This is a genomic window from Ilumatobacter sp., from assembly GCF_046290335.1.
GTDB lineage: Bacteria > Actinomycetota > Acidimicrobiia > Acidimicrobiales > Ilumatobacteraceae > Ilumatobacter_A.
In genome coordinates this window covers 1-57,671 of sequence record NZ_JBKAGH010000003.1, presented here as the reverse complement: position 1 = coordinate 57,671, position 57,671 = coordinate 1, and the positions used below count along the sequence as shown (strand labels likewise).

Annotated in this window: 48 protein-coding genes, 3 tRNA genes and 2 pseudogenes (1 of these 53 running past the window's edge); 21 read left to right on the top strand and 32 right to left on the bottom strand. The window is 66.8% G+C overall.

Annotation, left to right across the window (positions count from 1 at the left end):
* Positions 1 to 492 carry the final stretch of an ABC transporter ATP-binding protein gene (locus tag ACE37B_RS12820; protein WP_409923719.1) on the top strand. Its footprint begins 1,374 nt before the window's first position, so 492 of the gene's 1,866 nt are visible here — the last part of the coding sequence; its start codon lies beyond the left edge, outside the window; it ends in the stop codon at positions 490 to 492.
* Positions 493 to 623: 131 nt separating this feature from the next.
* On the opposite strand, the gene ACE37B_RS12815 is transcribed toward ACE37B_RS12820, so the two are convergent.
* The 6 genes from ACE37B_RS12815 to ACE37B_RS12790 form a co-directional block, all read right to left on the bottom strand.
* Positions 624 to 3,326: a PA14 domain-containing protein gene (locus ACE37B_RS12815; RefSeq protein WP_409923718.1), complete on the bottom strand. Its 2,703-nt coding sequence runs from the start codon at positions 3,324 to 3,326 to the stop codon at positions 624 to 626.
* A 13-nt stretch (positions 3,327 to 3,339) separates the two neighbouring features.
* Entirely contained in the window at positions 3,340 to 5,280 is a 1,941-nt protein-coding gene (locus ACE37B_RS12810; RefSeq protein WP_409923717.1) for a type II secretion system protein J, read from the bottom strand.
* Between the two features lie 17 nt (positions 5,281 to 5,297).
* Complete coding sequence (locus ACE37B_RS12805) at positions 5,298 to 5,915, bottom strand: type II secretion system protein J (RefSeq protein ID WP_409923716.1); 618 nt, start codon at positions 5,913 to 5,915, stop codon at positions 5,298 to 5,300.
* A 169-nt stretch (positions 5,916 to 6,084) separates the two neighbouring features.
* Complete coding sequence (locus ACE37B_RS12800) at positions 6,085 to 9,333, bottom strand: PA14 domain-containing protein (RefSeq protein ID WP_409923715.1); 3,249 nt, start codon at positions 9,331 to 9,333, stop codon at positions 6,085 to 6,087.
* Between the two features lie 80 nt (positions 9,334 to 9,413).
* Positions 9,414 to 11,315 (bottom strand): type II secretion system protein J, encoded by a 1,902-nt coding sequence (locus ACE37B_RS12795; RefSeq protein WP_409923714.1) that lies wholly within the window; start codon positions 11,313 to 11,315, stop codon positions 9,414 to 9,416.
* Positions 11,312 to 11,932, bottom strand: a complete 621-nt coding sequence (locus ACE37B_RS12790; RefSeq protein ID WP_409923713.1) for a type II secretion system protein J — start codon at positions 11,930 to 11,932, stop codon at positions 11,312 to 11,314. Before ACE37B_RS12790 ends, ACE37B_RS12795 begins: the two co-directional genes overlap by 4 nt.
* Before the next feature lie 198 nt (positions 11,933 to 12,130).
* Here ACE37B_RS12790 and ACE37B_RS12785 point away from each other — a divergent pair, with 198 nt between their 5' ends.
* Positions 12,131 to 13,249 carry a CaiB/BaiF CoA transferase family protein gene (locus ACE37B_RS12785; RefSeq protein WP_409923712.1) on the top strand — a complete coding sequence of 373 codons (1,119 nt, stop codon included), beginning with the start codon at positions 12,131 to 12,133 and terminating at the stop codon, positions 13,247 to 13,249.
* Between the two features lie 36 nt (positions 13,250 to 13,285).
* Here ACE37B_RS12785 and ACE37B_RS12780 read toward each other — a convergent pair whose 3' ends face one another.
* Positions 13,286 to 13,489: an antitoxin gene (locus tag ACE37B_RS12780; RefSeq protein ID WP_409923711.1), complete on the bottom strand. Its 204-nt coding sequence runs from the start codon at positions 13,487 to 13,489 to the stop codon at positions 13,286 to 13,288.
* 164 nt (positions 13,490 to 13,653) lie between these two features.
* Positions 13,654 to 14,310: a peptide-methionine (S)-S-oxide reductase MsrA gene (gene msrA, locus ACE37B_RS12775; protein ID WP_409923710.1), complete on the bottom strand. Its 657-nt coding sequence runs from the start codon at positions 14,308 to 14,310 to the stop codon at positions 13,654 to 13,656.
* A gap of 133 nt (positions 14,311 to 14,443) precedes the next feature.
* Here msrA and ACE37B_RS12770 point away from each other — a divergent pair, with 133 nt between their 5' ends.
* Positions 14,444 to 15,004, top strand: coding sequence for a GNAT family N-acetyltransferase (locus ACE37B_RS12770; RefSeq protein ID WP_409923709.1), 561 nt, complete (start codon positions 14,444 to 14,446; stop codon positions 15,002 to 15,004).
* A gap of 51 nt (positions 15,005 to 15,055) precedes the next feature.
* On the opposite strand, the gene ACE37B_RS12765 is transcribed toward ACE37B_RS12770, so the two are convergent.
* The 5 genes from ACE37B_RS12765 to ACE37B_RS12745 form a co-directional block, all read right to left on the bottom strand.
* Positions 15,056 to 15,835 carry a nitrilase-related carbon-nitrogen hydrolase gene (locus ACE37B_RS12765; RefSeq protein WP_409923708.1) on the bottom strand — a complete coding sequence of 260 codons (780 nt, stop codon included), beginning with the start codon at positions 15,833 to 15,835 and terminating at the stop codon, positions 15,056 to 15,058.
* Entirely contained in the window at positions 15,832 to 17,016 is a 1,185-nt protein-coding gene (locus ACE37B_RS12760) for a pyridoxal phosphate-dependent aminotransferase (protein ID WP_409923707.1), read from the bottom strand. The genes ACE37B_RS12765 and ACE37B_RS12760 overlap by 4 nt, the downstream gene beginning before the upstream one ends.
* A 33-nt stretch (positions 17,017 to 17,049) precedes the next feature.
* Positions 17,050 to 18,609 carry a diguanylate cyclase gene (locus ACE37B_RS12755; RefSeq protein WP_409923706.1) on the bottom strand — a complete coding sequence of 520 codons (1,560 nt, stop codon included), beginning with the start codon at positions 18,607 to 18,609 and terminating at the stop codon, positions 17,050 to 17,052.
* Between the two features lie 153 nt (positions 18,610 to 18,762).
* Positions 18,763 to 18,835: transfer RNA gene (locus tag ACE37B_RS12750), tRNA-Arg, on the bottom strand.
* A gap of 99 nt (positions 18,836 to 18,934) precedes the next feature.
* Entirely contained in the window at positions 18,935 to 20,527 is a 1,593-nt protein-coding gene (locus ACE37B_RS12745) for a LysM peptidoglycan-binding domain-containing protein (RefSeq protein WP_409923705.1), read from the bottom strand.
* Between the two features lie 255 nt (positions 20,528 to 20,782).
* Between ACE37B_RS12745 and ACE37B_RS12740 the strand changes: the two genes are divergently transcribed.
* Complete coding sequence (locus ACE37B_RS12740) at positions 20,783 to 21,787, top strand: hypothetical protein (protein WP_409923704.1); 1,005 nt, start codon at positions 20,783 to 20,785, stop codon at positions 21,785 to 21,787.
* 56 nt (positions 21,788 to 21,843) lie between these two features.
* Here the strand turns inward: ACE37B_RS12740 and ACE37B_RS12735 are convergent.
* A tRNA-Ser gene (locus ACE37B_RS12735) sits at positions 21,844 to 21,931 on the bottom strand.
* A gap of 96 nt (positions 21,932 to 22,027) precedes the next feature.
* On the opposite strand from ACE37B_RS12735, the gene ACE37B_RS12730 reads away from it, so the two are divergent.
* A tRNA-Ser gene (locus ACE37B_RS12730) sits at positions 22,028 to 22,115 on the top strand.
* A gap of 452 nt (positions 22,116 to 22,567) precedes the next feature.
* On the opposite strand, the gene ACE37B_RS12725 is transcribed toward ACE37B_RS12730, so the two are convergent.
* The 10 genes and pseudogenes from ACE37B_RS12725 to ACE37B_RS12680 all read right to left on the bottom strand — a co-directional run bounded on the left by ACE37B_RS12725 (position 22,568) and on the right by ACE37B_RS12680 (position 31,795).
* The gene (locus tag ACE37B_RS12725) at positions 22,568 to 23,221 is read right to left on the bottom strand and encodes an HAD family hydrolase (protein ID WP_409923703.1); all 654 of its coding nucleotides are present in this window, start codon (positions 23,219 to 23,221) and stop codon (positions 22,568 to 22,570) included.
* Positions 23,218 to 24,033 (bottom strand): metallophosphoesterase family protein, encoded by an 816-nt coding sequence (locus ACE37B_RS12720; protein WP_409923702.1) that lies wholly within the window; start codon positions 24,031 to 24,033, stop codon positions 23,218 to 23,220. The genes ACE37B_RS12725 and ACE37B_RS12720 overlap by 4 nt, the downstream gene beginning before the upstream one ends.
* Positions 24,030 to 25,106 (bottom strand): ABC transporter ATP-binding protein, encoded by a 1,077-nt coding sequence (locus ACE37B_RS12715; protein WP_409923701.1) that lies wholly within the window; start codon positions 25,104 to 25,106, stop codon positions 24,030 to 24,032. The genes ACE37B_RS12720 and ACE37B_RS12715 overlap by 4 nt, the downstream gene beginning before the upstream one ends.
* A complete protein-coding gene (locus tag ACE37B_RS12710) occupies positions 25,103 to 26,206 on the bottom strand; it encodes an ABC transporter substrate-binding protein (protein ID WP_409923700.1) in 1,104 nt (367 codons plus the stop codon). The genes ACE37B_RS12715 and ACE37B_RS12710 overlap by 4 nt, the downstream gene beginning before the upstream one ends.
* 290 nt (positions 26,207 to 26,496) lie before the next feature.
* The gene (locus ACE37B_RS12705; RefSeq protein WP_409923699.1) at positions 26,497 to 27,330 is read right to left on the bottom strand and encodes a carbohydrate ABC transporter permease; all 834 of its coding nucleotides are present in this window, start codon (positions 27,328 to 27,330) and stop codon (positions 26,497 to 26,499) included.
* On the bottom strand, positions 27,327 to 28,280 hold the full coding sequence (locus ACE37B_RS12700; protein WP_409923698.1) for a carbohydrate ABC transporter permease: 954 nt from the start codon (positions 28,278 to 28,280) through the stop codon (positions 27,327 to 27,329). The genes ACE37B_RS12705 and ACE37B_RS12700 overlap by 4 nt, the downstream gene beginning before the upstream one ends.
* A complete protein-coding gene (locus ACE37B_RS12695) occupies positions 28,280 to 28,888 on the bottom strand; it encodes a MurR/RpiR family transcriptional regulator (RefSeq protein WP_409924335.1) in 609 nt (202 codons plus the stop codon). Before ACE37B_RS12695 ends, ACE37B_RS12700 begins: the two co-directional genes overlap by 1 nt.
* Before the next feature lie 24 nt (positions 28,889 to 28,912).
* A pseudogene (locus tag ACE37B_RS12690) lies at positions 28,913 to 29,176 on the bottom strand (MurR/RpiR family transcriptional regulator); the annotation flags it as partial.
* A 1,033-nt stretch (positions 29,177 to 30,209) separates the two neighbouring features.
* Complete coding sequence (locus ACE37B_RS12685) at positions 30,210 to 30,476, bottom strand: hypothetical protein (RefSeq protein ID WP_409923697.1); 267 nt, start codon at positions 30,474 to 30,476, stop codon at positions 30,210 to 30,212.
* Between the two features lie 584 nt (positions 30,477 to 31,060).
* Positions 31,061 to 31,795: a hypothetical protein gene (locus tag ACE37B_RS12680; RefSeq protein ID WP_409923696.1), complete on the bottom strand. Its 735-nt coding sequence runs from the start codon at positions 31,793 to 31,795 to the stop codon at positions 31,061 to 31,063.
* 152 nt (positions 31,796 to 31,947) lie between these two features.
* Between ACE37B_RS12680 and ACE37B_RS12675 the strand changes: the two genes are divergently transcribed.
* The 3 genes from ACE37B_RS12675 (at position 31,948) to ACE37B_RS12665 (ending at position 36,749) form a co-directional block, all read left to right on the top strand.
* The gene (locus ACE37B_RS12675) at positions 31,948 to 32,754 is read left to right on the top strand and encodes a class I SAM-dependent methyltransferase (protein ID WP_409923695.1); all 807 of its coding nucleotides are present in this window, start codon (positions 31,948 to 31,950) and stop codon (positions 32,752 to 32,754) included.
* Between the two features lie 168 nt (positions 32,755 to 32,922).
* Positions 32,923 to 34,233, top strand: coding sequence for a DUF222 domain-containing protein (locus ACE37B_RS12670; protein ID WP_409923694.1), 1,311 nt, complete (start codon positions 32,923 to 32,925; stop codon positions 34,231 to 34,233).
* A gap of 821 nt (positions 34,234 to 35,054) precedes the next feature.
* Positions 35,055 to 36,749, top strand: coding sequence for a DUF6777 domain-containing protein (locus ACE37B_RS12665; RefSeq protein ID WP_409923693.1), 1,695 nt, complete (start codon positions 35,055 to 35,057; stop codon positions 36,747 to 36,749).
* A gap of 85 nt (positions 36,750 to 36,834) precedes the next feature.
* Here the strand turns inward: ACE37B_RS12665 and ACE37B_RS12660 are convergent, their stop codons facing one another.
* A complete protein-coding gene (locus tag ACE37B_RS12660) occupies positions 36,835 to 37,584 on the bottom strand; it encodes an SDR family NAD(P)-dependent oxidoreductase (protein ID WP_409923692.1) in 750 nt (249 codons plus the stop codon).
* 270 nt (positions 37,585 to 37,854) lie between these two features.
* Positions 37,855 to 38,454: a class I SAM-dependent methyltransferase gene (locus tag ACE37B_RS12655; protein WP_409923691.1), complete on the bottom strand. Its 600-nt coding sequence runs from the start codon at positions 38,452 to 38,454 to the stop codon at positions 37,855 to 37,857.
* Positions 38,455 to 38,639: 185 nt separating this feature from the next.
* Here ACE37B_RS12655 and ACE37B_RS12650 point away from each other — a divergent pair, with 185 nt between their 5' ends.
* Entirely contained in the window at positions 38,640 to 40,190 is a 1,551-nt protein-coding gene (locus ACE37B_RS12650; protein ID WP_409923690.1) for a hypothetical protein, read from the top strand.
* Positions 40,191 to 40,385: 195 nt separating this feature from the next.
* Positions 40,386 to 41,759, top strand: coding sequence for a GTP-binding protein (locus tag ACE37B_RS12645; protein ID WP_409923689.1), 1,374 nt, complete (start codon positions 40,386 to 40,388; stop codon positions 41,757 to 41,759).
* 170 nt (positions 41,760 to 41,929) lie between these two features.
* Here the strand turns inward: ACE37B_RS12645 and ACE37B_RS12640 are convergent, their stop codons facing one another.
* On the bottom strand, positions 41,930 to 42,877 hold the full coding sequence (locus ACE37B_RS12640; protein WP_409923688.1) for a mechanosensitive ion channel family protein: 948 nt from the start codon (positions 42,875 to 42,877) through the stop codon (positions 41,930 to 41,932).
* A gap of 347 nt (positions 42,878 to 43,224) precedes the next feature.
* Here ACE37B_RS12640 and ACE37B_RS12635 point away from each other — a divergent pair, with 347 nt between their 5' ends.
* The 8 genes from ACE37B_RS12635 to ACE37B_RS12600 all read left to right on the top strand — a co-directional run bounded on the left by ACE37B_RS12635 (position 43,225) and on the right by ACE37B_RS12600 (position 49,753).
* The gene (locus tag ACE37B_RS12635; protein WP_409923687.1) at positions 43,225 to 43,437 is read left to right on the top strand and encodes a CsbD family protein; all 213 of its coding nucleotides are present in this window, start codon (positions 43,225 to 43,227) and stop codon (positions 43,435 to 43,437) included.
* Between the two features lie 249 nt (positions 43,438 to 43,686).
* Positions 43,687 to 44,160, top strand: a complete 474-nt coding sequence (locus ACE37B_RS12630) for a hypothetical protein (protein WP_409923686.1) — start codon at positions 43,687 to 43,689, stop codon at positions 44,158 to 44,160.
* Between the two features lie 221 nt (positions 44,161 to 44,381).
* The gene (locus ACE37B_RS12625; protein ID WP_409923685.1) at positions 44,382 to 45,209 is read left to right on the top strand and encodes a SigB/SigF/SigG family RNA polymerase sigma factor; all 828 of its coding nucleotides are present in this window, start codon (positions 44,382 to 44,384) and stop codon (positions 45,207 to 45,209) included.
* A gap of 178 nt (positions 45,210 to 45,387) precedes the next feature.
* The gene (locus ACE37B_RS12620) at positions 45,388 to 45,909 is read left to right on the top strand and encodes a Dps family protein (RefSeq protein WP_409924334.1); all 522 of its coding nucleotides are present in this window, start codon (positions 45,388 to 45,390) and stop codon (positions 45,907 to 45,909) included.
* A 61-nt stretch (positions 45,910 to 45,970) separates the two neighbouring features.
* Positions 45,971 to 46,339: a hypothetical protein gene (locus ACE37B_RS12615; RefSeq protein ID WP_409923684.1), complete on the top strand. Its 369-nt coding sequence runs from the start codon at positions 45,971 to 45,973 to the stop codon at positions 46,337 to 46,339.
* A gap of 151 nt (positions 46,340 to 46,490) precedes the next feature.
* The gene (locus ACE37B_RS12610) at positions 46,491 to 46,904 is read left to right on the top strand and encodes an ATP-binding protein (RefSeq protein WP_409923683.1); all 414 of its coding nucleotides are present in this window, start codon (positions 46,491 to 46,493) and stop codon (positions 46,902 to 46,904) included.
* On the top strand, positions 46,874 to 48,553 hold the full coding sequence (locus ACE37B_RS12605) for a DUF2254 domain-containing protein (RefSeq protein WP_409923682.1): 1,680 nt from the start codon (positions 46,874 to 46,876) through the stop codon (positions 48,551 to 48,553). The genes ACE37B_RS12610 and ACE37B_RS12605 overlap by 31 nt, the downstream gene beginning before the upstream one ends.
* 72 nt (positions 48,554 to 48,625) lie before the next feature.
* Entirely contained in the window at positions 48,626 to 49,753 is a 1,128-nt protein-coding gene (locus tag ACE37B_RS12600; RefSeq protein WP_409923681.1) for a universal stress protein, read from the top strand.
* Positions 49,754 to 49,804: 51 nt separating this feature from the next.
* Here the strand turns inward: ACE37B_RS12600 and ACE37B_RS12595 are convergent, their stop codons facing one another.
* The 5 genes from ACE37B_RS12595 to ACE37B_RS12575 form a co-directional block, all read right to left on the bottom strand.
* Positions 49,805 to 51,052: a diguanylate cyclase domain-containing protein gene (locus ACE37B_RS12595; RefSeq protein ID WP_409923680.1), complete on the bottom strand. Its 1,248-nt coding sequence runs from the start codon at positions 51,050 to 51,052 to the stop codon at positions 49,805 to 49,807.
* 145 nt (positions 51,053 to 51,197) lie between these two features.
* Complete coding sequence (locus ACE37B_RS12590; RefSeq protein ID WP_409923679.1) at positions 51,198 to 51,662, bottom strand: hypothetical protein; 465 nt, start codon at positions 51,660 to 51,662, stop codon at positions 51,198 to 51,200.
* 48 nt (positions 51,663 to 51,710) lie between these two features.
* Entirely contained in the window at positions 51,711 to 52,595 is an 885-nt protein-coding gene (locus ACE37B_RS12585; RefSeq protein WP_409923678.1) for an SDR family oxidoreductase, read from the bottom strand.
* Positions 52,596 to 52,663: 68 nt separating this feature from the next.
* Complete coding sequence (pheA, locus tag ACE37B_RS12580; protein WP_409923677.1) at positions 52,664 to 53,641, bottom strand: prephenate dehydratase; 978 nt, start codon at positions 53,639 to 53,641, stop codon at positions 52,664 to 52,666.
* A gap of 120 nt (positions 53,642 to 53,761) precedes the next feature.
* Positions 53,762 to 54,550, bottom strand: coding sequence for a TlpA family protein disulfide reductase (locus ACE37B_RS12575; RefSeq protein WP_409923676.1), 789 nt, complete (start codon positions 54,548 to 54,550; stop codon positions 53,762 to 53,764).
* A 137-nt stretch (positions 54,551 to 54,687) separates the two neighbouring features.
* On the opposite strand from ACE37B_RS12575, the gene ACE37B_RS12570 reads away from it, so the two are divergent.
* The 3 genes and pseudogenes from ACE37B_RS12570 to ACE37B_RS12560 form a co-directional block, all read left to right on the top strand.
* Complete coding sequence (locus ACE37B_RS12570; RefSeq protein WP_409923675.1) at positions 54,688 to 56,436, top strand: hypothetical protein; 1,749 nt, start codon at positions 54,688 to 54,690, stop codon at positions 56,434 to 56,436.
* Positions 56,433 to 57,146 (top strand): ABC transporter ATP-binding protein, encoded by a 714-nt coding sequence (locus ACE37B_RS12565; RefSeq protein ID WP_409923674.1) that lies wholly within the window; start codon positions 56,433 to 56,435, stop codon positions 57,144 to 57,146. Before ACE37B_RS12570 ends, ACE37B_RS12565 begins: the two co-directional genes overlap by 4 nt.
* Positions 57,147 to 57,407: 261 nt before the next feature.
* Positions 57,408 to 57,671: pseudogene (locus ACE37B_RS12560) on the top strand (hypothetical protein); the annotation flags it as partial.

Sequence of the window (57,671 nt, the reverse complement as noted above, 5' to 3'; positions counted from 1 at the left end):
GTCTCGCAGGATCCGCACCTGTTCCACGAATCGATCGGCGACAATCTCCGCTACGCGGACCCGGAGGCGAGCGACGACGCGTTGATCGCCGCTGCGATGGCCGCGCGGATCCACGACACCATCGCTGCGCTCCCCGACGGTTACGACACCGTGGTCGGCGAGCGCGGCTACCGCCTGTCGGGTGGCGAGAAGCAGCGGCTCGCGATCGCTCGGCTACTGCTGAAGGACCCGGCGATCATGATCCTCGACGAGGCGACGAGCCACCTCGACAACGACAACGAAGCACAGATCCAAGAGGCACTGGAACACGCGCTCGAGGGTCGAACCGCGATCATCATCGCCCACCGCTTGTCGACGATCCGCTCAGCCGATCGCATCGCGTTCATCGAAGGGGGCCGCATCGCCGAGATCGGCACGCACGACGAGTTGGTCGCGGCCAACGGTCGCTACGCCCACCAGCTCGCGGCCGGCGAACTCGTCACCCCCGCCTGAGCCGGAAAGGTCATGGTGCCTGGCACCATGACCTTTCACCATGGCCATTCACCATGACCTTTCACCATGGCCATTCACCATGACCTTTCACCATGGCCATTCACCATGACCTTTGCTCGTGACGTTCCTGCTCAGTCGACTCGCCACTCGAGCACGTGCGTCGACGCACCATTGCGTTCGTAGTACTCGAAGACCAGGTCGTAGGTGCCGCTGGTCAGCGTGAACCCGTCGACCACACTCGATGCATGCGCCTGGGCTCGCCACCGGTCGGCCGGCGTCACGAGCGCCCCGTCGACGTAGAGGCGGTACCCGTCGTCGGCGCCGACTCGGAAGTCGACCGTGCAATTGGCAGCGACGTTGATCGTTCGGCTGAACCGCGCCGAGTAGTAGTCGTTGGGTACCTCGACGGGCTGGTACCCGTTGCCGTTCTGGTTGCCGGTGTTGGCGTCGTTGCGCCCGAAGAAGATCTCGGGCACCGTGCTCGTCACGTCGGGTCCCGCCGATGGGAACGGGTCAGGCGGGGTGTCGGTGCCGAACGACGGCAGTGACCAGTACTCGGCCTCCCACACGCCCGGACCGAAGTCCCGCGTCCAACTTCCCGTTCCGTTGAGGCAGTAGTCGTACTGCGGCGGCCCGGGCGGCAACGTCGTGGTGGTCGTCGTGGTCGTCGTGGTGGTGGTGGTCGTGGTGGTCGTCGTGGTGGTCGTCTCCGGCACCGTGGTGGTCGGCGCAGGAACCGTCGTCGTCGTGGTACCGACCGGCGTGGTCGTGGTCGGCGGCGTCGTCGTCGTCGGGATCGTGCCGCCGGTGATATCGCTGCCGACCGTCCAGGAGTTGATCGCATATCGCTCGACATCGTCGACTTCGAGGTCGACCACCGAACGGAAGTCACGGCCATCGAACGACGTCGTCGCGACAAGCGTGACCCGCTGATACACGGTCGCACTCGCCTCGCCGATCACGAAGCTGGTCGCATCGCCACTCGGCAGGTCGAATTCGAAGGTGGACGCGGTCGCGCCACCCGCCAATTCGATGTCATAGTCGTCAGTCATGAGCGACGCATCACGCTCCACCGTGATCGCAGCGTTCGGAGTGAAGACGGCGCCACCGACCAGCAGGCGATTGCGTGTGGTCGACGAGCCGTCGAGCTCAACTTCGATGATCACGTCGTCATGGGTCAACAGGTTGGGCGAGTAGGACAGGACCGAACCGTTCTCGATCGGCGTGATCGTGTAGGTCGCGACGTCCTGCGCGCACGCCGGATTCGCGGCGACCTCGGAGCCGAGACAGCCGGGAAGCAGCACGCGATCGTTCTGTGGGATCTCGACGGCAGGGACCGTGCCGGCCGCAGGGGCAGGCGTCGCGAGGTTGATCGACATGATGCTGACGCCGGCACTCGCCCTGGTCGACGTCGTCGCAACGCGCTGATTCAGTCGGACCGACGCTTCGTCGATCTCGAGGCGACCGCTCGTGCCCGCTCCCGGGTTCCCGCCGAGTAGGAAGGTCACGCCTTTACCGGTGATCTCGTGGTTGCGGGGGCTGCCCGGAAGGAACGCCGCATCGGCGTCGAACGTGCAGCCTTCCCATTTGCCTTCGCCGCCGACGACGCGAGCCTCGTTGCTGATCTCGAGCACGTCGTCGAAGAGATAGACGCCCGAAGCGAAGTAGTAGTTCACGTCGTCGTCGAGACGAACCGGGCCCGAGTAGCGGCCCGGGTAGAAGACGAAACAGTTCGCCGTCGCCACGTTGCCGATCGGGATCGGCACGCTCGAGCGCTGGTAGGTCGGGATCTGCGGCAGCATCGGGTACTGGAACGGCGCCGCCGTGTCCGGCTTCCATCCAGCGCGATCCCACCACGACACCGGCTCGCACTGCAGTCCATCGGGCGCGTCGCCGGAGACGACCTCAGGGTCGATCAGCGGCGAACCGCAGAACGTCGCCGTGCTGGGGATCCAGGTGGGGTCGGTGGCCGGCACCGTCTGGTGACACACCGTGATCGAGGTGATCGTGTCCGACGGGCCGTTGGGCACGAGACGCATCGAACCGTCGGGTCGCACGTCTCGATCGAGCGAGATGGTTCCGTCGGCGCGGTGCACGATGACACCGAGGAGCGACGCTCCGGCGTCCGGCGTGACGTCGACCGGGTTCGCTGGTTCGGCGACCGGAGCCGCGGTGATCGGCGGGGTCGCGCCGAATGCGGGGCCGGCGAACGACAACTCGAGCACCTGCGACCCGAAGTAGGCACTGCACACCGGCGTGGCCGATGCGTCGATCACCGTCGTGGTCGGTAGCTGGTCGTAGCGATACTGCGGGGACGCGCCACTCGGCGACGCGATCGACGAGCCGAACAGCCCGGAGTTGTTCAAGGAGAGACCCGCGGTGTCACCGGCGACGGAGCCGCCGTTGACGAACACGTCGTTGAGAATCGTCTTGGGTGCCCCGGTCGCTGCGATGGCCGCGCCGTTGCGCGAGGCGTTGCCGACGTTGGTCGTGGCGAGCAACGAGAACCGTCCGCCGAGATCGTTCTCGATGTCTTGCACCGTGCAGTTCACGTTCACTGTTCGGCCGTTGACGTCGAAGGTCCCGTCGCTGTGCGGGAAGCAGCCATCAGGCCCGTGGGCGCGCTGCATCGTGATCGCCATGTTCATGCCGGAACGAACCGCTTCGAGCGAATCGCTTCGCGCCTCCAGTGGCGGTCGGTTGAGGAACAGCGTCGACGCGAAGGTCAACAACGCGAGGACGACGAACGAACCGAACGTGATGAAGACGAGGGTCATCGGCAACACGTTGCCCGGGTCACGCCCAGGCGCACGCTGAGTGTCGAACATGGTCATGGCAGCTTCCTGATCAGCTTTCGGGGGTCGAGACCATCACGCACGACACGGCTTCGTCGGGCGACAGTTGGATGGCGACGCCGGGGGTGCCGTCGGGGCTCTGGACGATGTCGCTCTCAGGCACCGGCACGCCGCCCACCTGGCAATCGCCTCGCACGAAGCTGTACCCGGCGCGAGCCTCCTCACGGATGAGTACCTCGCGGACGATCTGGTTGCCTTCGAACGAGAAGTCGAACGTGATCGAGCTGGCGGCCCCGGTGTCGAGGACCTGATCGCCGGTCTCGGTCGAGTAGTTCCAGCGACCGGTGTTGGTACCGGGTGCACCGTCGATGCTCTTGCGTACGGTCACCGTGCCGCCGCATTCCGCGATCATGATCGAGCGAAGCACACCACCGAGATCGGCGAAGGCACCGGAGAAGAAGTCTGCTGCGACGGCATTGCCGACGTTGATCGTTCCGTCAGGCGCGACGCTGCCGTTCCACACCGTGCCGCCGACGACATCTTGCAGGTAGCCGCGGTATGTCGCGTTGTTCGCCGCGTTGCCGACCATGACGCCGATCACGCGAGCGCCCTGAGACCGGCCCGCGTTGGCCACCGCCGCGGCTCGGTCGGTCGCCGTGCGGCCGTTCGCTCCACCAGGGGTCCCGTCGGCGTTGCGTACCAGCGACGGCTGGCCATCGGTGATGAACACGACGAGGTCGGGCTGGAACGAGTTGTACGGCTGGCCGGTCGCCCCGTCGAAGAACACCGAGTAGATGCCGTCCTCCCAGTTCGTGCCGGAGCCGATCTGGTCCCACATGATCCGGTCGCCGTTGGGGTCGCGAGCGGTGATGGCCGCTCCACCGCCGGGCCATGCGCCGTCGAGGTCGTCGAGTGCGGTGATGCGATCTCGCATCTGCTGCACCTCGGCGGTGTTCTCCAGCACCGACACGAACGGCGCCCGCTGGCCGTTGAGCGAGTATCTGGCGACGCCGGTGGCTCCGGTGTCGGGCACCATGCCGTAGCCCTCGCGGTCGAATCCGTTGATCGAGAATTCGGTCGGCGTGCCGACGAAGGCGTCGATGAAACCGACGGCGGCCTGCTCCGTGGGGATGCCCCCGTGGTTGATCGGGACCGAACCGGACGTGTCGATCACGAGCGCGATACGACCACCGCAACGCGAGGGCGGCGCCGTCGGATCGGGGAGGGTCACCGGGTCGTTGGGTGTGAGGTCCTGTTCCGCCGAGAGGCCGGCTCCTCCGGTGCGGAACGTGTTGCCGCTGTCGAAGAAGACGGTCACGTCCTCGCCGACCGGACGGAGTGCGGCTTGGTTGCGCGCGATGACCTGGAAGGCGAAGTCGACCGGGTCGCCTGGTACCCAACCAGCAGGGGGCGACGGCAGTTCGTGCGCCACGCCGACCGGTGACGACGACTCGATCTCGCCGTCCTCGCAGTGAGCGGTGGCGACGCCGGTGCAGCCAGGATCGGAGATGCGATACCGGACGAGTTGCCAGTTGTCGTTGCCGCCGTCGACGTAGCGGTAGACGATGATCTCGAGTTCACCGGTGGCGCCGTTCGGAACGACGAGGGTGAGTACGTTACCGCCCGGCAGCGTGCTGTTGTAGCTGATGTTCGGCGGATTCGCCGCCAGCTTCGCCTTGACGTCGGCGTCGACCGGATCGTCGTAGGAGTTGATCGCCGTCGCGAGGTCGATGGGGATCCAGGTCTGGAGGAAGGTGATGTCCTTCGACTCTGCGAGTCGCGCTTCTGCTTGGGGCGTGACCCGCAGCATCACGCTGATCGCCGACGCGATGACGGCCATGAGCGTGCCGGAGAGGACGACCACGATCAAGAGCTCGGGCAAGGTGAAGCCGCCGTCACGGCGAGCTCCGCTGCTCGCAGCATGCTGGCTGCTGGCGTACTCGGTCTGCTCGGTCTGCTCGGTCTGCTTGGTCTGCTTGGTCTGGAGTCGCATGATGGTGGCCTGTCGGTTCACGGGTTGGTGCCGGGGTCGGCGACGATCGGGCTCTTGACGACTTCGATGCTGCGTGACGTCGAGCCATCGGGAGAGGTGACGCTGATGGTGACGCGCTGCAACGTGCGCGAGGTCGTCAGGTTGATGTCCTGGTTGCACAGCCCGGAGCCATCGATGAAGCTGTTGGTCGCGGACCACTCGCCGTCGGCGTCGATCGGGTCGCCTTCCGGCGTGACGTTGCCGCCGGCGCTCGCGTCCCAGAAGAGGATCTCCTCGATGACGACCTGTTCCGGCTGCCAGTCGACCGTGTCGGCAGCGGCGGCGACGAGGTGGGCGTAATCGCCGTCGGTGAGGCTCGGGCAGGGCACGTAGTCAGCGCTGCTGAGCCGGTCCGAGGCACTCGTGAGGACTGCTTCGACCTTGGCCTGCTCGTCGCTCGTCGACGACACGAGGATCGTCATGCGGATGCCCGCGATGACGGAGGTCACGGCGAAGCCCATCAACACGATGGCGACGAGGATCTCGGTGAAGGTGTTGCCAGCGTCGCGCCGGGCGCGGCGATCCGCCGTCGTGCTCGGAGTCTCCTGCGCTCGTGCGGGTCGGTGATCCATGGTGGCTCCAACGGGAGTAGACATCGGAACACGGTGTTCCAACACTCTCCAAGGTAGAGACATCACTGTCAGTGGCGTCACCGCGATATGTCACGGTTGTGCAAAGACGTGCCGTACACCGACATCGTGCGGGCCATCTCGCGGCTCATCGTGAAGGTCATCGTGCCTGGCACGATGACCTTCACGATGGGCGTCAGAGGAGGCGCCACTCCAGGAGCGTTCGGGCGAACCCGCCACGCTCGTAGAAGTACGCGTAGACGTCGTGGTAGCCCCTGGTGAGGGTGAGGGTCGTGGTCGTCTGGGCGAAGGCCTGGTCGAACCAGCGGTTGATCACGAAGGTGCCGTCGACCTGGAGCGCGTAGCCGTCGTCGCCACCGTGGCGAATCTGGATCGTGCAGTCGTTGGCCACGTAGATGCGCTGATACCAGCGCACGCTGAAGTCGTCCGAGCGATTGCTGGCCAGCGGGTTGGACCCGTTGCTCCAGTTCTCGTCGATGTCGGGGTCAGACACGATCGTCGCCGGGCTTCCGGAAAGATCGCGGTTCGCGAAGTGCCACGCCTCCCAATCCCCCGGGCCGAACTGCGTCGACCACGAGTTGTTGCCCGCGGCGCACGGGTCCCAACTGCCGGGAGGCGGAGCGGCGGCGGTCTGATTGCGCACCCACACCTGATGGAACGTGCTCCGGCTGTTGTTGTTCGGATAGTCGTCGACTTCCCAGCGATACCCATTGCCACGGATGCCCCAATGGTTGTTGCCACCGCGGTAGTACGGGAAGTTCGTCAACGCGAAGTCACCTCGGTCGGAGAACCCCCAGTTCGCTGACGCCGGGACCGTGGAGTCGTGACCGGTCAACGGGGTGAAGTTCGTCGAGATGCCGCTCTGAAAGAATCCGGCGGGTGAGTTCGACTGGAACTCGCCGAGCACGGGAGATCGGAAGTGAATCGTCCGGCCGTGGCCCGACGTCTCGGCGAACCAGCGGAGCTCGAGGTTCCCGGCCGCATCTGGAATCGCTGCCGCAGCAGCCTGGCCGGTGTGGCCCCAGCCCGGGGTTCCCGAGCCGTTCGGTCCCACCGCGGGAGCCACCTCGAGCGGCCACGCTTCGCCCGGAGTCCGCACGTCGAGGTCAGGGTTGGTACCGCCCGCGTGCTGATACTGCGCGACCAGCACCCAGGCTCCACCTTCGTCGGCGTCGACCGACGCCTCGAACGGCCCGTCACCGAAATCGAACCAGTAGCGACCGTCCGCCGAGGAGGGCACCTCGCCGAGCGCGGTGAACGGATTCCCCTCGTCACCCGGCTCGGGCGGCAGCGTGGTGGTCGTCGTCGTGGTGGTCGTCGTCGTGGTGGTGGTCGTCGTGGTCGTCGTGCTCGTGGTCGTGGTGTCGGGGACCGACGACGTGGTCGTCGTCGTCCCACTCGTCGTCGGCGGCGCGAGGGTCGTCGTTGCCGCGGTTGTCGGCGCGGTCGTCGTGAGCGGCGGCAGCGTCGAGCTCGCTTGGCCTTGGTTGCCGGGCTCGGTACCGACCAGCCAGCTGTTGATGGCGTAGCGGTCGACGTTGTCGACTTCCAGTTCCACACTGGAGCGGAACTCGCTGCCGGCGTGGTTCGTGATGGCGTCGAGACGCACGCGGGTGTAGATGGTCTCGGCCTCTTCACCGACCGCGAAGTTCTCGGGAGCGCTCACCGGCGCGTTGAGTTGGATCGTCGCTGCGGTCACACCGCCAGCGATGCGGACGCGATAGTCCGTGTCCGCCACGGTTCGTTCGACGAGCACGCTGGCGTTCGGCGTGAAGATCGCGCCGCCCACCTCGAACGCGTTGCGCGACGCCTGGTTGCCGTCGAGGCGAGCTTCGATGATCAGGTCGTTGTGACCGAGCGTCGACGTCGAATACGTGAGCGCCGCGCCGTTGGCGATCGGCGTGACGCTGTAGGTGGCAACGTCTTCGGCGCACGCTGGATTGTCCGCGACTTCCGAGCCGAGGCAGCCGGGCAGTAGCACTCGATCGTTGACCGGGATCTCGACGTCGGCAACGTGCCCCGTCGCCGGATCGGGAGTCGCCAGGTTCACCGACATGATGTTGATCCCAGCACTGGCCCGAGTCGCGCTCGTCGCAACACGCTGGTTGATCCGCAACGACGCGTCGTCGACCTCGATGCGGCCGTTGCCAGCCAGCAGGAAGGTCGCGCCGCGACCGGTGATGTCGTGGTAGCGGGGGCTGCCGTCGAGGAACGCCGCGTCGGCGTCGAAGGAACAGCCTGACGCCACGCCTTGACCGCCGACGACACGCGAACCGTTGGAGATCTCGACTTCTTCGGTGAACAGGTACACGCCGGAGGCGAAGTAGTACCGGCCGCCGCTGTCGAGTTCGAGTTGCCCGGTGTAGCGACCCGGGTAGAACACTTCACAGTCGGTCGATCCGACCCGAACAGGTGTCGCCGAGCGAGGGTAGGTCGGGATCTGCGGAAGCATCGGATACTGGTACGGCGCACCGACGGCGGGGCGCCAACCGGCGACCTCCCACCACGACGCGGAGGCGCAGCTCGCGCCGTCGGCAGCCGCCGCCTGGGTGAACTGCTCCGGGTCGATGAGCGGCGAGTTGCACCAGGTGCGATCCTGGGGGATGAACGTCGGATCGGTGTCGGGAACGCTCTGGTAGCAGACGTCGATGTCGCCGAGCTGCGCCGATGCCGTCGATGGCTCGAGCTGGTACATGCCGCTGGCGTTCGGCGAACGATTCAACATCACGGCGCCGGAGTCGTCGTAGACGATGACGCCGACGATGCGGTTCGCACCGACACCCGACGCGTTGGCGCGATTCGCCGGCAAGCCGGCCCGGACCAGGTTGATCGGCGCGGTGTTGCTCTCCGCTCCCGCTGCGAAGTACTGCGATTGGACGTCGCCGCCGAACAGCGCCGAACAGGTCGGTGTCGCCGACACGTCGAGGTCGACCGCCGGGTCGAGGGTCATGTAGCGGAACGCTGACGACTGATCGGTGGTCGCGTCGGACACCTGCACGTTGCCGTCGAGCAGTTCGACGCCAGCCGTGTTCGCTGCGAGCGATCCGCCCGAGACGAACACGTCGCCACGAACGGCCTTCGTCGCGCCGCTCACGGCGATCGCCGCGTCACCGCGAGCCGAATTGCCGATGTTGGAGGTGGAGATGATCCCAAAACGCCCACCGGTCTCGTTCTGGGTGTTGAGCACCGTGCAGTTCACGACGACGTCGCGGCCGTTGACCGTGAAGCCGCCGCGTGACGACTCGTAGCAACCGTCGGCGCCGTGGTCACGCTGCATGGTGATCGCCATGCGCATCGCGGAGCGAACCGACTCGAGCGAGTCGCTGCGCTCCTCGAGCGGTGGCCGATTCTGGAACAACGTCGAGGCGAACGTGAGCAGCGCCACGACGACGAGACCACCGAAGGTGAGGAACACCATCGTCATCGGCAAGATGCTGCCGCGGTCGTTCACGCTTGCCGTCCGGTGACGGCGGTGGGAGAAATACGTCATGGGGGTATCCGTTCTCACTCGGCTCTCGAGATCATCTGGCAGGAAATCGCTTCGTCGGGCCCGAGTACCACGGCCACGCCGGGGATCCCATCGGGCTGCTGCACGACCTTCGGACTGGACGGGTCGATCGGCACGCCGCTCACCGAGCAGCGGCCTTCGACGAAACTGAATCCGTCCTTGGCTTCTTCGCGAATCGTGATGGTGCGTTCGATCACGCCGGGCTCGAAGGAGAAGTCGAACGTGATCGAGTCAGCGGTCGACGTGTCGAGCACCTGGTCACCGGTCTCGGTCGAGTACGTCCACAGACCGGTCGGGGTCCCCGACTCGATGCCCTTGCGGACGGTCACCGTGCCACCGCACTGGGCGGCCATGATCGAGCGGAGCACCTCCCCGAGTTGCGCGAAGCTCCCCGTGAAATAGTCGGCCGCGATGGCGTTTCCGAGGTCGTCCGGCCCGGTGCCGTTCCACGCGTTCGAGCCGACGACCGTTGCCAGGTTCGTTTCCAACGCAGCACCGCCCGGGCCGACGAGTACGCCGACGATGCGGGCTCCGGTCGACCGGCCCGCGTTCGCAGCGATCGCAGCAGCCTGCACGTTGTCGCCGGGCGAGGGAACCGGAAGGAAGGTGCTGCGCTGAGCGTTGGGTTCTCCGTCGGTGATGAACACGACCAGCTCCGGCGTCGAGGGTCGCAGCGCCCCGTCCTGCGTGAAGAACGGCGCGTGGAGGGCATCTTCCCAGTTGGTGCCGCCGGTGTTCGCCGGCTGACCGTTCTCGCTGGTACGCAGCTGCGTCCAGCCGATCGCCGCGGTGCGGCTGCCGTAGTAGTGCGAACCGCCCATCTGGAACGGGTTGCCACCGTTGGTCGGCGGGTAGGGCGTGTCGACGTTCGGGAGCGCCGTGATGTTGTTCTTGGCTTCCTGGATCTCCGGCGTGCCGTTGCTGTTGGCATCGAGCGTCGCGTCGAGGAGCGAGATGTAGGACCCGGGCGTGCTGTTCAGGTTCGGGTAGAGCTGGTAGGCGATGGCGTCGAAGCCCATGACGGTGAGCTCGGTCGGCGTGCCGGTGAAGGCGTCGATGAAGCCGGTCGCCGCCGACTCCAGTGCTGCGCCACCGTTGTAGCCGGGGACCGAGAACGACGTGTCGAGCACGAGGGCGATGCGGCCGCCGCAGCGCGACGGCGGAGCGGTCGGGTCGGGCAGCGTGACGGGATCGTTCGGCGTGAGGTCCTGTTCGGCCGACAAGCCGGCGCCACCGGTCTGGAACGTGTTGCCGCTCGTGAACTTGACGGTCACGTCTTCGCCGATCGGTCGCAGCACGACCTGGTTGCGCGAGGTCACCTCGAAGGCGAAGTCGACGGGTTGACCCGGGACCCAGCCTTCCGGTGGGTCGGGAATCTCGTGGGCGACGCCGACCTGGCTGCGCTCCTCGTCGGGCGTGCCCGGGTTGGTGATGCGCATGCGGATCAACTGCCAGTTGCCGTCACGATTGACGTAGCGGTAGGCGATGATCTCGAGCTCGCCGGTCTGCGCGTTGGGAACGACGAGCGTGAGCACGTTGGTACCGGGCAGCGCAGGTGTCGCGTTGTAGTTCACGAACGGGTCGTTGGCGGCCAGGTCGGCGCGCACCACGATGTCGCTCGGGTCGTCGTAGCTGTTGATCGCGGTCGCGAGGTCGATCGGAATCCACGTCTGGAGGAACGTGACGTCCTTCGACTCGGCGAGGCGCGCCTCGGCTCGCGGTGTCACGCGCAACATGACCGAGATCGCCGAGGCGATCACCGCGGTCAGCACGCCGGTGAGGACGATCGCGATCAGCACTTCCGGCAGGGTGAACCCGCCATCGCCGCGGCGAGGGCGCTGCCCGAGCTCGCGGCGCAGTTGACGACGACGCTGCAGTGTTCGGCGGAGCGACATCATGGGGTGCCTCCTTCGGTCGGGTCGGCAACGATGTTGCTCTTGACCACTTCGATCGTGCGGCTCAGGTCACCGTCGGGTGACGTGGCGCGGATGGTGATGCGCTGCAAGGTGCGCGACGTGGTGAGGTTGATGTCCTCGTTGCACTCGTCGCCGGCGAGCGTGTTGGAGTCGACCCATCCACCGTCGGCGGGCACCGAGTCGCCGGATGGGTTGCTCTGCTCGGGGTTCCAGTAGGCGATGTCGTCGATCTCGATGGTCGAGCCGTCCCAGCCGACCGCCGAGGCTGCGGCTTGAACGATCGGGACGTAGTCGCTGGCGTTCTCGCCCGGACAAGGGCGGTACGCCCAGTTGGCCAAGCGGTCGGCGGCGCTCGTGAGCACGGCTTCGACTTTCGCCTGACTGTCGCTGGTGGACGACACGATGATGGTCATGCGGATGCCCGCGACGATCACCGACACGGCGAACCCCATCAGGACGATCGCGATGATCACTTCCATGATCGTGTTGCCGCGGTCGCGTGGCGTCGCCTGGTCGCCGCGGTCGTCCTGGTCGCCGCGGCCGTCTCGGTCGTGGACCGTCGGCGCATTTGCCCTGGTCAGTGGTGTGTGTGCCCGCATCGCTACTACTTTCGACAGTTCCCATGTCATTCTTGAATGAACGCACAGAACGGTAGGAGCATCACTGTCAGCGCGTGTCAGGAGCAGGCAAAGTCAAGAGATCTTGACGGGGACCCTCGGGAGCCCATCGAGACCGTGCGGCGCCGTCCAGATCGCTGCACGGTGGGGTCGGCGGACAGATCTGGCATCATCACGAACATGTCGACGACGCTCGGACCGCTTGCCGATCTTCGGGTCATCGACATGTCGACCGTGCTCGCCGGTCCGAACTGCGCGCGCTACCTCGCGGACTTCGGTGCCGATGTGATCAAGGTCGAACGGCCCGACGGCGACAGCTTGCGCAACATGGCGTGGCGCGACCCGCGCGACGGTGAAGGGTTGTGGTGGAAGCTGGTCAACCGCAACAAACGCACGGTGGTCCTCGACGCGAAGAACGACGACGACCGCGACACGCTGCTGTCGCTCGCCGCAGAGGCACACGTGCTCGTCGACAACTCCCGGCCCGGGATCCTCGAACGACTCGGCCTCGGCCCCGATGTGCTGCACGAGCGCAACCCTGACCTCGTCATCACCAGGATCTCGGGATTCGGGCAGACCGGGCCGTACGCCACCAGGCCCGGGTTCGCCACGATCGCCGAGGCGATGTCGGGTTTCGCAGCGCTCAACGGTGACGCCGACGGCTCCCCGCTGTTGCCACCGATCGCCCTCACCGACGAAGTCACCGGTCTCGCGGCGGCATTCGCAACCCTCGTGGCCGTGCACTCCGGCGTCGGCCAGGTCGTCGACGCCAACTTGCTCGAGACGATGTTCCACATCATGGGCCCGCTCGCCTCGCTGTTCGGCGTGACCGGCGAGCAGCAACCGCGACTCGGATCGGGGCTCCCGTACACGGTCCCGCGGGGCACCTACCGCTGTCGCGACGGCGGATGGATCGCACTCTCGACCAGCAGCGACACCGTCGCTGCGAGAGTGATGCAGGTGCTGGGCGTCGCCGATGACGAGCGCTTCGCCAGCTTCGAGGGACGAGCTGGGAACCGCGACGAGCTCGAACGCCTGATGGCGCAATGGTGTGCCGATCGGACCCAGGTCGACGCCCTCGACACGCTCACCGCAGCCCAAGCGGCCGTCGGCCCCGTACTCGACATGGCCGACATCGCAACCGACCCTCACTACGCGCAACGGGGTGCCGTCGAGATCCTCGACGACACCCCGATGCAGAGCGTGATTGCTCGTTTGTCGGCGACACCGGGCGCGTTGCGCTGGGCGGGGCGCCGACTCGATGCCGACGGCGATCAGATTCGTGCGACCGGCTGGTGAGCCGGTGATGCCACGATCGCGTCGCCGTCAGCGAGGTCAGCTGGCGTCGGCCGGCTTCTCATCACCTTCGGCAGCCTCGGCGGCGTCAGATCCAGGGATGACCTTCTCAGCAGCGTCGCTGACCTTGTCGTAGACCTTTTCCACCTTGTCGGGGATCTTGTCGGAGTTCTTCTCGACGAGATCGTCGACCTTGTCCTTGGCCTCGCCAGCGGTCTTCTTGAACTTGTCCAGGATTCCCATGAGTGTCTCGCTTTCGTTCTGACCGGTGTCAGGGATGTTGCTGTGCCCGACCAATCGGCCGGGAATCAAGAAACAGTCTAGAAGCGTGACGCAAATTCACGAACGTGCAAGGTGCGAAAACGCCGACGAAACGCGGCTTTCACACTCCGCGAGCCGGATGCCGGTCAGGCGCCGAGGCCGATCGGGCAGCTCACACCGGTTCCGCCGATGCCGCAGTACCCGTTGGGGTTCTTGGCGAGGTACTGCTGGTGATACGGCTCGGCGTAGAAGAACTGGTCGTCGAGATCGATGGTTCCGATCTCGGTGGTGATGTCGCCGTAGCCAGCCTCGGTGAGACGCGTCTGGAACACGGTCTTCGAGGCCTCGACGGCCACTGCCTGCTCAGGGGTCGTGGTGTACACCGCGCTGCGGTACTGACTGCCGATGTCGTTGCCCTGCCGCATCCCCTGGGTCGGGTCGTGCTCCTCCCAGAAGATCTGCAACACCCGCTCGAAACTGATCTGGGTCGGATCGAACACGACCCCGACGACCTCGGTGTGACCGGTTCGCCCGGAGCACACCTCTTCGTAGGCGGGGTTCGGCGTGAACCCACCCGCGTACCCGACGAAGGTCGAGTACACGCCATCGGCCTCCCAGAACTTGCGTTCGGCACCCCAGAAGCAGCCCATCGCGAACACGGCGACCTCGAAGCCGTCGGGCCACGGACCCACGAGCGGATTGCCGTTGACGAAGTGGGCCTCGGGGACGGGCATCGTCTGGTCGGTGCGGCCGGGGAGCGCGTCGGCTTCGGCCACCATCTCTGCCTGCTTGCGGAAGAACATGACGCCAGGCTACGACGCTGCGAGCCTCCTGTCCGATCGTGCCGCGCGCCGGGCGGGGCGGCGGGGGTCGGGGGTCGGCCGTGGAGAGGGCCGGAATCAACCGGCCAGCGCGATGTCGTCTACGTTCCGAGCTGTGACCCTCCCCGCCCGCCCTCCGCTGATCCGTCCGGTCGTCGATGCCGACCTCGACGCGATCGTCGCCATCAACGCTGCGAACGTCCCCGCGGTCGGCCCGGCCGACTCGGCGCACCTCGCTCGCCTCGTCGACGAGGCCGCGCTGTCGTTGGCTGTCGTCGACACCGAGACACACACCGGCACGGGCGGCGACACCGGAACGAGCGAGGCGGTGATCGGGTTCTGCATCGTGTTCGCACCCGGCGCCGGCTACGACTCGGTCAACTACCGCTGGTTCATGGAGCGCTACGACGACGCGATGTATCTCGATCGGGTGGCGTTCGATCATCGCCGCCAGGGGCTGGGCCTCGGACGCGCGCTCTACGCAGACGTGTTCGATCGGCTGCAGCGCGACCACGCCGGTATGCGTCGACTGACGCTCGAGGTCAACGTCGACCCGCCCAACGAGCAGTCGCTGCGCTTCCACGCTCGTCACGGGTTCGTCGAGGTCGGCCGCCAGATGTCGAAAGGCATCGAGGTCAGCCTCATGGAACGGGCGATCTCGCCCGTCGCGGACTGATCCCGGCGTGCCGATTCCGGCTCGCTGATCCCGCTGACGCGGCCGGTCGAATCAGCGACGGTCTTGCAGGAAGCGGAAGTGGGAGCGCGTCGACGAAACGTGCGCCGGCTCGACGTCGGCCACGAGCGTGGTCTCGACGCCCGCACCCGTGGCGAGGATCTCACCGAGCGGATCGATGATCGCGCTGTCGCCCGCGTAGTCGAGTGATCCACCCGTGCCCACCCGGTTGACCCCCACCACGTACGCCTGGTTCTCGATCGCTCGCGCCCGCAACAGCGTCGACCAGTGGAGCCGCCGCTTCGCCGGCCAGTTGGCCACCACGACGTAGAGGTCGGTGTCGTGAGCGAGCGCCCAGAACTCGTCGGCGAAGCGGAGGTCATAGCAGACGAACAGGCTGACCCGGACGCCCTCGACGTCGACGGTCACGAACTCGTCGCCCGCCCGCACGTACTTCTCCTCCTCGGCGTGTGAGAACGGATGGATCTTCCGGTACCGAGACGTGCTGCCGTCGGGGGCGGCGAGCACGAACGAGTTCGACGGCCGCGGATCGTCGGCGCTGGCTGCGGCCGCGATCTCGGGGCACGATCCGCCGACCCACACGCCGTGGCGTCGGGCCTGCTCGACCAGGAATTGCGACGACGGGCCGCCCTCGGGTTCGCCGATGCCCGGGGTGTCGAACGAAAAGCCCGTCGAGAACGTCTCGGTGAGCAGAACCAACCGAGCGCCACCGGCGGCAGCCGCTGCGATCTTCGGTGCGAGCCGCTCGAAGTTCGCCGCACGATCGTGCCAGACGATGTCGTGCTGGATCGCGGCGACACGCAGCGCCGTCATGTCGTTGCTCCGAACGCTCCGGCGAGCTGCGAGGCTGCACGGTCGATCAGGTCGAGTTGCTTGCAGCACGCGAACCGAACGAGGTGGCGTCCGTGGTCGGGGTTCGCGTAGAACACCTCGCATGGCACGGCGACCACGCCGGCGACGTGCGGGAGACGTCGACAGAAGTCGGTGCCGCGCTCGTCGCCGGCGATCGGACGGATGTCGACGGTGACGAAGTACGTCGCCTCGGGCCGCAACGTGGTGAAGCCCGCTCGGTCGAGGCCGTCGACGAGATGGTCGCGGGCCGTCTGCAACGTGAGTCGCAGGCGCTCGAAGTGGTCGTCGGGCATGCGCAGCCCCGCCGCGATCGCCGGTTGGAAGGGCGCACCGTTCACGTAGGTGAGGAACTGCTTGGCCGTCTTGGCCGCACCGACGAGATCGGCGGGTCCCGACATCCAGCCGATCTTCCAGCCGGTGGTGTGGAAGGTCTTGCCGCCCGACGAGATCGTGAGCGTGCGCTCGAACATGCCCGGCAGGGTGGCGATCGGAACGTGCGCGGCCCCGTCGAAGACGAGGTGCTCGTACACCTCGTCGGTGACCACGATCAGGTCGTGCTCGATCGCCAACGATGCGATCAGTTCGAGTTCGGCCCGGTCGAAGACCTTGCCGGTCGGGTTGTGCGGCGTGTTGAGCAGCAGCAGCTTCGTGCGATCGGTGATCGCCGCACGCAACGCCGCCGCGTCGAAGCCGTAGCGCCCGTCGTCGCGGGGGCTGAGCAGGACCGGCTGGGCGACGGCACCAGCGAGCGCGATCCCGGCCTGGTAGCTGTCGTACATCGGCTCGAACACGACGACCCCGTCGCCCGCGTCGAGCATGCCGAGCAGCGCACCGGCCAGCGCCTCGGTCGCGCCGGCGGTGACGACGATCTGGGTGCGCGGGTCGAGTTCGATCCCGTACCACCGCTGCTGATGCTCGGCGATCGCGGCGAGGAGATCCGGATCTCCGGGTCCGGGCGGGTACTGGTTGACGCCGCCGCGGATCGCCGCGATCGCCGCATCGAGCACGGTCGCCGGGCCGTCGGTGTCCGGAAACCCCTGGCCGAGGTTGATCGCAGCGGTCTCGACCGCCAACGCCGACATCTCCGCGAAGATCGTCGTTCCGAAGCCTTCCAGCTTTCGCGTCATCACATCGCGCTGCACCCGCGCAGCCTACGACGCTCCCCGGGGCTCGGGTTACGCAGACTTGTCGACGTCGTCGCGGTGCGCGGACCGGTCGGCCGGCGGGCCCGCGGCGCTGTCGCTCCCCGTTCCGATGCCGTGTCGCAGTGCCGACTCGGACCCGGCGCGTTGCTCCGTCGACAGACTCGACGGGCGAACCACGACGGGCGGCAATGGTGGTGGCGGCGGCGGCACGGGTGAACGGCGCCGATCGGGGCCGGCATAGTCGGCGGTGTCGACGATCGGAACCGCGTCGTCGGGGGCTGCGGCGGTGCTCATGTCGTCGCCGAACAGGTCGTCTTGCGCGGCGATCGTGTCGGCGATGCGATGCCCCACTCCGGTGGTCTTCGCTCCGTACATCGCGACATCGGCGGCTCGCATGAGTGCGTCGAGAGTCGTGCCGTGTCGCGGGAAGATGGCGGCCCCGATGCTCGCCGTCATCATCGTGTCGCCGACCACCGGGGATTCGCTCAGCGTCCGCGAGATGCGCTCGGCACTGTTGCGAACCGCCGTACGATCTTCGAGACCCGGCAGCATGATGACGAACTCGTCACCGCCCCATCGGCCAACGACGTCGGTGTCGCGAACCGCCGCGACGAGACGCTCGGACGACGCCTTCAGGACGAGGTCACCGAACTGGTGGCCGAGCGTGTCGTTGATCTGCTTGAACCCATTGAGGTCGATCACCATCACGCACAGGCCGGTGCCGAACCGATCGGCCATGTCGAGGCCTTCGCTGGCCACTCGCTCGAACTCGCGGCGGTTCACGAGTCCGGTGAGTTCGTCGGTGGTCGCCCGCTTCTCCAACGACTTGCGTTCCGCGAGGAACGTCCAGCCGGCGAGCGCAAGCAGCACGGTGCCGAGCGCGAGGAGCGTGCCGTACCGGCCGGGAGATCCGGCGGCGAGTCCGACCTCGGCATCGATCGACGTGCGGATCGTGACGGATCCGTCGACGAACGGGTCGCCGATCGTCACCAACACCACGCGTTCGCCGTCGATCACGGTCGGGTCGTTGCGGCTGTCACCGGTGTCGCGGGACGCGACATCGATGACGACGGCGGCGCCCTGCGATGTCGCCAACTCGGTCGTGGACGCACGAGCGAGGGCGGCGACCGGCACGCGCAGCACGGAGGTGACCGCCGCGCCCGACACGGCCGGGCGGTACACGAAGAGCACGGCGCCACTCGCCGCGTCGACGGCGACGACTGCTCCGTCGGACGCTCCCGACTCCGACGACAACTCACCGGTCAGGTCGAGCGGAAAGAGGTCGGTCCCGCTGCAGTCGGTGCTCGAAGCCCCGACACAGGCGTCGGCTCCGTCGAAGAGGCGGGCGACATCTCGCGCCAGGCCTGCTCGATCAGCACCGTCGACGACGGCGCCCAGGCCTGCGAGCTCCACCGCGACACGCGCCGACTCGATGTTGGACGAGATGTCGACGGAGACGATGTCAGCGGCGGTTTCGACTCGGGTGAGCTGCTCGGTTCGGTTCTCCGCACGGCGGTTGACCAGCGACACCGTCGTCGCTGCGAGCAGCACGAGGCTGCCGAACAACGCGGCGAGCCTGACGAGCCTCATACGAAAGTATCGGCGCGTACCGGAGCGATCTTGAGGGATTTCTGAAAGAAATCTCTGCGCGGTCGGATACAGCCGCACGGCTGGGCCGACCACGACGTCGGTGTTGGGCCGAAAACGACGAAGTCCCCCGCAGGTGGCGGGGGACTCTGTCAGCGCGCTCGGAGAGAGTCGAACTCCCAACCGCTTGATCCGTAGTCAAGTGCTCTATCCATTGAGCTACGAGCGCAGCTGCCGTATCGGCGTGAGCGAGTCTAGACCGATTCGGCGAAAACGACCACGACCGGTGTCTGCGGCCGACGTGGCAGGTGCCACCACCGAACGAGGCTCAAAAGCCCCATGGCCCCCAGCCGCCAGCACGCTCATAGAGGACGAGCGCTGCGCGAGCGTTGGTCTCGGGGTCGTAGAGCTGTTGATCGTTGGTGACGCCGATATCGGCGAGCCAGCTGCGGTGCACGGTCCAGTAGATCTGGAAGAGGCCGTAGCAGCAGAAGTTCTTGGCCGTCGGTACGAATCGGCTCTCGCGGTAGGCGATCTCGAGCGCTCGATCTTCGAGGTCGTCGGGCCAGACGTCGCGGATGATCTGCTGGATGTCGGCGGGTCCCGGCGGCGGCGTCGGGGCAACGGTGGTGGCGGGCGACTGCGTCGTCGGCGGGGTCGTTGCTGGCGGGGTCGTCGCTGGCGGGGTCGTCGCTGGCGTCGTTGCTGGCGGGGTCGTCGCTGGCGTCGTCGCTGGCGTGGTCGCTGGCGTCGTCGCTGTCGTCGTCACGGAGGGCGGTGCCGGGGTCAACGCTCCGGCGGGCAGGCAGATGTCGCGGCCCGGGTAGAGCGGTGTGTTCACCGTGGCGGCGTTGGCTTCGAGCAACTCGGCCAGTTCGACGCCGGAGGCATCGGCGAGGCGGATCCAGAAGTCACCGGCGACGACCGTGTAGTCGATGGCGCAGACACGGCCGATGCGCTCGGCGTCGCTGCCCGCACCGGCACTCGACGCGATCTCGTCGACACCGGACGAGCCGGCGGACTGGCGGCTCTGTTGGGTCGATGCGGCCGACCCGATCTCGGCTGATGCGGCAGGGCCGTCGGACGACGATCCGTCGTCGGCCGACGTCGTCGTCGCCGAGTCGTCGTCGGACGAACCGGCGTCGACGGGTACGGCGGGAGGGAGGTCGGCGGCGACGAGGTACGTCACGCTCGGCTCGGCGGACGGTTGCGCTGCGGCCGTGCCGGGCGCGAGCCCTGCGTCGAGTTGGACGTCGAGACCGGTGTCGAGTGTCGGGTCCGACGACTCGGCGGCCGCTTCCTGCGCAGCGAGTTCGGCGCCGGCGAGCAGGTCGCCGCTCCCGTCATCGGAGCCGAAACCGACCACGAGCGGCACGAGCAAGGTGAGCACGACGGCAGTGGCACCCAGCTTGGCGAGGAGAGGGTCGATCGCGCCGGATCGGCGAGCCCTTGCGGCCACCGGCTTGAAGTGATCGTCGAGCGCCACGGCTGGTTCGGCCTCGGCCCGACTCGCGGGGCCCCAGTCGTCGTGTGCCCAGTCGTCGTGTGCCCAGTCGTCTTGTGCCCCGTCGTCGTGACCGGAGCCCGCGAGTTGCTCATCGGCGACGTCGACACGCGGGAGTGCGGTCGTGGCGTGCCGCTCGTCGGGGCGCGGCTGGGTTGCATCGAACACGCGGTGTTCGCGGGTTGCGTCGACGCCGGCCGACATCGCGCTCGACCACAGGCCCTTCACCGTGTTGCTCAGGCTCGCGGTGTTGAGCGGACGATGCGTCGACGAACTCGAGTCACCGCTGTCACCTGGAAGATCGCCGTCACGCCGAGCAACTCGTCGGCCCGCTCGACGGCTGTCGTGCTGGTTCCGGCGTCGCGCGGCGTCGGACCAATCCGGCGTGTCACCCCAGAAGTCGTGCTGTTCGTTCATGTCGTCACCTGTCGTCCTCTGCGGATGCGTCGCTCCCGCCACGGCCCGATCCGGACCGCTCCCGACGAGGCCCGACTGAGTCGGACGCCGTTCGAAGACGTAGGTCTAGTCGATTCGTAATGAAACCGCAACACGAGCGTCATCCAAGCGACACGCATGTCATTTGTTCGACGGTTTGAGCCGATGTCGCAGGCCGCCTCGAACGTCGTTCATCGGCGCCGTTATCGCACGGCACCACCGGGGCATGCCACTGCCATGAGCGACATCACCGACATCCACACCAACGACGACACCCCGACCGTGGACACAGCCGTCGACACCGCCGACGACACCGGATTCGGCTCACCCGTCAACTCACCGCGTCGACGCTTCTTGCGACGAGCCGGCCAGGCAGGCACGGTCGCTGCGGGGGTGGTCGCGGGCGGTGTGCTCCTCCCCCGCCCGGCCGCAGCAGCCGACGGCGACGCCCTCACGGTCGGCCAGGCGAACGACGCGGAGTCACCGACGGCGCTCGTCGGTGGCGCGGACTCGAACTCGAACGTGTTCACGGTGTCCGATGGCGCCACCACCTCCGATCGTCCCTCCGTGGTCGGGGCGTTCGCGCAGGGCGACGAGGTCGACAACGGTCTCTACGCGTTCAGCGCTGCTGGCCACGCGATCATCGCTCGCGGCGGCCCGAACGCTCGATCGAGTGTGTTACTGGTGCCGAGCATGGCGAACCCGACCACCCAACTCGAGGCGCACGAGACCGGCGAGGTCATCGCCGACGACGAAGGCAATCTCTGGCATTGCGTCGCCGCCGGACTGCCCGGGTCGTTCCGCCAGATTTCCGGTCCGGCGACGGCCGGAGCGTTCGTGCCGATCAATCCGGTGCGCGTGTACGACGCTCGCTTCCCGTCGAACGTGCCCGAAGACGGCCCCCTCGCAGCCGGCGAGAACCGGCTGATCCCGACCCGAGACGCGCTCGACGTCGAGGCGGGGACGGTCACCGCGTTCGACGCCGTGCCGCCCGGCGCGTTCGCGATCTCCTACAACGTCGCGGTGTTCACGACCACCGGGACGGGGTTCCTCTTCGTCGCCCCGGCCGACGAGGTCGCCGTCAAGGCTGCGTCGATCAACTGGAGCGAGCAGTCGCCGGGACCGCTGTCGAACGCGAGCACCGTCAAGGTCGAGCAGGATCGACAGATCCGTGTCTTCTGCGGAGGGAGCGACGATGCGAGCTGCCAGTTCACCATCGACGTCGTCGGCTACTACCGCTGACGCGGTGCTGTGAAAACGACGACGACCGGCACACCCGAGGTGTACCGGTCGTCGCGTGGCGGAGTGGGTGGGATTTGAACCCACGGACCCCGGAGGGTCAATGCCTTAGCAGGGCATCCCATTCGGCCGCTCTGGCACCACTCCAATCGGGCCGAGGCCCGGCCGGGGAGCCTACCGGCTCGGATCCGTCGGCGTGCCCGTTCCGACCGGCCGGATGACGGCGGGGATAGCGTGGGGAACGGAACGGTGGCAGAGCGGACGAATGCACCCGCCTTGAAAGCGGACGACCTTCACGGGTCCGGGGGTTCGAATCCCCCCCGTTCCGCCAATCAGACCCGCTATTTCTCGTGGTAAATCAACTCCGACGGGCCGCGGCACGCTGCGGGACTCATACTCGCACCACCACACCCACGTAACCATTTCCGAGGAGATCGGGCCGACCTGCTGTGACAGCGCTGCGAACAGATCCGACTCTGCATCGCACATGAAGACCCTTCCTTTGAGCAGCTCGCGCCACTAGCGACGTAAGCGGCTGGCATGGTCGACGGTACTCGCCGGGCAGTCGCCCCCGAACCCGCTCCAGCATCACCTTGCAGCCAAGTCGTGAACGTGTAGCGGACCCGAGCCTCAGACGGATAGTCCAGACATCAGGGACGCCCCAACCCCATCGTCGTCTCCAAGGAGTGCTTGGTCTCCTACGAAGCCCGCCGGTTCTGGCAGCTTGACGGGGTATCACTGGGCTGTTGGTTTGCTGTCCGCGCCCGGTCGCCGAATCTGTCCTCAGTCGTCGGAGGTGCGGCCGTCGCGTCTGCGACGGTCAGGTGCGTGCTGGATGGCAATCGCGTCCGCAAGGTCCGCGAAGTCGTCGACTACGACGTGTGCTCCAGCCCTGATCAGGTGGTCGGCTGGCCGGTATCCGGCGCCGTAGCCAATCGGGACGGCCCCAGCTTCGCGTGTGGCATGCATATCGTATTCCGTGTCGCCGACATAGATGAGATGATCGGCGGTGGCCGCTACCTTCCTCAGTGAGTCGGCTTTGTTGGGCGAAGGAGCCACAACGAAGTCGAACGGGAAGTCGACTCCCATGTGTTCGAGGTCGCAATCCACGGTGTGTCGGCTCGCAGCGGTAATGACGCCGACCGACACTGCGGCCGATCGAAGCTGTTGCAGGACATCGAGGGCGCCCGGTGCGAAGCTGGCTGGGCGCAACTGCAGCTCGGTGTTCCACTCATCGTCGGCAGCCTCAAGGTCGGCGGGCTTGAAGCCCAGCGTGGTGAGCAACGAGTTCATGGGGAGGTGGAACACCTCGCGGAAGGCCCCTACGTCGAGGGCTTCCATGCCGCGTCGTTCCATGACGACGCCGAGGGCGGCGACTGCGCGCTCCAAGTCGTCGAGCAAGGTCCCGTTCCAGTCGAAAGCAACGACAAGTCTCACCCGATCTCCGTCCAACCGTTGATGCCATGGATGTACTCGACCCGTGGCGGGAGTTGGACCGGTGGAACGTCGTGCTCGTCGCCGAGAAAGTCGACCGCAACTCGGGAGTTGGGCCCGTCGAGATCAATCGTTGCGAGCGCAAGATCGAACGGTGGCTCCACGAGGGCTCCGAAGCAGAGCTGCAGCATCTGGCCGCTCGATCTCGCGGCACGGAGGTGGAGATGACCAGACAGCACGACGACGGCGGACGGGTCGGCAGTGAGAACGCTCTCGAGTTCGCCCTGGTCGACAAGATCTCCGGCGTAGCGGAGACCGACGCTGGTAGCAAGGTCGAAGAAACTGATAGCCGGGAAGTGCGAGAGCACGACTGCGGGTCCCGAGCGGCTTGGATGAGCGCTGGACTCGTAACGATGTTCTCCGACCGCATCTGCTACTCCAACGCCGAGAACGGTGGTGGACTCGATCATCGACACACACGTCGTCGCCTCCGCCACGTGGAGCGGCGCTCGTCGCTGCAGCGCCGCAGCGAGCGCATTCGGCGACTCGAGGATGTCGTGGTTGCCGGGAACCGCTAGGACCGGTAGACCGACCGCGTCGCTTCGGTCGACGAACTCGTCGAGGGAAGTGTTGTCGCCGAGGTGGGCGAGGTCGCCAAGTACGACGATGGCATCAGGTTCGTGCTGCGCCAGAGTGCTGAGAGCGGTGCTGAACCTCTCGCCAGCTTCGCCGAGGCTGAGGTCGTCGTGCCACCGAATCGGCGGTGTACCGGGCTGCGACACGTGGATATCGGTGAGGATGCCAAGCGTGGTCATGACGTCACCTCGTTCCAGAACGCTGTCTTCTCGGACGAAGTGAGCGAGAGTCTGGAACCGTCGGAGTCGCGGAACGTGTGGACTCGGTCAGGCGAGCACGACACGACAACCTTGGCGCCTGCAACTGGGACGTGGTCACGTGGCGTCACGAAGTCGATTTCGGCTCCTCGCGCGAGCCGCGAGGTGACCAGCCAGTTTCCGGCGAACGGTTCAGACGAGACCGTCTCAACCGTTGCCTCAAGTGCTCCCGATCCCACCATGAGGTCCGTGGGACGCACCGCAGCGGTGATCCCGCGATGAGTAGGGAGCACTGCGATCCGTGGAACTCCCAGAAAGCGTGCCAACGGAAGCGTGGCTGGCGAGTCGAGCAGATCGGTGGGCGTTCCTTGTTGCTCGATTCGTCCGTCACGCATCACTGCGATGCAATCGGCTATCCCGAGTGCTTCGGTCTGATCGTGCGTCACGAACACTGTCTCGGCGAGTTCACCGAGACGATGGAGGCGGCGCATCTCGCGGCGCAGTTCGAGACGAAGATCAGCGTCGAGGGCTGCGAATGGTTCGTCCATGAGCATCAAGGCCGGTCGTCGCACAAGCGCTCGGGCAATGCCCACGCGCTGGCGCTGCCCACCAGACAGTTGGCTCGGGCGGCGGTCGAGGAGATCTCCGATTTGGAGGAGCTCGGCCACCGGTTGAACGGCTGTCCGGTCGGCACCCTTGGGGAGCCCGACGGCGATGTTGTCGGCTGCACTGAGGTGCGGGAACAGCGCACCGTCTTGGAAGACCATGGCGACGTCTCGCGCCGAGGGTCGCAGTCCGGTGACGTCACGCCCCGCGATCTCGACATCTCCGTGATCGAGAGCTGTCAGACCTGCGATCCCGCGCAACAGCGTGGTCTTGCCGCACCCGCTCGCGCCGAGCAGCGCGACGATCTCGCCGGATCGAACTTCGAGGTCGACGCTGTCGAGCGCAGTGACCTGGCCGAATCGCTTGGTGGCGGAGCTGACACGCAACCGAACATCGGTGCCACGCGCACCTTGGTCGACTGACAGTCGAGGTTCGCTGAGTACCGTCACGGCAGCAACCCTGCGATCTCGGCGGCAGCAGCGTCCATCACGGCGGTGGGATTCGACGACTGCTGGGTGGCTTCGACCCAGGCTTCGTTGAAGCGTGCGAGCGCACGCGGTCCGTCGTCTCCAGGGAAGTTCAGCCACGGTCCAGCGAGACCGAACTGGCTCCACGGGGCGGCGTAGGGAGCGCTGTCTAGGAGCCCTGGCTCGAGCGAAGACTCGATGTCGCTTCGCACGGGAAGATACCCGATGGTCTCGACTGCGTAGGTCGCCAGGATTTCCGCATCGAGAGCGCACTTGACGACTTCCCACGCAGCGGCTTGCCGGTCCGGGTCAGCGAAGATCGCGAGGCCGGCACCTCCTGCTCCGGTGACGACGTCACCGCCTTCTTCCACTGGCGGGAACGGGACGGTTGTCCACTCGAACGACGTGTCGGCGAACTGCTGAATGAAAGAGCTCGATGCGATGAACAGGCCAACTTCGCCGGATGCGAACGCCTCTCGAGATGCCGATTCGTCGCCCGGGAATGCTCCGCCTGAACTGTACAGACGGTTGATGTGCTCGATCGCCAGATCGCCGGCGTCATCGTTGAACACTGGCGCGTTGTCGCCGTCGATCAGTTCGGTTCCTGCCGTAAGCAGGTACTGCAGCGGTACCCAGCCCTCCTGTAGGGGGAAAGCGATGCCGTAGACATTGTCGGCGGACTCTGCAATCGCAGCACTGGCATCCTCGATGGCGTCCCAGCTCACGAGACTGTCGAGATCGACGCCAGCAGAAGCGGCGATGTCGGTGTTGACGAAGACCGCCGGGATGGAGATGCCCCACGGCACGATCAGCTGTTTGCCATTGATACGGCCTGCTTCGAGTACTGGAATCGTGTCGTCGTTGACCAGTTCGTCGCCGTTTGCGAGTGGGGTGAGATCGACGACGAAATCGTTGCTGTCGAGCGGGATGAGCTGATTGAGCCCCTGCAGCACGACGTCGGGTTTCGCTCCCGCCTGCGCATCGACCTGGACCTTGAGGTCGAGTTCCCCGTATGTCAGATCGAACGGCGTCGCCTCCACAGGAATGCCGCGCGAGGTACACAACTCGGCTGCTGCCTGCATCGGTGCCTCGAAGCTGCCAGCGAACGGCGACCACAACGAATCGGCGGGCCATCAAACTCGACGTCGGCGGCGCCGCCGTCCGACCCTTCGGTTGCTTCCGACTCGGGGGTCGTCTGGGACGTGGCATCGTCAGATGACGCTGTATCGGAACTTGTGTTGGCGTCGTCTGAGCCGCACGCAGCGGCAGCGAGTGAAGCGGCGCTCAGTGCCGCAAGGAGGCCAAGTCCGCGTGGGCGGACACGTGAAGTGGACATGGGGATCCCTTTCGAGGGTGGGGTTGGGGGTTGGGGTCAGTTCGCGGTGAAGCGAAGGGTTTGGGCGAACGAGCGCTGGAGCAATACCAGGAGGCCAGCGACCGGTATCAAGGTGATCGTGGCGGCCGCCATGAGCGGGCCCCAGTCAGGGAGGCCCGTGGGAGAAATCTCGAATCGGCGTACGAGGAATGGCACTGTTGCGAGCCGATCAGTGCGCAAGACGATGAAGGGCCAGAAGAACTCGTTCCACCAGCCCACAAAACTGAACGCAGCCAACGCAGCGACTCCCGGTCGAATGTTGGGGAGAAAGACCAGCCGGAATCGTCGCCACGGACCGAGTCCGAACGCACGCGCTGCATCGATCTGCTGGACCGGAACCGCTTCCACGTACTGGGTGAGGAGGAAGACCCCGAAAGCGGTCGCCACGAACGGGATGACGAGCGAAGCCCGAGTATCGATGAGATCGAAACGGGCCAGGGCGAGGTAGTTGCTGATCGCGATCGCCGGCACAGGAATCGAGAGCACCACAACGATCACTGCCCTGAGGTAACGATGTCCCCACGGTTGAAGGTGCCCGAGCGAATACGCCGCGCCAACAGCGAGGATCACCTGGAGCACCACGATCGAGGTGGTCGTGATCGCGGAGTTGACGAAGTAGGCGACAACGTCAGTCTCTCGCCATACCTGGCGGTAGTTCTCGAGTGTGAGCCCGCCATGGAGTGGGTTCAGTGGTTGTTCGCGGACGTCGGACGAACGACGGAACGAGGAGGCGAACATCGCAATGAACGGCAGCGCGAACAACACGCCAACAATCGACACTGCGGCGCTCACCCCGAGTTGACGGCCTGAAGCTCTGATCGGTTTACTCATGCGTACGACTCCGATGCGGAAACTCGTCGAAGAAGGAGGATCTGAGTCGTTGCAATACCCAGCACGAGAGCGACGAGGATCGCGGATGCGGCTGCGCCCTCGCCGAGGTCGTAGAAGCGGAAGCTGCGCTGCCACGCAACGAAGGCGAGGTTCTCTGTCGCGCGGTTGGGACCGCCCTCGGTGATCGCGAGGATGTGATCGAAAGCGCGCAGGGTGACGATCGTGCTGACCACCACAGCGACAACTGTGGTGCGCGAAACGAGGGGTACAAACAGTGCAAGCTTGGGGCGGATACCGTGCCAGCGGTCGTAGACCTTTGCCGCCTCGAACACCGCCGCGGGGATCTTTGCCAACGCAGCCTGGTAGAGCAGGAGTGCGAAGCCAGTCATGCTCCAGATGCCCACGAGGATCACGACGAGACGAGCGTTCCACGTTGAGTTGAGCCAGTTCACCCGATCGATACCGATGACACCGAGCGCAGCGTTCAGGGCCCCTCGTAGGTCGAACACGAAGCGCCACCCCACCGACGCCACAACCAGTGCTGTGGCGAGCGGGAACAAGACCACCGGTCCGACGAGGCGTCGTAGCACCGGCCGGTCGACGAGTGCCATGGCCAGGGTGAGGGCGAGCGCCACGCTGACTGTCACCGTCACGGTTGCGTAGAGCACCGTGAAACCCAGCGATGAGCGGAACGATTCGTCCGCCAGGAACGAGCGCCAGTTCTGCAAGCCCTCAAACGGTGCTTCGGCACGGGTCAAGCGGCGGTCGTAGAGCGACAGTCGAAAGTTGTCGGCCATCGGCCATACGACGAACAAGCCGAGGCCGACCATCGCCGGCACGACCAGGAGCGAACCTGCTCGGCGATCACCCTTCCGCTCCGACTCGATGGTCTCGAGTCCTGAGTGCTGTTGCTCGGAGGCGTCCACCGCCTCGATGTTTGAGATCGTCATCAGAATCGGTGCTCCGACAAGACATTTGCGGTCGCATCTTGTGCCGAGCTCGAACGATTCGGATCTCGCATCGCTACCGCAACGAACAGCGCATCGAGGACGCACATGTGGGCGACGCGACTCGACATCGCCTCGACCCGGTACGACAACTCACGGCTCCCAGCCACGAGTGCCACATCGACGAGTTCAGTGAGTGGGGACCGAACGAAGCTCGTGACGGCAACTGTTGCCGCACCCGCTTCGGCGGCTCCGCGGAGCGTGGCGAGCGTCTCCTGGGTCGCACCGGTGTGACTGATCGCAATGCAGACATCTTGGGCTCCGAGCAATCGGGCTCGAACGTGCTGGACATGCGCGTCAAGGGGCGCGTCCGAGTCGACCCCGATGGTCAGGAACCGATAAGCCGCGTCCTGCGCCAACGGCGCCGACGTACCCACTCCGGCGAACATCACGTGCCGAGCCGAGGCGACGACGTCGACAGCTCGCTCGAATGCCTCATTCGCCAGTGTGTCCCGCACGTGATGGAGGGCTTCTTCTCCGCCCGCGAGAACGGCCGCCAATACCTCACCCGGCGTACTGGACTCGTCGATCTCGTCGTGAAGACGCCGCATGGGTGGGATCGCCTCTTGGGCGAGCGACAGCTTGAGATCCTGGAAACCGGTAAACCCAAGTCGACGGCACGCCCGCACAACCGTCGAAGCAGACGTCCCCGCAGCAAGCGCAACCTCAGAGATCGACTGGTACATGACCGTCCGAGGATCGGCCAGGAACCGTTCGGCAACCTTCAACTCGCTTGGAACCAGATCTGACAACGCTGCTCGGATGGCACGCGTGGTTGGCCCTTCCCAGCTCACGTGGGCCAGTGGCTCAGCAGCCGCATCAACGAGCGTGTTCTCCATGGGTCTTGGTTCTAGACCCCCTGCTTGAACCCTAGGTGTCCGATACATGGAGCGCGGATGAAAATTCCGTAGATGAAGGAACGAGATTCCAGACGGCTCGATTTCCTCTCCTGTCGGCAGGAGCGGGCTCCCGGCGAACTCAGTCAGCGTTGCTCTGGCAACCGGATCGCGACTGCCGGCGGGCGCCCGTTCTCGAATCGATCATGGGATGCACCTCGCTCGCGAAGGGGCCCGATCGATACTCGGAGAGCGTTGCGGCGGTTGCGGTGTCGCTCGTGGGGTTGGCGTCCTGCATCGGTCGCCGAATCCCGGCCAGTGGTCAGTGGGCCAGCGGAGTTGACGCCTTGACGCCCACGACGCCACGTTCGCAACGACGCTGAACCCTGAGCCGACGAAGTTGTTGTCGATGATGTCACCGGTCAGGTCCAACGTCTCCCGGTAGCAGCCATCGAACGGAGCGGTCGCACTGGACTCGGCGACATAGCTGCCGGGCGGCACCTGATCGGGGCCGTCCCCGACCAGATACACACCTGATGGGAATGCAGGCAGGTGATGGGAATGCAGGCAGGGCGTCGTCGATGTCGAGCAGGTCGAGTTGGCGGTGCACCAACGAGTCGGTGCCTGGGTACGTGGTCAGCAAACCCAACCGCCAGAATGCCTCGCCCTCCGGGTCCGATGGAGGGAATTGGGGAAGGTCGCGGTCGCCGGTCGCTTCGGTCGCGCCGCTGCGGCCAACGCGTTTGAACGTGTCAGCGGACGCGCCCCCTCGGATACCGAGCCAAACACCGAACTCGTCGACTCACTGCCCGAGTTCGAACACCTCGACGAGTACGCAATCCTCGCCGAACCATTCGCCTCCGCACGCTCGGCCCCACTGAGTAGGTCCGCGCTCGGCCGTTCAGGGCCGAAGCACGACGCTGTCACGGGGTGGGTGTCACGGTACGAGCGTCACGGTACGAGCGTCACGGTGTGAGCGTCACGGTGTGAGTGCGGCGTGACACCCTCTGGCGCCTCGACCGACCACTCGGGATGCTCAGCCGTCGAGATCGTCGAACTGCTCGCCGATGCTGTCGTTGTACTCGTCGATCAGCGCGTCGGGGTCGAGGGTGGGCGCTGACATCGGTTCGTCGTACTGCTCCACGAATCCGTCGATCGCCATCACCTCGGCCGGGCCGGTGCCATCGGCCATGGGGTTCGGGTTGGCGTCGGCGTTCGCCCTCGCCCACACCTTGATGGCCCACTCCGTCGACAAGTCCAGTCCCGCCGGGGGCGGACCACCGGCGTCGGGATCGGCCGGCATCTCGGTCTCGGGAGTGTCGTCGGGCTTCTCGGGCGCCGGGGGAGGCGCCGAGTTGCCTGGATTTCCTGCTCGGCCCGCTTCAGCGCCTCGTTCTTCGGTGAATCGGACGCACCACCCATGAAGAAGTCGGCGAACTTCTTCCAAGCGGGTTCGTCCGAGTAGGCCGATTCCTTGCCCCCGGACACCCCGTCGTCGGTCACCTTCACCGTTCCGGCCCCAGGGTGCGACGACGCAGCGGTCTCACCACCGCCGTCGACCGCACCGTCACCCCCGGCATCACCGGTCGGCTTGAGGATGTACTCACCTTTGCTGCCAGCCCCCTGCTGACCCCACTCCGCTCCCCCCTTGTGCACACCGGGGCCGTACACCGGCTCACCGGTGAAGGCATCGTGGACCGTGAAACTGCCGTGCCCGAAATCGTCGATGCCCTTCTGCACCGCTGCGGCTGCATTGTGAGCGTTGGTCAGCCCCGCAGCTCCGTCGAGGGTGTCACCGCCACCCCACCCCGAGGTCGCCTGGAATCCAGAGGAACCGCCGTCGGCGCCCGCACCATAGGGGGTGCGGCCGTCGATGGTGCCGCCGACCTACCCGCCCGCGATGCCGTCGATGTCGACCATGCCGGTGAGGTCGGGGTCGGCCGCCGCCATCTCCGCTTCGCGATCGGCCCCGACGACGGCGGGGTTGTCGTAGAGGCTGGATGGAAGGTCGCCTCCGAGGCCGCCGTACGGGTCCGGAGTCTGATCCAGAGGCGACTCGTTCTGGTCGAGCGTCTTCTCGTCGTCACGCGGGCTGGAGCCCGGCAGGTCCAGCCCGATGTCCACCGGGTCGAGCCCCGGGGACGCGAGATCACCACCGGCGGACCCCGGAATCATGCTGCTGTCGACCGGTGCCTGGTGCCCGAGACCGTCGGGCATGTGGTCGTCCGACTCGGCGCGCATGCCCAGGTGATCGGCGGGACCTCCCGACATCGTGGCGTCCGTCAGCGTGCTGTCACGACGATCGCTGTCGTCCCGATCCACGCGGTCGCTGTCGTCGCGGTCGCGGTCGCGGTCGACGACGATCACATCGGATGCAGTTGCGTCGTAGGCGGTCGCCGTCGATCCATCAGCGACCACCGTCGTCGTGGAACTCTCTCCCGCACCGCTGTCGACGACGGCCACGTCGTCGTCGAGGTCGTGATCGGTCAGCCTCGATCGGTCGGGCGCCACGGTTGCGGTGTCGTCCTCCGGCTGCTTGCGTTCGGTCTCCCGCTCCGTGTCACGGTCCTCGCTGGGTCGATCAGCGCTTCGCTCACGGGTCGGATCGTTGCGGTCCGTCATCTGGAATCTGCTCCTTGGTGGGCGAGGGCCCGCCGATCGGTCCGGTGTGACCGTGACGACCCGCTCGGGGTGGGGGAGGGAGCACAGACGTCGGCAGGGGAATCGAGCGCTCGCCAGCGTGGCCACACGGGAGAGGCGGCGATACTGGAGTCGTGGTCGACAGCAGCGACAAGGAACCGCCGTTGCAGTTGCCGGAAGCTGATCCGATCTTCGCGGATCCGCGTCTGGCCGAGATCTACGACGACCTCGACGGCGAACGCGACGACCTCGACCTCTACGAGTCGATCATCACCGAACTGGGAGCATCGAGCGTGCTCGACATCGGCTGCGGCACCGGTGCACTCGCCTGTCGGCTCGCGCAGCGGGGACTCCGTGTCATCGGGCTCGACCCGGCTGCTGCGTCGCTCGCCGTCGCACGTTCGAAACCGGGCGCAGCGGCCGTGCGCTGGATCCACGCCGCCGCACGTGACGCCCCACGTCTCGGCGTCGACGTGGTCGTGATGACCGGCAACGTCGCACAGGTCTTCGTCACCGACGAGGAGTGGACGGCCACGCTGACGGCAGCAAAGGGCGCTCTCGGCACCGATGGTCGCCTCGTGTTCGAGACACGCGACCCAGCAGCGCGTGCGTGGGCGGAGTGGACGCGGCACGCATCGCTCACGATCACGCCGACCCGGTCAGGCGACGTGGAGAGCTGGGTGGAGCTGACCATGGTCGATCCCCCGCTCGTCTCGTTCCGTTGGACGTTCCGGTTCCTCGACACCGTCACCGTCACCGCCACCGTCATCGAGTCGGATTCGACGCTGCGATTCCGCACCCTCGACGAACTCGACGAGTCGCTGGCGCACGCCGGGTTCGTGATCGACGAAGTGCGTGACGCGCCCGACCGCCCGGGTCGCGAGTTCGTCGTGTTCGCATCGGCGAGCCCGCGCACTCGCGCAACGTGGCACATCCGCTGAGCCGACCCGGTCGAGCGGTGAATTCGGGACCGAACGGGCGAGTCCGTCCGCCTTCCGATGACCGCCCAAACTGCGCCAGATCCCCGCCCGATGGTCGAACACACGTTTTTCGGTAGGTCGGCTGTGCTGCGAACAACTCTGTCACAGGGCATCCCTATGGTGGTCACCATGGATCTCAGCGGGGTCGTCGAGCGGGTGGAACACGTGGCACGTACTCGTGCCGCGGCCGCCACGACGGCCGATGCTGGCGACACCGCGCTCGCCCTCCAACTCGCTCGCGCTGGCATGGTCGCCATCCGAGAAACCCGAGCATGGCTGGCAGCAGCCGAAGCCGAGTTGACACGAGTCGTGCGGCGAGTCGACGCCTTCCCGGAACAGACGATCGCCGCCGACACCAAGGGCTCGATGGGCGCCGCCGGCGCGCTGCTCGACACCGCCGGGGTCCTCGACGACGCTCCGGCAGTCGCCGATGCACTCGACGATGCGGTCATCACCGACGAGTACGTCACCATCGTGACGCGAGCTTCCCGATCGGTACCCGCCCGCCTGCGCAGCGAGTTCCTCCGCGAGTGCGAGGCACTCATGCCGACCGCCGCGTCGATGACACGCACCCAGTTCCGGCGACGCGTCCGCGAGATCTGCAACCGGCTGCTGGCCCACGACGGCCTCGAACGACTCGAACGCCAGCGCCGTGCCACGTCACTGCGGTCTTGGACCGACGATGACGGCATGCTCAACCTCAAGGGCCGCTTCGATCCCGTCACCGGCGCGCACCTGCATGCCGTCCTCGAACACACCGTGCAACAACTGTTCGCCGAAACGGTGCCCACCACGTGCCCCGAGCACCCGATCGAAAAACAAGCACACCTCCGAGCCCTGGCTCTGGTACGCCTCGTCACCGGCGGCGGACTCGTCGACGCCGGGGAGACGCGCAACGATGCCGACGCTCGTCCGATGCCCGTGCCGAGCGGCGGCAGGGTCGGCACCGATCTGCTCGTCGTGATCGACGCCACCCAAACCAACGGTGCCGGCGGGCCGCTCGTCGACTGGGGCATCCCCGTCGAAGTTCCCGTCGAGGTCCTCGCCGACCTGATCGGCGATGCCGAGTCCAACGTCGATCTCGACATCGTGGTCGTCCGCAACGGCATCGTGCTCCACGCTCCCGGCAAGCTCGACCTCGGCCGCTCCAGCCGCCTCGCCAACCGCGCCCAGCGACGGGCACTCCGCGCGCTCTACGCCACCTGCGCCATCCCCAACTGCCACGTGCACGTCAACCGCTGCAAGTTCCATCACATCGTGTGGTGGGAGCACGGCGGCCAGACCGATCTCCACAATCTTCTCCCCGTCTGCGCCAACCACCACGCACGCATCCACGCCGACAATTGGAACATCACCCTCGGCCCCCACCGAGAACTCACCATCACCCTCCCCGACAACACCGTCATGGCCACCGGACCCCCAGCACGCCAAGCCGCCTGACCTGAGCGCCGCGCGCCGCGACTCGTCGATCGCCAAGTGGCCGAAGATGGCGCCCTCGGCAGATGCCCTGGAGCGGCTCAGTCCTCGGAGTGTTCGGCGACTGGTTGGACGGCGTCCGCGTCGAGGTCTGGTCGAGCCACACCGCGGCGACGGTGACATGCCAGCTCCGATCTCGTGATGCCACCAACCGGGCGCACTACTGGCGTTCTGCTGGAGCCGAGGTGACGTCCCAGGCGGGGCTGCCAGCCAAGCCAGGGGAAGCAGCCTGGGCCGACAGCACAGGCCGTCGAGCGGAGAGATGTTGCAGACTCTTGCTCGGGACGGCTGGCGAGTCGATGCTCCAGCCCCGGTCCCGGCGTTGTCCATCGTGGCCCGCCGTGGTCCATCGTCGCCATGTGCGCGAGCACTCCACTGGTCGTGGGGCTCGCAGCGGCGACCTGCATGCGGAGTTGGTCGCCGACCAGCGCGTCGCGGCCGTGGTCGAGGAATGCTGCGAACGTCGCCACCTCGTCAGCGCAAAGCGGCAACACCGCCAGCCCACGGGCGGCGGGACTCATCCAACGAACCGCCGACCAGCAGCGATCTCGACCGAGATCGGGGCAGACGAGGTCTCGGGCTCCGGCCGCCTCCTCCTGTGGCATTGCGCGAATCGTCACGGCGAATCTTCACGACGAATCGTCACGGCGAATCGTCACGGAACGACGTCCGGGAACGACGGCCCGGAGCGACGGCCGACGCGCACCGAGGCGCCCGAACGCGAGGCGAGCGAGACGTGACTTTCTCCCCTGACCTGGGGGCTGTGCTGGGCGTACGAAGAAGACATGAGCGACGTGACAACCCCCTCTGACGGTGCGTCCCCCACACCGAACTCACCACCCGCTTCGAACGAGGCTCGAGCACGCCCGACCCTACTGATCGGAGTCGTCTCAGGCGTCGCCATCGCTGGCCTGGTCGCGCTCCTCGTCACCCTCGGACTCGGCGGCAATGGTGGTGGCAGCGGGGATGACGACGTCGCCGGACCATCGACGGGCCCGGCATCGAGCACGGTCGTCGCGGCTGGTGAGGTGCTGCTCGACGGGTCCGCACTCGGCACCGGCGAAGTGTTGCTCGAGCCCGTCGGGGTCCCGACCGCCCGGGCGTTCACCGAGACGGTCGGGATCAGCTTCGAGGCGTCACCAACCGTCGCGCTGCCGGCTCTGCCCATGCCGACCACCACGGCACCGCTGTCCGATCAGCAGGTTCCGCTCGCGCAGATCGCAGGCAACGAACCCGGCCTCTACGGAGGCACTCGCGACGTCACGGCCTGTGACACGGCGCAACTCGCCGAGTTCCTCGAATCGGACCCGGCGAAGGGTGCGGCCTGGGCCGCCGTGCAACGCATCGAGGCGAGCGAACTCCGCGAGTTCATCGAGAGCCTCACACCACTCACGCTCACCCGCGACACGCGCGTGACCAACCACGGGTACGCCGACGGCGTCGCGCTGCCTCACCAATCCGTCCTCCAGGCCGGACACGCCGTCCTCGTCGACGAGACCGGCGTGCCCCGAGCGAAGTGTTCCTGCGGGAACCCGCTCGCCCCGCCCCAGCCGCTGTCGAGCGCGCCCACCTACGTCGGCACACCGTGGCCCGAGTTCGACCCCACCGTGATCATCGTGATCGTCTCGGTCACACCCGTTGGCGACGAGTTCGTGGTCGTCGAACTCGGCACGGGTGAACTGATCGAGGTGCCGATCGGTGGATTCTCTGGGCCCGACCCCGTCAACGAGACGGCGAACGAGACCGCCGACGGACCCGACCCGGACAGCGACCAGGACGTGGACCTGGTCAACGTCGGCAACATCCTTGCGGTGACGCCGGGCGCGACCGCTGGCGCCACGTTCACTGTCGACGCGCCAACGCTGATCACGTGGGTGAGCAACTACCACTACGGTCCGGAGACCGCCCCCGGCCAGGTCGGACTCACGGCCAGCGACGGGTCGTTCTTCGGACCGTGGCAAACGGTCGGGGCCGAAGGACAGGGTGGCGTGGCCAACGCGTACTGGAACGCAGCGCCGTATGCCGTGATCCCAGCCGGGACCTACACCGTGTGGGACTCCGACCCGTCGACGTGGTCGTCCAACGCAGACACCGGCGGGGTGGGATTCACGGTGGTGCGGGGGATCATCGGCGTCCTCGAGGATGCCGATCCCCCTACCACCATGCCGACGGCGACGCCTGCCACGACGCCCAGCGAGACGAACACGACACCCAACTCGCCGGGCCAACCGGAATGGTCACCGGCCGACGCGGCCGGTCAGATTCTCGACCAACTCCTCCTCGACTGCGGCGCCGACTACGGCGGGTTCACCAGCGGCGGTGGCGACACGAACGGTTGGCGATGGCTGGTCGACACGCCCGCGGGAACGGCCGACTTCTACGTCGGGTTCATCGACGGCGACCCCGGCTGGTTCATCAACGCCGACAACGACGTTGCCATCACCCTCGCCAGGACCTGCGGCTTCCTCGAAGTCGGCTGAGTCGCATTGCGACGCCGGTCACGTGTGTGTCTGAGACTCCCCGTGCCGCCTCGAGCGAGCAGCATCGGCGATCAGGTGTCGGCGATCAGGTGTCGGGGACGTCGACGGTGGCGCCGACGATCGTGCCACCGTCGATGATGAACTCGTGACCGGTCGAGTACGTCGCGTCCTGGAGGATGAACAGCAGCATCGCCGTCACCTCCTCGGGTTCGCCGACTCTCGGGATCGGCTGCGACTTGACCATGTCGAGCGACACGCCGTCGATCATCGGTGTGCGGATCGGCCCGGGATGGATCGAGTTGACACGGATGTTGTCGGGACCAAGCTCCAACGCTGCGGTCTTGGTCAGACCCCGTACCCCCCACTTGCTCGCCACGTAGGCGCCCAGGTTGGCGTAGCCCTGGAGACCAGCCGTCGACGAGATGTTGACGATCGCGCCGCCGTTGGCGCGCCGCATCGACGGGACGACGGCGTGCATGCCGAGGAAGACGCCCGTGAGGTTGATGTCGATGGCGCGCTGCCAGTCACTCGGCGACAGCGACTCGATCGGACCGAACATCACGATCCCCGCGTTGTTGACCAGCACCTTGACCGGCCCCCACGCTTCCTCCGCCTGTGCAACGACGGTGTCCCACGCGTCGGCATCGGTGACGTCGAGACGCCGGTACATCACGGCGTCGCCCAAATCGTCGGCCAGGGCGCGGCCTTCCTCGTCGAGGATGTCGGTGGCGACCACTCGTGCGCCAGCGGCGACGAGGCCGCGCACGTGCTCGGCTCCCATCCCGCGCGCTGCGCCGGTCACGATCGCCACCGCTCCGTCCAATGACATCGTCATGATGTTGTGCTCCTTCTTGCTCGCTGGTGTGTTGCCTGGGGTTGCCGGAGCGGCTCCCTGACCTCGACGCCGACCTCGACGCCTGACCTCGACGCCCGACCCCTTCCGAGGTGGCGAGGCGGCGACGAGACGCCGATCCGACGCTCACGGCGCCGGTCGGTCATCTGGAATGCTCCACTCCAATGTCCACCTTCGTCGAGGGTGCACGTTGGTCGCCACCGTCAAAGGTCCCATCGGTCTCGGCGCGTCACGGCTCCGCCGAGGGTGCGCTCAGTCTCGCGGACGGACCGCAATCACCAGCGTGTCCAGCGCGACCTCGTCGCCGACACGTCGTTGCGCGACCTCGGCCACGTCGACCACCAGCGGGATCGAGAGCCCGTCGACCCAGCTGACGGTCTCGGCGACGTCGTAGCACACCGCCGTCGAGGGCGGTCCGCCGACACCATGCTCGACGTTCGACTGGTCGTGAGCGATCACGAACACGCGGCCGCCCGGAGCAAGCCACGAGGCGGCGTGTTCGACGGCAGTGCGCCGATCGTCGACCTCGAGTTGGAGATACGACAACACGACGAGGTCGACCGGTCGCGGTGACTGCCACGTCGTCGCGTCGGCCACGACCCACTCGACGTCGACCTCGTGATCCGCCGCGAGGCGGCGGCCCTTGTCGAGGCCGACCGCCGAGAAGTCGACAGCGGTGACCGACCAGCCGCGACGAGCGAGCCAGACCGCGTTGCGACCCTCACCCGCGCCGAGATCGACCGCCGAACCGGGCGGCAGGTCGCTCAGGTACTGCTGGACGAACTGGTTGACCGTGTCCGTCCAGACGTACTCACTCTTCGAATACCGCTCGTCCCACGTCGCATCGCTCATGTCCCCAGGATGCCAGCGAACCGCCCCTTTGGAACGTTCATCCGTACGTTTGGCGCATGAACGAGCCCCTCCGCCTCGAACTCGAACTCCGCCGACCTCACTACCGGCATCGGCACGAGGGGAGGGAGGCGGAGTCGGAGACCCGGTCGAGGTGGGATTAGGACTCATTCCCATAGAGTGATGGGGTGACTACTCGGGTGTCGGCATCGATCGTCCCGTCGCGGCCGACCGCACGGCCGACCGCACGGCCGATCGTCGTCGATCTCGCTGCCGATGGCTCCGCCGACGTCGAGGTGCTGGTGATCGGCGCTGGCCCCCAGGCCTTGGCGGTCATGACGCATCTCCTGACGGCTGCGCCATCGCTGCGTGACAGGATCGTTGCGGTCGACCCGACCGGCACGTGGATGGACACCTGGAACGAACAGTTCGCACGCTTCGAGATCGACACGCTGCGCTCCCCCGGGGTGCACAGCCCCGACCCCGATCCCAGTGCGCTGTTGGATCACATCTCGCGTCACCGGCTCGGATCGCCCGGGTTGCCTTACGGCATTCCGTTCACGTCGGCGTTCCGCTCCTTCTGCGACGAGCTCGTCGAACGATACGGCCTCGACGAACTCCTCCGACGCGGCACCGTCTCCTCGATCCGACTCCCGGCGACGGACGACACATCCGAGACCCGCACCGGCATCCCGAACACCGGCATCCCGAGCACCGGCATCCCGAGCACCGGCATCCCGAGCACCGGCATCCCGAGCATGACGATCGCAGCGCGTCACGTGATCGTCTGTGCCAACCCGGCGACCCCGCGCCTGCCCGATTGGGCCGAACGCGTCATTTCCCCCGGCGACCCCGCGGTGGTTCACGCCTCCGACATCGATCTCAGCGCGGTCGAGCTCGGCGGGGAACATGTCGTGATCGTCGGAGGAGGACTCACTGCCGCGCACCTCACCACGGCGGCGCTCCGCCGAGGCGCGAGGGTCACCATGATCGTGCGACGAGCACTGCGCGGGTCCGACTTCGACATCGACGCCGGCTGGCTCGGTCCACGCTTCCTGGCCGACTTCGAGTCTGAACCCGACCCGAGCGTCCGAGCAGCTGCAGTAGCGGCCGCCCGCGACGGTGGATCGATCACCCCGACGATGCTGCGACGGCTGCGTTCGGCCATCGACGACTCGACGCTGACCCTGCTCGAGCGATCCCAGGTGATCGACCTGCAGGTCGAGCGTCGCCTGCGGCTCGATGTGGACGTCGACGGCGAACGTCGCGTGGTGTGCGCCGACCGATGCTGGCTCGCCACAGGATCGACGCCGTCGCTCGACGCGGGGCCGGCGTTCGCCGACCTCGCGACACACTGCCAGACGGTCGACGGACTGCCCGTTCTGTCCGCGGACCTTCGGGTCGCAACACTGCCGATCCACGTCACCGGTCGCCTCGCTGCGCTCCAACTCGGCCCTGCCGCCGGGAATCTGTGGGGTGCCCGACGGGCCGCCCAGACGATCACCCGGGCGATCACGGGCATCGACCTCGCCACCGACCGCTCGCCCACCACCCGTCATGAAACCGAGGTCGATGCGACCGCACGTCACACCACGACCATTCACACCACGACCATTCACACCGCCACCTCACACACCGCCACCTCACACACCGCCACCTCACACACGGCCACCTCACACACGGTCGCCGGTCGCAGCGCCACGGCAGTAGCGATCACGTTCCCACGCGTCGGCCCCTGAGCGACCCCAGCAACCAACATCCGACCCACCGTTGCCAGCGCCGTCGAACCCAGATCCCCTGAACCCGCCCCATCATCACCATCACCATCACCATCACCATCACCATCACCATCACCATCATCACCATCACCATCACCCGCACCCGCACCCGCACCCGCACTCGCACCGACCTCATCAACCACGACGAAACCAACCATGACGGCACCAGCAACCACTCCCGCGACCACTCCCACGGCCAGTGCCGCGACCACCCCCACGACCACCCCCACGACCACCCCCACGGCCACCCCCGCGGCCAGTCCCACGGCCACCCCCACGGCCAGTGCCGCGACCACCCCCACGGCCACCCCCGCTGCCACCCCAGTGCCAGCGACGCCGACGTTGCCGACGACGGTGGTGTCGGGATTCCTCGGGGCGGGCAAGACCACCGTGCTCAACCAGCTCCTCAAGAACCGCGAGGGACGGCGGCTGGCCGTCATCGTCAACGACATGAGCGAGATCAACATCGATGCTGCGCTCGTCGCCGGACAGGTTCATCTCGATCGAACCGACGAGCGACTCGTCGAGATGACGAACGGCTGCATCTGCTGCACCCTGCGCGACGACCTCCTCGACGAGGTCGCCCGCCTCGCCGACGAAGGACGGTTCGATCATCTCGTGATCGAGTCGACCGGAATCAGCGAGCCGATGCCCGTCGCCGCGACGTTCCTGTTCGACACCGGCGACGACCACTCGCTGCTCGAGCGGGCACACATCGACTCGATGACGACCGTCGTCGACGCGGCTCGACTCCTCGATCACTTCGATGACATCGCCGAACTCGCCGAACTCGGGATCGGCCGCGACGAGAGCGACGTCAGGACGATCGCGGATCTGATCGTCGACCAGATCGAGTTCGCCGATCTGCTGATCGTGTCGAAGGTGGATCTCGTCGAGGCCGACGAACTGGCGCGTGTCCAAGCGCTCGTGCAGGCGTTGAATCCCGATGCCGAGATCATCACCGCGCTAGATGGCGACGTACCGATCCACCGACTGCTCGGCACCGGCCGATTCGACCCCGAGGCCACGGGGGCCTTCCCCGGTTGGGCACAGGCGCTCAACGACGTTCCCGTGCCCGAGAGCGAGGAGTACGGCATCGGCCACTTCGTCTATCGGTCCCGCCGACCGTTCCACCCGGCCCGGCTCGCAGCGACGCTCGACGATGACTGCTGGGAAGGCGTACTTCGCTCGAAAGGCTTCTTCTGGCTCGCCACGCGGCCCGACGTTCAGGCGATCTGGCATCAAGCAGGGCCGTCGATCGTGCTCGAGCCGTCCGGTCCGTGGCTGGCCGCCGTGCCGGAGGAGTCGTGGGAGCTCGACGACGACGAACGCGCCGATCTCGAACGTCGTTGGGATCCCGAGTTCGGCGACCGGATGACCGAGTTGGTGTTCATCGGCATCGACATGGACCAGGCGACACTCACCGCGGCGCTCGACCGCTGCATCCTGACCGACAACGAGACGGCGAAGGGTCCCCGACACTGGACACGCTTCTTCGACCCACTGCCGGCCTGGGACACGAACACCTGACGTGACGAGCTGTTGTGACGAGCTGACGGGCCGGCTCGTCAGCTGAGATACCACTCCGCATTCGACGGTTCGACGCGCGACTGCTCGCGGTGCGACAGCTCGGGCGATGGCACCCTGCCGGCGATCTCGCGCGGCTCTTCCTCGGGCGTCATTCCCGGCTTGATCTCGAACTACTCCGCAGGCTTGATCTCGGGCTTGATCTCGGGCTTGATCTCGGGCTTGATCTCGGGCTTGATCTCGGGCTGCTCTTCGGGGTTCTCGCCAGCGTCGGTGCTGGCCGGTGATCTGTCGGGGAACCACAGCGTTCGCTGCGGGAACGGAATCGTGATGCCGGCCTCGTCGAGCGCCGACTCGACAGCGAACGCGACGTCGCTGCGGACACGCCAGAACTCAGCGATCGACGGTCCATGCCAATACCGCACCACGAAGTCGATACTGGAGTCACCGAATCCGGTCAGCAGGACCTCGGCTCCGGGATCGCCCAGCACACCGTCGACCGACCGGGCCGCTCGTTCGAGCACCGAGCGGCTCACTCGCAGATCGGAACCGTAGGCCACGCCGATCTCGAGGTCGGTGCGCCGTCGGCCGGCGACGGTCATGTTCGAGAGTTCCGACTTGATCACCACCGCGGAAGGCACCATGACGGTCTCCCCACTCGGAGTCAGCATGGTCACGAAGCGAGCGTTGACGTCTTGCACACGACCGACTTGGTCGTTGATCTCGATCTCGTGTCCGTAGGTGAACGGTCGCTGGATCTGCAACAGGATCCCGGCCACGAAGTTCTCGAGGATGTCCTTGAGGGCGAACGCCAACGCGATGCCAGCGATGCCGAGCGCACCGATCAGTGGACCGACACGGACGCGCAGTTGGTCGAGCGCGTACACGACGCCGATGAGGACGACCACATAGCTCGCCGTTCGCGAGAGAAAGATCGCGAGCGAACGTTCGAGGCGTCGCACCAAGACCGCTCCGAGCGACCAACGAACGACGATGGCGACGGCGATGGCGATCGCCAGCACGAGTCCGGCGGTCGCCCAGGTCCAGCCGTCGAGCCCGTCCGTGTCGAACGCGTCCGAGAGTGTCTCGACGTCATCGACAACGTCATCGGCAACAGGCACCCGCAACGATCGGGCCCATCGGAGCATGCTCACCCGGCGAGGCGCCGACCGCGTGAACCGCGGTGTAATTCGCCGGGTTGTTCGTGGGGTGGTTCGCGGGGTGGTTCGCCGGGTAGTTCGCGGGGTAGTTCGCGGGGTAGTTCGCGGCGAAACGGACGGTGTCGTGCGCGATCCGACGAGCGGTGTCGTCGAGAGATCGGTTCGAGGCACGCCATGGCTCGACGATCCCCGGCGCCCGCGTCGACCAAACCCTCGGCCTCATGGCTGCGGTCACTCACCGACGCCGGCGGGCGCGGTCGGAAGGACGGCGCGGTTTGACGGCGCAACCGGCGGGGAACGCTCCTGCCATGTCCCAACACGACAACACCAGCACCGACAGCACTACCGACGAGATCAAGGGCCGCGCCAAGGAAGCAACCGGAGCGGTCACCGACGACGACGACCTCAAGGAAGCGGGTCGTGACGACCAGCGCGCTGCCGCTGCCAAGGACAAGGTCGACCAGGCGTCCGACGCGGTGAAGCAAGGTATCGACAAGATCAAGAACCGCCTGTCGAACTGACCCGCCGTCGGCTCACGCCGACCCGACCCGATGATCCCGAACCGATGATCCCGAACCGATGATCCCGAACCGATGATCCCGAACCGTTGATCCCGAACCGATGCACTGACACGATGCCATGGACCTGATGACTCTGCGCCTGCCCGCACGCTCCCCGACAACGCCACCAGCGAGTGCGCCACCTCCAGCGCCCGGCTGGCGCCCTCACTGGGCGCATCGGCCGTGACGCACCCGATACGGTTCGCGCCGATGACTGACTCTCCCGACGCCCGCCAGAATCCGAGCGCGCACAGCGACGGAACGACACCGCCCGATCTCGGCGGCGCCGAGTCCGGAACGGCCGGCTTCGGCTCGGCCTCGTCCGCGATCGACCGGACGATCGAAGTGATCGTGCCCGCACGCATCGAGATGGCTGCAACACTGCGGTTGCTGTGCGCGTCGCTCGGCGCGGACGTCGGACTCTCGCTCGACGAAATCGACGACCTTCGACTCGCCGTCAGCGAAGTCTTCGCGTCGATCGCCGACCTCGACTCGTCGAGCCGCGTGTCGGTCTCGTTCGAGCCGGAGGACGGCTGCGTTGGAGCGATGTTCTTCGCGATCGGCCCGACTCCGATCGCACTCGACGAGTTGGCGGCCACCATTCTTCGGTCGGCCGTCGACGACCTGACGATCGAGTCAGGCACCGTGCGGTTCGTCAAACGAAGCAGCGAGTCAGCGAGTTGACCCCTCACCCGACAGCCCTCGCTCGACAGCCCTCATTCCACAGCCCTCACTCCACAGCCCTCACTCGACAGCCCTCACTCCGCAGATGGATCCCGGACAGCAGATGAACACCGGACAGACGACCGTACGACGGGGACCACGACGACCGGCACCGCAACGACCAGCACCGCAACGGAGCCTTCGTCGAACCGACGTCCCGCAGGTCGGGAAGTGAGCGATCGATGACGACGACGAGTACCGGCGAACCCAGCACCGACCAACGAGACCCCTCCGCTGATTCCGACGCGAATCGGCGCGGGCCCCACGACAACGATCTGGACAACGAACTGTTCGTCCGCTTCCGCGCCACCGGCGCGCGCCGCATCCGGAACCAGATCGTCGAGCGACATCTCGGCCTCGCCGCGCACATCGCGAAGCGGTACTCACGCGGGGGCATCGACGACGACGTTCGCCAGGTCGCCATGCTCGGCCTGGTCAAGGCTGTCGACCGCTTCGATCCTGAACACGGTGCTGCGTTCGGATCGTTCGCAGGACTCACCATCGAAGGGGAGATCAAGCGACACTTCCGCGACAAGACATGGACCGTACGAGTCCCGCGCCGCGCCAAAGACCTCCACCTCCTCGTCCGCAACGCAGGTGACGAACTCAGCACCACGACCGGAAAGAGCCCGAGCATCGACGAGATCGCCGAGCATCTCGGCATCGAGCGTGACGACGTCTTGCGTGGGCTCGCTGCAACCGCTGCGTATCAGGTGGGCACCCTCGACACGTCGACCGGCGACGACGAACAGGCGAGCGACCGGCAGCGCGCGCTCGCCGCTGACGAATCCGGCTACGGCGACACGGTCGATCGCCACCTGATCGACCAACTGCTCGCGCAACTCCCGGAGCGCGAGCGGCGCATCGTCGAACTCCGCTTCTACGGCGACAAGTCGCAGAGTGAGATCGCCGACGAGGTCGGCATCTCACAGATGCACGTGTCACGACTGCTGCGCAAGTCGTTCGAGCAGATGCGAGCCCTCACGCACACTGACAGCGACATCACCTAACCCCGTTTCTCGGTGGTCCTCTCGCTGGACCTCTCGCTGGACCTCTCGCTCGTGTTTCGGTGCAGCTTCCCGCGGGTACATCCGCTTCATGAGCACCACCACCGCCACCAAGACCGCTACCAACACCGGCTCCAACACCGGCAGCAACACCGGCAGCAACACCGGCAGCAACACCGGCATGACGTCGGACTCGATCAACACGACCGTCGCCGGTCTGAGTTCGGAGTCGTCGGCTGAGACGACGTCGATTCTGCAGCAGCGCCTGACCGCGCTCCTCGATCTCCACCTCACGCTGAAACACATCCACTGGAACGTGGTCGGCATGAATTTCATCGCCATCCACGAGATGCTCGATCCTCAAGTCGACAAGATCCGCTCGATGTCAGACGTACTGGCCGAACGCATCGCCACGCTCGGCGCCAGCCCGAGCGGCACGCCCGGCAAGATCGTCGAGACCCGCACGTGGAGCGACTACGAACTCCATCGCGAACCGACAGTTCGTCACCTCGCGGCACTCGACGACGTCTACAGCGGCGTCATCGCCGATCACCGAGCTGGCCAGCAGCGCCTCGGCGAGATCGATCCGGTGTCGGAGGATCTCCTCATCGGGCAGCTCCAAGATCTCGAGCTCTTCCAGTGGTTCGTGCGAGCGCACCTGCAGGACTCCGCTGGCGACGTCGTGCATCGCCGCACCGACTGAGCCTTCGATCGAGAGAACAGCACCAGCACCAGCACCAGACCAGCACGGAACGGATGATTTCATGAATGTGACCAAGCTCCCTCGAGACACCGACCAGATCAGCGACACGATCCGGTCGGTCGCCGCGACCGCGACCGACCGCGTGGACCTCGACGCCGTCGCTGACTCGTTCGGTGATCTGGCGTCATCGGCCCGCCACGTCGCCGAAGACGTCGCCAGTGCAACGAGCGCCGCCGCCACCAGCGGTGGCCGCAGCATGGCCAATCACGTGTCACGGACCGTCGTGACGTCGGCGAGCGCCGCCCGTCGCCATCCACGCATCGTTCTGTCCGGTGCGGTGGCGATCGCCGCGTTGATCGGGGTCCTCTGGTGGCTGCGCCGCGAGACAGACGAGGCAGACGACGCGGTTGCGTTTCCCCGAGCGGCATGACGTCTTGGAGTCCAGACTCGAGGCGCGAGTCCGCCGGTCCGAACGAGAACCCGCGCAACGACCTGGCAAGCCGGGTCCCGATCAGCTCTGGCGATCGGCGGCACGGCAACTGCCGGGTTTGACGTCTCTGGGTCTCGGGTACGACGTGGCGATGGGCGGCACGGTGGACTATCGAGAGTTCCGCGTGTCGTCGCCCCGTCAACTCGCGCGAGCGAGGCGGCGAGTTGCGAACGCCGCCGCATCGATCCTCGGCGCCGACTCCGTCGACGACGTGTCGCTCGTGGTGTCGGAGTTGGTCACCAACGCGCTGGAACACGGAGATGGTGATGCCGTCGTGAGCTACGGAACCATCGTCGACGACGACGGTCGACGCGACGGGTTCGTCGTCGCGACCGAATCGATCTCGTCGTCTCCGCCACGCCGGTGTCCGCCCCCGGTTCCGCCGGATCGAGTCACGGGCCGCGGACTCAACATCGTTCACGCGCTCGCCGACGACGTGCGGGTCGATCACTCCGACGGCATCGTCAACGTGACGTGTTCGTTCCGCCGCGACCGTCACCGCTGATCACCTTGCAGCGACAACCCACCCCCGAGCAAGGCGAGCAACGCTCGACGAACGCCGCTCCTGCCACTGCTCCTGCCACCGCTCCTGCGGACGACGAATCCCGAGACGCAAGCTCCTCGGCAACCCAGCGCTACGTTTCGAAGGCACGACATTGGCTGGCCGAACGCATCGGCATCGTCCGCGTCCGGCAACTCATCGAAGAGTTCCAACACCGATTGGCCTTCGTGCCGCTCGTGATGACCTTCGTCGCCGTGATCGCAAGCCAGTTGATCCTGCTGATCGATCGACGCATCAGTGACGGCGGCAACGACCTGCCCGCACTCTTGGCGACCACGATCGACAGTGCCCGAGCCGTGCTCGGCGCGATCGCCGGCGGTCTGATCACCGCCTTCACGTTGCTCGTCTCGATGATGCTCGTCGCGGTGCAACTCGCGAGCGGACAGTTCTCGCCGCGAGCGATGCGCAACTGGCTGAGCGACACCGTGCTGCGACGAACCGTCGGTCTCGTGCTCGCGACCACGGTCTTCTGCCTGCTCGGGCTGCGCTCGGCTCGAGATCTCGGTGACGACTCGATCGTCCCCAACGTGACCGTCATCGTCGCAGTCGTCTTGGGTGTGGCATGTCTCGTCGCGGTCGTGCGCGCCGTCGACCACGTGACGACGAGCCTGCAGATCGGCACCGTCGCCAAGCGGATCTCTGACGAGACCATCGCCGTCATCGAGGCGGCCGGTCGTCGCCACGGCGGAGCGAGCCCTCGGGTGACTCCCGCAGCGCGGCGAGCGCCACTCGAGCGGGGGAGCTACGAGCGCACGCGACCCGAGCACCCGCCGATTCCGGCGCACGCCATCGTCGTCGAGGCGGGTCGTTGCGGATGGGTGCAACAGATCGACGCAACGTCGCTCGCGGAGGCGCTGCCGAGCGAGTCGTCCGCCTGGATCGTGGTCACCCATGGCGCGTACGTGACGAGCAACAGTCCACTCGCGTGGGTGGAGCTCCCGTCTGATCGAGGCAACCAGCGCAGCGACACACACACCGACACACACACCGACACACACACCGACACACACCGCGACCAGGAGCCAGACCAGCACGACGACCAGGCCGAAGAACAGCACGCCGATGCGATCGCGAGCGGCGTCCGTGCGGCCTTCGCGCTCGGCGACTCTCGGACGATGCAACAAGACATCGGATTCGGCATCGCCCAGTTGGCGGACATCGCCGTGCGGGCACTGTCCCCCGGCATCAACGACCCACAAACCGCCGAGGACATCACACGCCACCTCGCGGAAGTGTTGTTGGCGCTGTGGGCACACGACGACGAACCCAGCATCGTCGAAGAAGACGGCAGAACGATCCGCTCCGAACCCGCTGAGAAGCGCGAACACCTCCTCGCCGGCTTCGACCCGATCCGGCGCTATGGACGCAGCGACCCGAAGGTCATGCTGACGCTGCTCCGTACGGTGATCGAGATGCGCAGCGAGGTGATCCGCCGCGAGCTGCCCGGGCCGATCAAACCGTTCGAGGACCTGGTCGACGATCTCGTCACGACCGTCGACGACACCACGTGGCTCGAACGAGAACGCCTCGAACTGCGGCGCGTCGCCGCCTCGGTTCGCGTGCGCGACCGCGCCTCGGTACCACCGGATTGATCGTCACCGGGATGAGCTGTCCAACCGCCGCGTCCAGGATTGCGCTGCCCAAACGGCGGGTAGTGCCCGACCATGAACGCTGCGCCCGCTGTGACGACCGAGCACCCAGACCATCGGTTCCGCGCCGTTGCGATCACCGACGGAACGATGCGTGCCAACGACGCGCTCACGCGCGCGACTCGGCTGCTCCCGGAAGATATGGCCTGGCACCTCGCCACCGTCGTCGATCCTCACCCGAGTCTCCTCATCGCCACCGCCGGAGCGACGAGCGTCGGTGGGCCCGTCGTCTCACCCGCCGAACTCGACCGCCAGGTCGTCGAGCGACGAACAGCCGGTGCGTCCGCACTGGCCAACACGGTCCCGGTCTTCGAGCACGCGGCGGTCGAATCGGTCGTGTTGAGCGGGCATGGAACGGCACCGATCGTCGAGTACGTCGACGAGCACGGGCTGGAGTTGATCGTGTCGCCAACCCCGGTTCGCCACGCCAACGCGACCGATCGCTACGGCGATCTCGCCGACGACCTCGTCGGCTCGTCTCCGGTTCCCCTGTTCGTCGTACCGACCGGCGGTGAGCAGCCGATCGGCGAAGGCCCAGCCACCGACGCGGCTATCGATCCAGCGACCGATCCAGCTGTCGAGGGCTTCCCCGATGGCATCACGCTGGTGATCGCCGTCGACGACACGCATCTCGACCAGATGATCGTGGAGGTCGCGCTCGACGTCTTCGACCGCCCATCGAAGAAGCACGCACGAGACGAGTCGGCGAGCGACGAGACCGCCGGGCGCGGTCGTCGAGACGTGTACGGCGTGGTCGTACACATCGATCCCGACGTCGATTCGATCCTGTCGTTCCCCTTCTCCTCGGGGGTCATGGGTAGCGGCGGCGCCGCGCTGGCAGCCCTCACGGAGCAACTCGACGACGAAGGTCGCCACGCCCCCAGAGCTGCTTCCCGGGTCGCCGAGCAGGTCGCCACACGGCTCGGCGATGACCGCACCACGGCGATCGGCGACGTCGGTGATCCGGCCGACGCCATCCTGCGTCTGGCTGAGGAGCATCAGGCCGACGTCATCGTGGTAGGTACACGCAACCGGTCGTGGTTCTCACGCCTGTTCGACCCGTCGGTCGCCGGCGCCGTGGCGGACCGGGCACGACGGCCCGTGCTCGTGGTGCGTTCCGAGCTCGGCACCGCCACGAAGTGAACGCCTGCGACGAAGTGAGCGCCTGCGGCGAAGTGCGCCGCAGGGGTTCGATCAGGCCGGTTGTTCGGTGGCATCCACCGAGTGGCTGCGCTCGGTAGCGGCCACCCGACGTCGATGCGAGCGGGTCTCGAAGCGTGATCGGGCGCGGTGCTTCACCTCGTACTGCGCTCGGTCCGACTCTTCCAGTAGTGCGTTGAGGTCGAGCGTGCCCGACGTCGTCTCGGCTGCGCCCACGCTCGCTGTCATCTCGATGAAGACGCCGTCGGCGATCTCGATCGGCCGATTGATCTCGTCCGACAGGCAGGTCCGGAACCCTTCCCGACTCTCGACATCCTCGGCATGCACGAGCACGAAGAACTCGTCGCCCCCGAGTCGGGCGACCGCGCCCCCGGGCGGTGTCGACCCGACGAGTCGATCCGAGATCTCCGTGAGCACGGAGTCCCCGACGAGGTGGCCGAAGTCGTCGTTGATCCGCTTGAAGTCGTCGAGGTCGACGAAGTATCCGACGAGCACGTTGCCATCCGAGGCCCCGGCCGCCGAGCCGTCGCGTCGTGCGGCATCGGCACGAACCGTTTCCACGTACTCGCGCAGGCCGCCGCGGTTGAGGAGCGAGGTCAGTTCGTCGGTGTGCGCCGCAGCGAGGTGGCGGTCGGCCGCCGCTCGAGCAGCGACCCGGAGGTGGATGAGGTCGGTCCAGAGGCGCGCGCCCATCCGGATGTCGACCATCGTCAGCCCGACAAAGATGCCGATTCCGAGAGCGAGACCGATGTGGCGGTCGGCCACGAGGGCGAGCCCACCGACGATCCACATGCTCATGACCACGTGCCGACCGAGGTCGTTGACCCCGGACAATCCGGAGCTGGCACCTGAGGTGACCGCGACCATGACGGCGATCGTGATCCACCGGAATTCCGGCGTGTCGTCGTGGCCGGTGGTCATCCAGAGGGCAGCGCCCCAGCCGACTCCAACGAGCGCATGGACCACGTGGGTGAACAGCGGCACGCCGTCCGGACGGACCCACGGACCCACTTGGAACGAGTTGGCGAGCAGCGTCGACAATGAGAACACGGTCATGACGAGCAGCCACGACAGGCGATCGGTCACCGGCACGAACTCACGAATGATGAGGACGTACACGGCCGCCGCCGCGAACACCCCGACCGGACCCACCCACCGACTTTCGGCGGTGTACTTCAAGCGTTCCGCGAGGATCGCTTCGTCGATGGTCTCGCTCGGGACCGCGAACGGGTCCGCAGACAGCGAAGGTGGGCCGCCCTCGGTGTCGTCACGCCGTCGCATTCTTCGAATATCGGCATCATGGCTGTCAACTCAAGGTCGCAAACCTCAAGAAGCCGTGAAGATCGGTGTCGTCGGAGTCTTCGCTTCGGCGTGTCGTCGGGGTGTCCGTCGCCCTCATGCCACGGCGACGTGGATGGTGGACTCGTCAGCTCCAGATCTGAGCGACGACCGCTGGGAGTTGGTCGGCCCCCGAGCCCTTGGCTCCTTCAGCCTGCGCCATCGTGCCATCGACGAACACCACCGTGAAGGGGTAGCGAGTCGCAGCGGACTCCACTTCGATTCCAGCGATCGCCTCGTGCGGCCAGGACGCGGAGATGCTGGTGGGTTTGCCCGACAGCGTGCTCATCGCACACAACACCAGACGTTGCGAGGTGATCGCCAACATGTTGCGACCGCCCGGCCAGGCCGCTGCGTGACCGCCGCCGTTCGCTGCCGCCGCGTTCTTGTCGACCTTTGCTCGAATGGCGGCACCGACCATTCCACCGGCCGCGATCGCTGCGACGGTCCCTCGCGGGTTGACCATGCAGGCCATCAGGATCTGCTCGCTGGGCGAGAACCCCAGCTTGTCACGCGACTTCTCGATCTTCTTGGCGATGTCGACGAGCGGCATACCCCAACGCTAGTTCAGGTGAAGTGACGGTTCGGGTGGAGTGACGGTTCAGGTGGAGATGTCGATGCCGAAGATCTGATCGAAGCGACGGATGTAGTCGGCGTCGTCCTCGATCCGGCCCAATTCGAGCCAGTCCTCGTCGGCGATCCGGTCGTGCAGGGTCGCCATCTCCTCGCCGCCCCAGCTCACCGGGTAGCGCAACTTGGGTGCGTCGGTGGTGATGGCGTGCTCGATCACCCGGCCCACTTCTGTCGGGTCGGTCGCACCCGCCATTCCGGCGGCGTAGAACTGGAACATCCGCCGGTAGTGCGTGTCGTAGGCGCCCGTCGAATTCGGTGCGTCGATGTTCTTGGCGAAGATCGACGACTTCGTGACGCCCGGTTCGACGATCACCACCCGGATGCCGAACGGCGCGAGCTCTTGCGCGAGGCCTTCGCTCAGCCCTTCGAGCGCCCATTTCGACGCGACGTAGGGCGATTGTGCGAGCGCTGCGATACGCCCGGCCACCGACGTGATGTTGACGATGGAGCCGCTGCCGCGTTCGCGCATCTCCGGGAGCACCGCCTGGGTGCATCGCGTGGTGCCGACGACGTTGACGTTGAACACGTCGAGATACATCTCCGATGGGCATTCTTCGACGACCGAGTTGCCGCCGACACCGGCGTTGTTGATCAGGTGATCGACTCGGCCGGTGAGTTCGTGGATCTCGGCGAAGCCGTCGCGAACCGAGTCGTCGTCGGCGACGTCGAGTTCGACGAGTTCGACCATGACCCCCGCGTCGCCAGCCAGTGCCAGCAGCTTGTCGGCCTTCGCCATCGAGCGCACGGTGCCGACGACACGATGACCGGCCCCGGCGAGATGGATCGCGGTCGCACGACCGATTCCGGAGTTGGCGCCGGTGACCACGGTGACAGGAGCGTTCGAATCGACCATCCCGCGACGGTAGCCGTAACGGTTTGTGTCAGACACAAACCGTTACGCCCCAGGTCACCGGGGGCGGGTCAGCGGATCTGCGCGCGGAGGTCGGCGAGCCAGTCGTCTGCGTCGCGCCACCGACCGCCAGCGTGCTCACGGGTGGTGTCGGCGTTCTCACCGGCAGCCGGGTACGAACCGAGGAACTTCACGCGACCTTGTTTGGCGTGCAGCGAACGCAACGTGTCGGCGACGAGTTCGTCGGCGATGTGGCCGTCGGCATACATGATGAAGCAGTAGTCGCCGAGCCCGCCGTTCTTGGTCGGCCGACTGAACAGGTTCGACAGGTTGATGCGGCGTGCCGCGAATTCCTGCAGGATCGAGATGAGGCTGCCGGGTTCGTCGGAGCGCTGGTAGACCACGACCGCCGTGCGATCGTGGCCGGTCGGGGCCGAAATCCCGTCCCGCGCGACGAGGACGAACCGGGTCTGGTTGCCGGCGTGATCGGCGATGTCGGACACCGCGATCTCGAGCCCGTACACCGACGCGGCAACCCGCGGGGCGAGCGCTGCCAGGCCTGGTCGATCGGACTCGGCGACGATGCGCGCGGCGTCGGCCGTGGAGTTGGCGGCCACGATCTCGGCGTCGGGCAACTGCTCGCGCAGGTAGCGATGGCACTGTGCCGTCGCCACCGGAATCGACCGCACCTCCGTGATCGACGCGAGGTCGGTGCCCGGTCGCACGAGCAGACAGTGCTCGATGTCGATGACGACCTCGCGCTGGATCACCAGGTCGTAGTCGAACGCGAGGGCGTCCTGGGTGAAGTTGACCATGCCTTCGATCGAGTTCTCGATCGGCACGAACCCCAGATCGACGTCGGCCCCGGCGACGGCATCGAGAATGTCGGGCACGGTCCGATACGGCACGTGTTCGGCGTCGGCGAGATCATCGAGGGTGCGCAACGCCTGCTGCGTGAACGTCCCGAACGGCCCGAAGAACCCGACGCGCAGGCGCACGTCGGCGTCGGTGCTCGTGTCGGTCGCCGGGGTCGTCTCGTTCGCAGACATCGTCGGCACTGTACCGAGCTCGACACTCGGCTCAGAGTGGCGTTCCGTCATCGCTTCGATCCAGCCGGTCTGCCGGGCAGGTCAGCCGGGCAGGTCAGCCGGGCAAGTCAGCCGGGCAGGTCAGCTGAGCGCGCCCTCGATGAACGCACTCAGACCAGCGGCATCCGACGCGCCCGCCTTGCGACCCAGGACCGTGCCGTCGGCATCGACGATCACGGCGAAGGGGAACGATGAGCCTCCGAACACCGAGATCGCGGTCAACACGTCGTCGTCGGCCATCATCGGCCACGGCCAGTTCAGCTCCTCGGCCCACTCCGAGGGCGGATAGTTGTCACGAGTCGAGTCGGCGGCGGTGCTGACGCCCACCACATCGAGGCCTACCGGAAGGCTTCCCGCCTCTTGCAGGCCGATCAGGGTCGGCACTTCGTCGTTGCAATGCGGGCACCAGTGCGCCAAGAAGACCAGCAGCGTCGGGTTGTCGCTCGGCCCACCGATGGCGATCGGCGTACCGTCGAATCCTTGTCCCGACACGATCGGCGACGCGATGCCGAGCGACGGATCGCCGGCCGCGACGTCGTAGATCGGCAACGGCGCACCGGTGAAGGAGATCGGACCGGTCTCCTGCGTCGTCGCCTCGGGGGTTGCGTCGGTCCCGGCGACCGCCTCGTCGACGAGATCTGCTTCGGCGCCGACGGCCGATGCAACGGGGGCCACGTTCTCGCCGGTCGGAACGGCGTTGACGTCGAGCGGCTCGGTCACGACGGTGGCATCGTCACCCGTCCCGCCGCCATCGACATCGGTCGAGTCGGACGAGTCGCTCCCGCCGCACGAAGCGAACAACAACGCCGCGACCAGCGGGGCACCCAACCAGGCGCGTCGGGTACGGGTGGAGGGAAGTTCACGATTCACCCGACCAGTCTGCCCGCCCGCACTGCCCTGCGGCTTGCATCTCGACGTGACTCCTGCAGACGTCGCCCAGTCGGACGCGGCGGGAGCGTCACGGGCGAACGGGTCCCGTCTGGCGATGGCAGTACCCTCGTTGCGCGATGACCACGACTGCAGCGGCGGACCGGGCAACGCTGCACGATCTGCGCCGCGCTCGCCAGGCTCGTCGCCTCGGCGACATCGAATGGTTCGACGTGCTGTACCGCGTCTACCTCTTCGCACTCGTCGGCTTGACCGCCGTCGTCATCGCGTCCGACGCCGTCGACGGGTTGATCGACGACACGGTGCGCACCGCTGTCCTCCTCGAGCGAGGGCCGAGCATCGCTGGCATCGCCATCGCACTCGCGCTGGCCGTCGGCCTGCGCAACGGCGCCGACGGCGGACCGGTGTCGGTCGAGTCGGCCGATGTCCGCCACCTGCTGCTGTCACCCATCGACCGCCGTCTCGCGCTCGCTCGGCCGATCGTGCAGAGAATGCGTTCGGTGGTGTTCCTCCCCGCGCTCGTTCTCGCCATCATCGGCCAGCTCGTCGCCCGCGAGGTCGAAGGCTCCCGCGCCGCCTGGGCCGCGAGTGCCGCGCTCTTCGGCACGCTCGCCGGGTTGACGTATGTGTCGGCGGCCGTCCTCGCGCACGCCGCCTCCGTGCCGCGTTGGCTGGCGAGTGCGATCGGCACCGTCGTCGTTGCATCGCAGACTGTGGCCGCGGTCACGACCTGGCGACGCGACGTCGGAGATGCGGACTCCGCCGTGGCCGGGTTGTTGGACACCACCGGTGGGATCCTGTTCTGGGGGATCCGGCAACGGGCGGTCGAGATCATCCCAATCGTCGTGGTCGCGGTGATCGCCGCCCTCGCGATCCTCGCGGCCGGGCGACTCCGCCTCGAGCCGCTCGAGCGTCGCGGGCAATTGGTCTCGCAGCTGCGCTTCGCCGCCACGGTGCAAGATCTCAGAACGGTGGTGCTGCTTCGACGCCAACTCCGCGCCGAGTCGGTCCGGGCGAAACCGTGGGTGGCGATCGGACGCGCTCCACATGCACCCGACCTGCACGCTGACTTCGCACCGTCACGCCCCAGGCGGGCGCTGCGTGGCGACCACGCCACGGCCGTCGGATCGCGACGCGTGTCGGCGACGCTGGTCTGGCGACGTGGGGTGATGTCGCTCGCCCGCCTTCCGATCTCTCGGTTGCTGCGCATCGGTGCGCTGTCGGTGGCCGCAGGGGCGAGCGCGTCGTTGCTGTTGACGTCGTCGTGGTTGTTCGCGGTGCCGCTCGTCGGCACGACGTTCCTCGTCGGGCTCGAGTCGCTCGAACCGCTGGCACAGGAGGTCGATCGACCCGACCTCACCGAGTCGCTGCCCGTCGATCGAGGCGTGCTCTTCGCCCACCACCTGGTCGCACCCGCCGGACTGCTCGCCATTGCCGGGGTGATCAGCGCCGTCTCGATGACGGTCATCGAGCCGCGCCATGCCCCGGCCGCGTGGGCGCTCGCCGTTCCGACGATGTGGGCCGGCGCCATGGGTCCGATCGTCACGACCGTCCGGGACGCGCCCGAACCCACCAGGGTCGCGGCGACGACGATCACCGGGCTCGACCGCCACGCCGAGAGCCCGTTCGCTCTCCCCGAGTTCGCGGGCGCCAGCAACATCATCCGAACGCTCCTGCCGTTCCTGATCAGCGCCGTTGCGCTCGCGCCGGTTGCCGCGATGCGTGTCGAGCCGAGCGCTGGCAACGCTGCTCGTTCGGTCATCGGTGTGGCACTGTGTGTCACCGTGATGGTCTGGTGGATCCTTCGACGCGACGGATGGGCGATGCGTCTGCGCGCCTTCTTCGCCGCAGGACGGGCGGCCACGTGACCGTGCAGGCGACCGGCGACGGTGCGGTCGCGGCGATCGGACTCGCGAAGTCCTACGGCGACGCTGTCGCGCTCGCGCCACTCGACCTCGTGGTGCCGGCCGGACAGCGCGTGTCGTTGATCGGCCACAACGGATCGGGCAAGACGACCCTGATCCGGATGCTCGCCGGAATGCTCGAGCCGAGCGGCGGCAGCGCGATCGTGGCCGGCTCGCCTGCCGGGAGCAGCGACGCGCGGGCTGCGATGTCGTACCTCTCCGATCAACCCGTCTTCTACGACGACCTGTCGGTGTGGCAACACCTCGAATACGTCGCCCGACTTCATCACACCGACGACTGGGCCGAACACGCCCGCACGCTGCTCGACATGGTCGGCCTGACGCACCGAGCCGACGATTTACCGATCACCTTCAGCCGCGGGTTGAAGCAGAAGGCATCGATCGCGATCGCCTTCGTGCGGCCGTTCGAGCTGATGTTGATCGACGAGCCCTTCGTCGGACTCGATCGCGCCGGGCGCGAGGCCCTGCTCGAGCTCATCGCCTGGGCGCACGACGACGGCGCCACGATGATCGTGGCCACGCACGAACTGTCGAGCGTGGCTGCCAGCGACCGCCTCATCGCGCTCTGCGACGGGCGCGTGATCTTCGACGGCGATCCCGCCGACGCCGTCGTCGACGCGCTCGCCAGCGGCGATGCACCCGGCCCGGCTTGAACACACCGACCATCGCACCGCGCGGCGCGGCACCGCGCGGCACGGCACGGCACGGCGTAGCGGCGATGTCATCTGCGCTTCTCCGGACGCTCCCCACGACGCTCCCCACGACGCTCCCCGGTGTCGCTGTCGCGGAGTGTTTCGGCGCAACCCACCGGCCTGGCGGCGTGGCGCGAGCGTGTCCGTTCGCAACCACCCGAACCGACGGATTCCCCGGCGGTGATACACCGGAGATCCGCGCGCATCGTCTAACGTGATGTCATGCAGGAGTTTTCTTCGGTCACCGCGTCCTCATACGACGCTGAATCACTCGCGCCGATGCTCACCGAGAAGGCGAGCGAGGGGTGGAGCGTCGTGTCGATCGTGTCCGCTGGCACGAACGTCGTCGCGTACCTCACCCGCGGTGGCAACGCAACCGACGCGAGCACCTCGACGGCAGTCGCCGCTCCATCCGATGTTGCCCCCGCCGAGCCGGCCGTCACCGAGCCGGCCGTCACCGAGCCGGCCGTCACCGAGCCGGCCGTC

What these genes read in the sequence shown, in the direction of transcription:
- ACE37B_RS12815 (WP_409923718.1), bottom strand. Translation starts at nt 3,326, where the DNA reads ATGACCATGTTCGACACTCAGCGTGCGCCTGGGCGTGACCCGGGCAAC.
- ACE37B_RS12810 (WP_409923717.1), bottom strand. Translation starts at nt 5,280, where the DNA reads ATGCGACTCCAGACCAAGCAGACCAAGCAGACCGAGCAGACCGAGCAG.
- ACE37B_RS12805 (WP_409923716.1), bottom strand. Translation starts at nt 5,915, where the DNA reads ATGTCTACTCCCGTTGGAGCCACCATGGATCACCGACCCGCACGAGCG.
- ACE37B_RS12800 (WP_409923715.1), bottom strand. Translation starts at nt 9,333, where the DNA reads ATGACGATGGTGTTCCTCACCTTCGGTGGTCTCGTCGTCGTGGCGCTG.
- ACE37B_RS12795 (WP_409923714.1), bottom strand. Translation starts at nt 11,315, where the DNA reads ATGATGTCGCTCCGCCGAACACTGCAGCGTCGTCGTCAACTGCGCCGC.
- ACE37B_RS12790 (WP_409923713.1), bottom strand. Translation starts at nt 11,932, where the DNA reads ATGCGGGCACACACACCACTGACCAGGGCAAATGCGCCGACGGTCCAC.
- ACE37B_RS12785 (WP_409923712.1), top strand. Translation starts at nt 12,131, where the DNA reads ATGTCGACGACGCTCGGACCGCTTGCCGATCTTCGGGTCATCGACATG.
- ACE37B_RS12780 (WP_409923711.1), bottom strand. Translation starts at nt 13,489, where the DNA reads ATGGGAATCCTGGACAAGTTCAAGAAGACCGCTGGCGAGGCCAAGGAC.
- msrA (WP_409923710.1), bottom strand. Translation starts at nt 14,310, where the DNA reads ATGTTCTTCCGCAAGCAGGCAGAGATGGTGGCCGAAGCCGACGCGCTC.
- ACE37B_RS12765 (WP_409923708.1), bottom strand. Translation starts at nt 15,835, where the DNA reads ATGACGGCGCTGCGTGTCGCCGCGATCCAGCACGACATCGTCTGGCAC.
- ACE37B_RS12755 (WP_409923706.1), bottom strand. Translation starts at nt 18,609, where the DNA reads ATGAGGCTCGTCAGGCTCGCCGCGTTGTTCGGCAGCCTCGTGCTGCTC.
- ACE37B_RS12745 (WP_409923705.1), bottom strand. Translation starts at nt 20,527, where the DNA reads ATGAACGAACAGCACGACTTCTGGGGTGACACGCCGGATTGGTCCGAC.
- ACE37B_RS12740 (WP_409923704.1), top strand. Translation starts at nt 20,783, where the DNA reads ATGAGCGACATCACCGACATCCACACCAACGACGACACCCCGACCGTG.
- ACE37B_RS12720 (WP_409923702.1), bottom strand. Translation starts at nt 24,033, where the DNA reads ATGACCACGCTTGGCATCCTCACCGATATCCACGTGTCGCAGCCCGGT.
- ACE37B_RS12710 (WP_409923700.1), bottom strand. Translation starts at nt 26,206, where the DNA reads ATGCAGGCAGCAGCCGAGTTGTGTACCTCGCGCGGCATTCCTGTGGAG.
- ACE37B_RS12705 (WP_409923699.1), bottom strand. Translation starts at nt 27,330, where the DNA reads ATGAGTAAACCGATCAGAGCTTCAGGCCGTCAACTCGGGGTGAGCGCC.
- ACE37B_RS12700 (WP_409923698.1), bottom strand. Translation starts at nt 28,280, where the DNA reads ATGACGATCTCAAACATCGAGGCGGTGGACGCCTCCGAGCAACAGCAC.
- ACE37B_RS12695 (WP_409924335.1), bottom strand. Translation starts at nt 28,888, where the DNA reads ATGCGGCGTCTTCACGACGAGATCGACGAGTCCAGTACGCCGGGTGAG.
- ACE37B_RS12685 (WP_409923697.1), bottom strand. Translation starts at nt 30,476, where the DNA reads ATGCCGGCCGATCCCGACGCCGGTGGTCCGCCCCCGGCGGGACTGGAC.
- ACE37B_RS12680 (WP_409923696.1), bottom strand. Translation starts at nt 31,795, where the DNA reads ATGACGGACCGCAACGATCCGACCCGTGAGCGAAGCGCTGATCGACCC.
- ACE37B_RS12670 (WP_409923694.1), top strand. Translation starts at nt 32,923, where the DNA reads ATGGATCTCAGCGGGGTCGTCGAGCGGGTGGAACACGTGGCACGTACT.
- ACE37B_RS12665 (WP_409923693.1), top strand. Translation starts at nt 35,055, where the DNA reads ATGAGCGACGTGACAACCCCCTCTGACGGTGCGTCCCCCACACCGAAC.
- ACE37B_RS12660 (WP_409923692.1), bottom strand. Translation starts at nt 37,584, where the DNA reads ATGACGATGTCATTGGACGGAGCGGTGGCGATCGTGACCGGCGCAGCG.
- ACE37B_RS12655 (WP_409923691.1), bottom strand. Translation starts at nt 38,454, where the DNA reads ATGAGCGATGCGACGTGGGACGAGCGGTATTCGAAGAGTGAGTACGTC.
- ACE37B_RS12645 (WP_409923689.1), top strand. Translation starts at nt 40,386, where the DNA reads ATGACGGCACCAGCAACCACTCCCGCGACCACTCCCACGGCCAGTGCC.
- ACE37B_RS12635 (WP_409923687.1), top strand. Translation starts at nt 43,225, where the DNA reads ATGTCCCAACACGACAACACCAGCACCGACAGCACTACCGACGAGATC.
- ACE37B_RS12630 (WP_409923686.1), top strand. Translation starts at nt 43,687, where the DNA reads ATGACTGACTCTCCCGACGCCCGCCAGAATCCGAGCGCGCACAGCGAC.
- ACE37B_RS12625 (WP_409923685.1), top strand. Translation starts at nt 44,382, where the DNA reads ATGACGACGACGAGTACCGGCGAACCCAGCACCGACCAACGAGACCCC.
- ACE37B_RS12620 (WP_409924334.1), top strand. Translation starts at nt 45,388, where the DNA reads ATGACGTCGGACTCGATCAACACGACCGTCGCCGGTCTGAGTTCGGAG.
- ACE37B_RS12615 (WP_409923684.1), top strand. Translation starts at nt 45,971, where the DNA reads ATGAATGTGACCAAGCTCCCTCGAGACACCGACCAGATCAGCGACACG.
- ACE37B_RS12610 (WP_409923683.1), top strand. Translation starts at nt 46,491, where the DNA reads ATGGGCGGCACGGTGGACTATCGAGAGTTCCGCGTGTCGTCGCCCCGT.
- ACE37B_RS12600 (WP_409923681.1), top strand. Translation starts at nt 48,626, where the DNA reads ATGAACGCTGCGCCCGCTGTGACGACCGAGCACCCAGACCATCGGTTC.
- ACE37B_RS12595 (WP_409923680.1), bottom strand. Translation starts at nt 51,052, where the DNA reads ATGCGACGGCGTGACGACACCGAGGGCGGCCCACCTTCGCTGTCTGCG.
- ACE37B_RS12590 (WP_409923679.1), bottom strand. Translation starts at nt 51,662, where the DNA reads ATGCCGCTCGTCGACATCGCCAAGAAGATCGAGAAGTCGCGTGACAAG.
- ACE37B_RS12585 (WP_409923678.1), bottom strand. Translation starts at nt 52,595, where the DNA reads ATGGTCGATTCGAACGCTCCTGTCACCGTGGTCACCGGCGCCAACTCC.
- pheA (WP_409923677.1), bottom strand. Translation starts at nt 53,641, where the DNA reads ATGTCTGCGAACGAGACGACCCCGGCGACCGACACGAGCACCGACGCC.
- ACE37B_RS12570 (WP_409923675.1), top strand. Translation starts at nt 54,688, where the DNA reads ATGACCACGACTGCAGCGGCGGACCGGGCAACGCTGCACGATCTGCGC.